Origin of the sequence: Amycolatopsis kentuckyensis, from assembly GCF_002155975.1 — a bacterium.
Lineage (GTDB): Bacteria > Actinomycetota > Actinomycetes > Mycobacteriales > Pseudonocardiaceae > Amycolatopsis > Amycolatopsis kentuckyensis.
On record NZ_MUMI01000023.1, the window covers coordinates 1 to 57,381 of the forward strand.

47 protein-coding genes (1 of these 47 only partly in view) are annotated in these 57,381 nt (G+C 71.2%); 27 read left to right on the top strand and 20 right to left on the bottom strand.

Going from position 1 to position 57,381, the window contains the following annotated elements:
* Window positions 1-201: 201 nt before the first annotated feature.
* From CCN39_RS01855 to CCN39_RS01865, 3 genes are all read left to right on the top strand, one after another.
* Entirely contained in the window at window positions 202-1,440 is a 1,239-nt protein-coding gene (locus CCN39_RS01855) for a COG1470 family protein (protein ID WP_086838063.1), read from the top strand.
* A 171-nt stretch (window positions 1,441-1,611) separates the two neighbouring features.
* The gene (locus CCN39_RS01860) at window positions 1,612-3,444 is read left to right on the top strand and encodes an autotransporter-associated beta strand repeat-containing protein (protein ID WP_244210577.1); all 1,833 of its coding nucleotides are present in this window, start codon (window positions 1,612-1,614) and stop codon (window positions 3,442-3,444) included.
* Window positions 3,441-4,769: a jacalin-like lectin gene (locus CCN39_RS01865; RefSeq protein ID WP_086838065.1), complete on the top strand. Its 1,329-nt coding sequence runs from the start codon at window positions 3,441-3,443 to the stop codon at window positions 4,767-4,769. Before CCN39_RS01860 ends, CCN39_RS01865 begins: the two co-directional genes overlap by 4 nt.
* Here the strand turns inward: CCN39_RS01865 and CCN39_RS01870 are convergent.
* Entirely contained in the window at window positions 4,754-5,449 is a 696-nt protein-coding gene (locus CCN39_RS01870) for a protein kinase domain-containing protein (RefSeq protein ID WP_086838066.1), read from the bottom strand. The genes CCN39_RS01865 and CCN39_RS01870 overlap by 16 nt on opposite strands.
* Window positions 5,450-5,588: 139 nt before the next feature.
* Complete coding sequence (locus tag CCN39_RS01875; RefSeq protein WP_086838067.1) at window positions 5,589-9,638, bottom strand: family 43 glycosylhydrolase; 4,050 nt, start codon at window positions 9,636-9,638, stop codon at window positions 5,589-5,591.
* Between the two features lie 288 nt (window positions 9,639-9,926).
* Between CCN39_RS01875 and CCN39_RS01880 the strand changes: the two genes are divergently transcribed.
* The 3 genes from CCN39_RS01880 to CCN39_RS01890 all read left to right on the top strand — a co-directional run bounded on the left by CCN39_RS01880 (window position 9,927) and on the right by CCN39_RS01890 (window position 14,574).
* Window positions 9,927-11,285, top strand: coding sequence for a glycoside hydrolase family 43 protein (locus CCN39_RS01880; protein ID WP_086838068.1), 1,359 nt, complete (start codon window positions 9,927-9,929; stop codon window positions 11,283-11,285).
* 20 nt (window positions 11,286-11,305) lie between these two features.
* Window positions 11,306-12,742 carry an RICIN domain-containing protein gene (locus tag CCN39_RS01885; RefSeq protein ID WP_244210578.1) on the top strand — a complete coding sequence of 479 codons (1,437 nt, stop codon included), beginning with the start codon at window positions 11,306-11,308 and terminating at the stop codon, window positions 12,740-12,742.
* 80 nt (window positions 12,743-12,822) lie between these two features.
* Window positions 12,823-14,574 (top strand): cellulase family glycosylhydrolase, encoded by a 1,752-nt coding sequence (locus tag CCN39_RS01890; RefSeq protein WP_086838070.1) that lies wholly within the window; start codon window positions 12,823-12,825, stop codon window positions 14,572-14,574.
* A gap of 42 nt (window positions 14,575-14,616) precedes the next feature.
* Here CCN39_RS01890 and CCN39_RS01895 read toward each other — a convergent pair whose 3' ends face one another.
* Window positions 14,617-15,726 carry an FAD-dependent oxidoreductase gene (locus tag CCN39_RS01895; RefSeq protein ID WP_086838071.1) on the bottom strand — a complete coding sequence of 370 codons (1,110 nt, stop codon included), beginning with the start codon at window positions 15,724-15,726 and terminating at the stop codon, window positions 14,617-14,619.
* 83 nt (window positions 15,727-15,809) lie between these two features.
* On the opposite strand from CCN39_RS01895, the gene CCN39_RS01900 reads away from it, so the two are divergent.
* The gene (locus CCN39_RS01900; RefSeq protein ID WP_086838072.1) at window positions 15,810-16,466 is read left to right on the top strand and encodes a TetR/AcrR family transcriptional regulator; all 657 of its coding nucleotides are present in this window, start codon (window positions 15,810-15,812) and stop codon (window positions 16,464-16,466) included.
* 3 nt (window positions 16,467-16,469) lie between these two features.
* On the opposite strand, the gene CCN39_RS01905 is transcribed toward CCN39_RS01900, so the two are convergent.
* Window positions 16,470-17,162, bottom strand: a complete 693-nt coding sequence (locus CCN39_RS01905) for a TetR/AcrR family transcriptional regulator (protein ID WP_086838073.1) — start codon at window positions 17,160-17,162, stop codon at window positions 16,470-16,472.
* Window positions 17,163-17,230: 68 nt separating this feature from the next.
* Here CCN39_RS01905 and CCN39_RS01910 point away from each other — a divergent pair, with 68 nt between their 5' ends.
* On the top strand, window positions 17,231-18,349 hold the full coding sequence (locus tag CCN39_RS01910) for an FAD-dependent oxidoreductase (protein WP_086838074.1): 1,119 nt from the start codon (window positions 17,231-17,233) through the stop codon (window positions 18,347-18,349).
* An 82-nt stretch (window positions 18,350-18,431) separates the two neighbouring features.
* Here the strand turns inward: CCN39_RS01910 and CCN39_RS49150 are convergent, their stop codons facing one another.
* On the bottom strand, window positions 18,432-18,680 hold the full coding sequence (locus tag CCN39_RS49150; RefSeq protein ID WP_143263902.1) for a hypothetical protein: 249 nt from the start codon (window positions 18,678-18,680) through the stop codon (window positions 18,432-18,434).
* Window positions 18,681-18,949: 269 nt separating this feature from the next.
* Between CCN39_RS49150 and CCN39_RS01915 the strand changes: the two genes are divergently transcribed.
* Window positions 18,950-20,698, top strand: a complete 1,749-nt coding sequence (locus CCN39_RS01915) for a serine/threonine-protein kinase (RefSeq protein WP_158104477.1) — start codon at window positions 18,950-18,952, stop codon at window positions 20,696-20,698.
* Between the two features lie 49 nt (window positions 20,699-20,747).
* Here CCN39_RS01915 and CCN39_RS01920 read toward each other — a convergent pair whose 3' ends face one another.
* Window positions 20,748-21,752, bottom strand: a complete 1,005-nt coding sequence (locus CCN39_RS01920; protein WP_086838076.1) for an SEFIR domain-containing protein — start codon at window positions 21,750-21,752, stop codon at window positions 20,748-20,750.
* A 221-nt stretch (window positions 21,753-21,973) separates the two neighbouring features.
* Between CCN39_RS01920 and miaB the strand changes: the two genes are divergently transcribed.
* Both miaB and CCN39_RS01930 read left to right on the top strand, forming a co-directional pair.
* Window positions 21,974-23,467, top strand: a complete 1,494-nt coding sequence (gene miaB, locus CCN39_RS01925; protein WP_086838077.1) for a tRNA (N6-isopentenyl adenosine(37)-C2)-methylthiotransferase MiaB — start codon at window positions 21,974-21,976, stop codon at window positions 23,465-23,467.
* Window positions 23,464-23,937 carry an Rv2732c family membrane protein gene (locus tag CCN39_RS01930; protein ID WP_086838078.1) on the top strand — a complete coding sequence of 158 codons (474 nt, stop codon included), beginning with the start codon at window positions 23,464-23,466 and terminating at the stop codon, window positions 23,935-23,937. The genes miaB and CCN39_RS01930 overlap by 4 nt, the downstream gene beginning before the upstream one ends.
* Window positions 23,938-23,955: 18 nt before the next feature.
* Here the strand turns inward: CCN39_RS01930 and CCN39_RS01935 are convergent, their stop codons facing one another.
* Complete coding sequence (locus CCN39_RS01935; protein ID WP_086838079.1) at window positions 23,956-24,393, bottom strand: hypothetical protein; 438 nt, start codon at window positions 24,391-24,393, stop codon at window positions 23,956-23,958.
* A 184-nt stretch (window positions 24,394-24,577) separates the two neighbouring features.
* Window positions 24,578-25,891 carry a DUF349 domain-containing protein gene (locus CCN39_RS01940; protein ID WP_086838080.1) on the bottom strand — a complete coding sequence of 438 codons (1,314 nt, stop codon included), beginning with the start codon at window positions 25,889-25,891 and terminating at the stop codon, window positions 24,578-24,580.
* 217 nt (window positions 25,892-26,108) lie between these two features.
* Here CCN39_RS01940 and miaA point away from each other — a divergent pair, with 217 nt between their 5' ends.
* Window positions 26,109-27,020: a tRNA (adenosine(37)-N6)-dimethylallyltransferase MiaA gene (gene miaA, locus CCN39_RS01945; protein WP_086838081.1), complete on the top strand. Its 912-nt coding sequence runs from the start codon at window positions 26,109-26,111 to the stop codon at window positions 27,018-27,020.
* A gap of 9 nt (window positions 27,021-27,029) precedes the next feature.
* Window positions 27,030-27,857 (top strand): diaminopimelate epimerase, encoded by an 828-nt coding sequence (gene dapF / locus CCN39_RS01950; RefSeq protein WP_086838082.1) that lies wholly within the window; start codon window positions 27,030-27,032, stop codon window positions 27,855-27,857.
* A 108-nt stretch (window positions 27,858-27,965) separates the two neighbouring features.
* Here the strand turns inward: dapF and CCN39_RS50985 are convergent, their stop codons facing one another.
* The 4 genes from CCN39_RS50985 to CCN39_RS01970 all read right to left on the bottom strand — a co-directional run bounded on the left by CCN39_RS50985 (window position 27,966) and on the right by CCN39_RS01970 (window position 33,099).
* On the bottom strand, window positions 27,966-28,154 hold the full coding sequence (locus CCN39_RS50985) for a hypothetical protein (RefSeq protein WP_208630106.1): 189 nt from the start codon (window positions 28,152-28,154) through the stop codon (window positions 27,966-27,968).
* A gap of 276 nt (window positions 28,155-28,430) precedes the next feature.
* Window positions 28,431-29,330, bottom strand: coding sequence for an aminoglycoside phosphotransferase family protein (locus CCN39_RS01960; RefSeq protein WP_086838083.1), 900 nt, complete (start codon window positions 29,328-29,330; stop codon window positions 28,431-28,433).
* Window positions 29,323-31,836: a valine--tRNA ligase gene (valS, locus tag CCN39_RS01965; RefSeq protein WP_086838084.1), complete on the bottom strand. Its 2,514-nt coding sequence runs from the start codon at window positions 31,834-31,836 to the stop codon at window positions 29,323-29,325. Before valS ends, CCN39_RS01960 begins: the two co-directional genes overlap by 8 nt.
* A 9-nt stretch (window positions 31,837-31,845) precedes the next feature.
* Complete coding sequence (locus CCN39_RS01970; RefSeq protein ID WP_086838137.1) at window positions 31,846-33,099, bottom strand: MFS transporter; 1,254 nt, start codon at window positions 33,097-33,099, stop codon at window positions 31,846-31,848.
* Between the two features lie 63 nt (window positions 33,100-33,162).
* Here CCN39_RS01970 and CCN39_RS01975 point away from each other — a divergent pair, with 63 nt between their 5' ends.
* The 3 genes from CCN39_RS01975 to CCN39_RS01985 are packed head-to-tail and all read left to right on the top strand — an operon-like array spanning window position 33,163 to window position 36,211.
* On the top strand, window positions 33,163-33,666 hold the full coding sequence (locus tag CCN39_RS01975; protein WP_086838085.1) for an ArsR/SmtB family transcription factor: 504 nt from the start codon (window positions 33,163-33,165) through the stop codon (window positions 33,664-33,666).
* A 42-nt stretch (window positions 33,667-33,708) separates the two neighbouring features.
* A complete protein-coding gene (gene hflX, locus CCN39_RS01980; protein WP_086838086.1) occupies window positions 33,709-35,157 on the top strand; it encodes a GTPase HflX in 1,449 nt (482 codons plus the stop codon).
* Between the two features lie 52 nt (window positions 35,158-35,209).
* A complete protein-coding gene (locus CCN39_RS01985; RefSeq protein WP_086838087.1) occupies window positions 35,210-36,211 on the top strand; it encodes an esterase-like activity of phytase family protein in 1,002 nt (333 codons plus the stop codon).
* Between the two features lie 486 nt (window positions 36,212-36,697).
* On the opposite strand, the gene lexA is transcribed toward CCN39_RS01985, so the two are convergent.
* Window positions 36,698-37,357: a transcriptional repressor LexA gene (gene lexA / locus CCN39_RS01990; RefSeq protein WP_049878229.1), complete on the bottom strand. Its 660-nt coding sequence runs from the start codon at window positions 37,355-37,357 to the stop codon at window positions 36,698-36,700.
* Window positions 37,358-37,717: 360 nt separating this feature from the next.
* On the opposite strand from lexA, the gene CCN39_RS01995 reads away from it, so the two are divergent.
* From CCN39_RS01995 to CCN39_RS02005, 3 genes are all read left to right on the top strand, one after another.
* Window positions 37,718-38,191, top strand: coding sequence for a LysM peptidoglycan-binding domain-containing protein (locus tag CCN39_RS01995; RefSeq protein WP_086838088.1), 474 nt, complete (start codon window positions 37,718-37,720; stop codon window positions 38,189-38,191).
* Between the two features lie 277 nt (window positions 38,192-38,468).
* A complete protein-coding gene (nrdR, locus tag CCN39_RS02000) occupies window positions 38,469-38,963 on the top strand; it encodes a transcriptional regulator NrdR (RefSeq protein ID WP_086838089.1) in 495 nt (164 codons plus the stop codon).
* 30 nt (window positions 38,964-38,993) lie between these two features.
* Window positions 38,994-42,881: a vitamin B12-dependent ribonucleotide reductase gene (locus CCN39_RS02005; RefSeq protein ID WP_086838090.1), complete on the top strand. Its 3,888-nt coding sequence runs from the start codon at window positions 38,994-38,996 to the stop codon at window positions 42,879-42,881.
* A 47-nt stretch (window positions 42,882-42,928) separates the two neighbouring features.
* On the opposite strand, the gene CCN39_RS02010 is transcribed toward CCN39_RS02005, so the two are convergent.
* Window positions 42,929-44,449 (bottom strand): FAD-dependent monooxygenase, encoded by a 1,521-nt coding sequence (locus tag CCN39_RS02010; protein WP_086838091.1) that lies wholly within the window; start codon window positions 44,447-44,449, stop codon window positions 42,929-42,931.
* An 88-nt stretch (window positions 44,450-44,537) separates the two neighbouring features.
* Between CCN39_RS02010 and CCN39_RS02015 the strand changes: the two genes are divergently transcribed.
* Window positions 44,538-45,230, top strand: a complete 693-nt coding sequence (locus CCN39_RS02015; RefSeq protein WP_086838092.1) for a TetR/AcrR family transcriptional regulator — start codon at window positions 44,538-44,540, stop codon at window positions 45,228-45,230.
* Window positions 45,231-45,297: 67 nt separating this feature from the next.
* A complete protein-coding gene (locus CCN39_RS02020; protein ID WP_143263904.1) occupies window positions 45,298-46,482 on the top strand; it encodes a hypothetical protein in 1,185 nt (394 codons plus the stop codon).
* A gap of 11 nt (window positions 46,483-46,493) precedes the next feature.
* Here the strand turns inward: CCN39_RS02020 and CCN39_RS02025 are convergent, their stop codons facing one another.
* The gene (locus tag CCN39_RS02025) at window positions 46,494-47,681 is read right to left on the bottom strand and encodes a Shedu anti-phage system protein SduA domain-containing protein (RefSeq protein ID WP_086838094.1); all 1,188 of its coding nucleotides are present in this window, start codon (window positions 47,679-47,681) and stop codon (window positions 46,494-46,496) included.
* 17 nt (window positions 47,682-47,698) lie between these two features.
* Complete coding sequence (locus CCN39_RS02030; RefSeq protein ID WP_086838095.1) at window positions 47,699-48,250, bottom strand: TetR/AcrR family transcriptional regulator; 552 nt, start codon at window positions 48,248-48,250, stop codon at window positions 47,699-47,701.
* Window positions 48,251-48,327: 77 nt separating this feature from the next.
* Between CCN39_RS02030 and CCN39_RS02035 the strand changes: the two genes are divergently transcribed.
* Window positions 48,328-48,939, top strand: coding sequence for an FMN-dependent NADH-azoreductase (locus CCN39_RS02035; protein WP_167454948.1), 612 nt, complete (start codon window positions 48,328-48,330; stop codon window positions 48,937-48,939).
* Window positions 48,939-49,253, top strand: a complete 315-nt coding sequence (locus tag CCN39_RS02040; RefSeq protein ID WP_086838096.1) for a DMT family transporter — start codon at window positions 48,939-48,941, stop codon at window positions 49,251-49,253. The genes CCN39_RS02035 and CCN39_RS02040 overlap by 1 nt, the downstream gene beginning before the upstream one ends.
* Here CCN39_RS02040 and CCN39_RS02045 read toward each other — a convergent pair.
* Complete coding sequence (locus CCN39_RS02045; protein WP_086838097.1) at window positions 49,243-51,255, bottom strand: prolyl oligopeptidase family serine peptidase; 2,013 nt, start codon at window positions 51,253-51,255, stop codon at window positions 49,243-49,245. The two genes, CCN39_RS02040 and CCN39_RS02045, sit on opposite strands and share 11 nt — an antisense overlap.
* A gap of 112 nt (window positions 51,256-51,367) precedes the next feature.
* Here CCN39_RS02045 and CCN39_RS02050 point away from each other — a divergent pair, with 112 nt between their 5' ends.
* Window positions 51,368-52,345, top strand: a complete 978-nt coding sequence (locus tag CCN39_RS02050; protein WP_086838098.1) for a neutral zinc metallopeptidase — start codon at window positions 51,368-51,370, stop codon at window positions 52,343-52,345.
* Here the strand turns inward: CCN39_RS02050 and CCN39_RS02055 are convergent.
* Window positions 52,338-52,910 (bottom strand): TIGR03086 family metal-binding protein, encoded by a 573-nt coding sequence (locus CCN39_RS02055; RefSeq protein ID WP_208630108.1) that lies wholly within the window; start codon window positions 52,908-52,910, stop codon window positions 52,338-52,340. The two genes, CCN39_RS02050 and CCN39_RS02055, sit on opposite strands and share 8 nt — an antisense overlap.
* A gap of 83 nt (window positions 52,911-52,993) precedes the next feature.
* On the opposite strand from CCN39_RS02055, the gene pdxR reads away from it, so the two are divergent.
* From pdxR to CCN39_RS02070, 3 genes are all read left to right on the top strand, one after another.
* Entirely contained in the window at window positions 52,994-54,406 is a 1,413-nt protein-coding gene (gene pdxR, locus CCN39_RS02060; RefSeq protein WP_086838100.1) for a MocR-like pyridoxine biosynthesis transcription factor PdxR, read from the top strand.
* A complete protein-coding gene (locus CCN39_RS02065; protein WP_086838101.1) occupies window positions 54,403-54,849 on the top strand; it encodes a hypothetical protein in 447 nt (148 codons plus the stop codon). The genes pdxR and CCN39_RS02065 overlap by 4 nt, the downstream gene beginning before the upstream one ends.
* Before the next feature lie 102 nt (window positions 54,850-54,951).
* Window positions 54,952-55,383 (top strand): CBS domain-containing protein, encoded by a 432-nt coding sequence (locus tag CCN39_RS02070; RefSeq protein ID WP_086838102.1) that lies wholly within the window; start codon window positions 54,952-54,954, stop codon window positions 55,381-55,383.
* Here the strand turns inward: CCN39_RS02070 and CCN39_RS02075 are convergent.
* Together CCN39_RS02075 and CCN39_RS02080 are read right to left on the bottom strand one after the other, a co-directional pair.
* Window positions 55,380-55,937, bottom strand: coding sequence for a hypothetical protein (locus CCN39_RS02075; RefSeq protein ID WP_086838103.1), 558 nt, complete (start codon window positions 55,935-55,937; stop codon window positions 55,380-55,382). The genes CCN39_RS02070 and CCN39_RS02075 overlap by 4 nt on opposite strands.
* A gap of 9 nt (window positions 55,938-55,946) precedes the next feature.
* Window positions 55,947-57,381: the 3' portion of a DUF4139 domain-containing protein gene (locus tag CCN39_RS02080; RefSeq protein ID WP_086838104.1), read on the bottom strand. 125 nt of this gene lie beyond the right edge of the window; only the last 1,435 of its 1,560 coding nucleotides appear in the window; its start codon lies beyond the right edge, outside the window; its stop codon occupies window positions 55,947-55,949.

Sequence of the window (57,381 nt, forward strand, 5' to 3'; positions counted from 1 at the left end):
CCGGACCCGGCGCGAAGCCTGGGTGCCCGACGCCGACCTGCGCGGCCTCCGGGACCTGCCGGTGGTGATCCTCGACGACGTCAAGGCCGCCGTCGCCGAACTCCGCGCGGAACCCACCCTCCACGTGCGGGTTCCCGACGGGCTGGGGAGCACCGCCGAGCCGGCCGACAGCTACTCCGCCGCCGTCGTCAACCACGGCAGGTGTGGATCGACGGCGACCGCCGGACCGCACCGGACGGCTCGAGTTTCGCCTGGCAGCACTGGACCCACACGTTCGACCTCGCGATCGTCGCCGGGGAAGGGGACTGGCGGGACGCCGGATTCCCGCGTGGCGCGCAGGAAGCCGCGCACCCGCTGCGAGCCCGTCCGGTGCCGCCCACCCCGGGCCCGCTGCCACCCGCGCTGAGCCTGATCGCGGTCGAACCGGCCGAGGTCGTGCTGACGGCGGCGAAACCCGCGGGCAACCCCCTGGCTTCGGGTGCGGTGATCCCGCCGGCGGACGCGATCACCCTGCGGGTGTACGAATCGACCGGGTCGCCGGTCACGGCGTCCGTGGCGCTGCACGGCGGGATCCGGTCGGCCTGGCGGACCGATCTGCTCGAAGAACGCGGCGAGCCGGTGACGGTCGACGACGGCCGCGCACACGTCGAGCTGGGTGCCGCCGACGTGGCCACTTTGCGGCTGGAACCCGTCATCCGGTGGGGAACCGGCCGGGAAATCGCCACCGAACCCGTGCAGCCGGTCCCCACGCGGTACTGGCTGCACAACGAAGGTCCGGCGCCGGTCGGCAACCTGCCGGTGAGCGTGCACGTGACGCCGACCCGGCTGAAGCTCGCCGACGGGCGGGCCCGGTTCGACGTCACGGTGAGCTGCAGCGGCCGCCCGGGCCGCGGCCGGGTCGAACTGGAGCTGCCACCGGGGTGGCGGACCGGCCCGGCGCCGGAGCTGGACTACGACCTGCAGCCCGGAGAGCACGCGAAAACAGCGGTCGAAGTACAGGGCCCGGAGACGCCCGGCCGGTACCTGGTCGCCGCCCGGATTTCCGATGACGGCGGGCAAATCCTCGAAGACACGGCGGAAATCCTGGTCGGGGCGCCGCCACCGCGGGACGACCTGGTCGACGTCGGACTCCCGCACGGGCCGATCACCCTCGGGCCGGGCGGGAGCGCCGAGTTGCCGGTGTCGTTGACGAACCTGGCCCAGAGCGAGATCCGGGGCGGGATCACCGCGATCAGCCCGTTCGGCACTTGGGCGGAGGCGGTGACGATCGGCCCGCGGGCCCAGCCGTTCCGGCTCGCCGCCGGCGCGAGCGGCACCGTGCCGCTCACCGTCCACGCGGGACACACCGCGCGGCCGGGCGCGCACTGGTGGGTCCTCGTCCGCGTGACCGCCCACGGCCGGCTCGCGTACAGCCCCGCCGTCGAAGTCCGGATCGAGTGAATTCGTCGAATTCACGGTATTTTCGCAAAATAACAGGTTACTGCCCGGCGAATTACTCCGGACGCTCCTTGACCGTGGTCTCCCGGGCGCTGATCATTCCCGCAGTGAATTCCCCGCGCGCATTTCCGCCGCGCGGGCCTTTCCCAGGAGAACCAGTTGAGCCTCGCTCCCTTGGACCGGCGAACCTTCCTGCGCTGGTCCGCGCTCGTCCCCACCGCCGCTGCCCTGCCCGCCGTGCTGGGCGTGCCCGCCTGGGCGGAGGAAGCGGCGTTCGTCGACTCCTACCGCACCAACATCCCGGCCAACCACACCCCGGAGACCAACGCGGCGGTGCGGATCCTGAGCGGGATGCAGCGGGTCTGGCGCACCGGATCCACTTGGGACAGTGGGGTCGTGCTCGACGCGGCGGTGCTGCGCGCGAACGTCCGGCACTGCGTCGCCGTCACCCGCGCCCGGACCGACGCCGAGGCGAAGCGCGCGTTCGTCTACGACCGCCAGCACCAGTCCTACGCCGCCATCGGCGGCCTCGGCCCCCTGACCGACCTCTACCGCAGTGGGGCCAAGGCCGTCACGAGCATCACCGCCGCCCCCGACGGCACGCCGCCGGCGAAGATCGACGACGCCGTCCCGGCGAACGCCCCGGCGGGCTCGGCGCTCGGCGCCGGTGCGCACGACTCGGAGCTCGGCCTGGTGGCCACGCTCGTGGACACCGTCCGCGGCAACTTCGCCTCCGGCAACCCGAGCAAGGCCGCCTACCAGTACCCGCGGCCGTGGCGGCTGACCGCCGACAGCCGGGTCGAGGACACCGGCCGGGTCGACGCCCTCGGGTTCCCGGTCTACCGGTCCGACGTGGTCGTCGCACCGCAGCTGCTGCGGCAGCGCAGCACGACCCCGGCCGAAGACGGCGGCTACCCCAGCGGCCACACCAACGCGTTCCACCTGGCCTGCCTGGCACTGGCCTACGCGGTCCCGGAGCGGTTCCAGGAACTGGTGGCGCGGGCCTACGACCTGTCCGACACGCGGATCGTCGCCGGGATGCACTCGCCGGTGGACGTGATCAGCGGCCGGACCCTGGCCACCGCGCTCACCGCCGCGACGCTCGCCGACCCGGAGAACGCGGCGCTCAAGGCGGCGGCGCGCGAGCAGGCGCTGAAGTACTTCACCGCCAAGACCGGCACGACTCCCGACACGCTCTTCGCCCGGGCGCACACCGGCACCGACGAATACGGCGACCGCCGGGCCAACGCCGCGATGGTCGCGCGGCGGGCGACCTACGGCCTGCCGGACCGGGCCGCGCGCGCCGCGATGCGCGTCCCCAAGGGGGCCGAGGTGCTCCTGGAAACCCGCCTGCCGTACCTGGACCCGGCGCAGCGGCGGGAAGTCCTGCGCACGACGGCGTTCCCGGGCGGGAACCCGCTGCTCGACGGCCCGGAGCTGTGGGGCAGGCTGAACCTCTTCGCCGCGGCCGACGGCTTCGGCGCGTTCGACGCCGGTGTCCGCGTCACGATGGACGCCGCGCGCGGCGGGTTCAGCGCGAACGACAGCTGGCGCAACGACATCGGCGGCGACGGCGGGCTCGTCAAGGCGGGCACCGGAACGCTGACGCTCGCCGGGGCCAACAGCTACCGTGGCGGCACCCGCGTCGAGGCGGGCACGCTGGTCGCGGCGGCGCCGGGCGCGCTCGGCACCGGCACCGTCGAGCTCGCCGGCGGTGTGCTGCGCGCGTCCGGTCTCCGCGCGGGCGGCTACCACCAGACCGGCGGCACGCTGTCCGTCGCCGCCGGGCCGGCCCTTCTCGTGCGCGGCGAGGCCACCCTCGAGCGCGGCAGCGTCCTGGAGCTCCGGGTCGACGGCTCCTGCCCGTGGCACGAGGTCGACGTCCTGCGCGCGCGGCGGCTGCGCGGCCGGTTCGCCGCCATCCGAGTCGACCGCCCGGGGTACCGGGTGGTTCCGCGTTACACGTCCACCGGTTTGTCCGTCCGAATCCTGCGGGAGTTCTCGTGAGAAAACGCATCGCCGCGTTGGCACTCGTCGCCGCGGCGTCCACTGTGGCCAGCCCGGCGGCCGCGCAGGCCGCCGACGGCGGCGGCAGCTTCTCGGTGCTGGCCTACAACGTCGCCGGCCTGCCCGAGAGCATCTCGAGCGCGCCGACGCCGCGTGACCCCGCGACGACGGCGATCGGCCAGCGGCTCGGCCCCTACGACGTCGTCCACGTCGAGGAGGACTTCAACTACCACGCGAAGCTCTACGCGGCCGACCAGCACCCGTACCGCACGCCCACCAGCGGCGGCGCGGGGATCGGCAGCGGGCTGAACACGCTGTCCTCGCTGCCGTACGACGCCGACGACTTCGAGCGCGTCCGCTGGACGTCGTGCCAGCTCGACTCGGGCGACTGCCTGACCCCGAAGGGCTTCACCTTCATGCGGGTGCGGCTGGCCGAAGGCGTGTACGTCGACTTCTACAACGCGCACACCAACGCCGGGACGAACGACGGCGACCAGGCCTCGCGGGCGTCGAACCTGGCGCAGCTGACCGCGTTCATCAAGGCGCACTCGGCGGGCAACGCGGTGGTCGTCATGGGCGACACCAACACGCGCTACACCCGCGCGGCCGACACGATCGCCCAGTTCGGGGCGGACAACGGCCTCACCGACGCATGGGTCAAGCTCGTGCGCGGCGGGGTCGCGCCGGCCCCGGGCAGCCCGGCGCTGGTGTGCGACCCGGCCGCGGTCACCAACGACTGCGAGGTCGTCGACAAGGTGCTCTACCGCAGCAGCAAGCTCGTGAACCTCGACGCGACCTTCTACAACAACGAGCACGCGAAGTTCCTCGACGACCAGGGCCGGATGCTGTCCGACCACGACCCGATCACCGTGCGCTTCACCTGGACGCGCAACCCGGCGCTGCAGCTGTCGGAGCAGTACGGCGGCCCGCACGGCGACTACTTCACCGACGTCCCCGCGGTGCCCGCGGGGGCCCGGGTGCGGACGCTGTCGCTGCGCAGCGGCAGCCGCGTCGACCAGGTCGGGGTGACCCTGGAGAACGGCACCACCCTGACCCACGGCGGCACGGGCGGGACGGCGGCGTCGCTCACCCTGGGCACCGGCGAGTACGTCACGACGGCGACCCTGTGCCAGGGCAAGTACAGCAACACGACCCGGATCTTCTCGGCCCGGTTCACCACCAACCTCGGCCGCGTCCTCGCCGGCGGCTCGACCACCGGTGACTGCGTGACCCGCACGGCCCCGGACGGCTGGCAGATCGCCGGCTTCCACGGGCGCACCGGCGCCGAGGTCGACAAGGTGGGCTTCGTCTACACGCAGCGGTAATCGGCGGCGAGCCGTCGAGGCGCCCCGCGGTCCGGTGTTCCCGGACGGCGGGGCGTCACGCCGTTCAGCAGCTCTTCGGCGGCGGCCATGGTGGGCCGCGCGTTGGGGTCGGGGTGCAGCAGCCGCAGCACGGCCTCGGTGAGCGGGTGGCGCTGCTCGCCGTCCACCGCGGCGTAGAGGGTGGCGCCGAGGGAGTACACCTCGGCCGGGAAGTCGGGGAAGCCGCCGTCGAGCACCTCGGGGGCGAGGAAGGCGCGCAGGGCGTTCCCGCCGCTCACGATCCCGGCGTGGCCCTCGGCGGAGACGACGACGTGGTCCGGATCGACGGCGGCGTGCAGGACGCCTTCGTCGTGCGCGGCGGCCAGAGCGGCGGCCAGCTGGGCACCGAACCGGGCGACGAGCCCGGGGGCGAGCGTGCCGTGTTCGTCGAGCAGCTCGGTCAGCGTCCGCGCCCCGGGGTACTCGAGCACGAGGTAGGTGGTGCTGTCGTCGTCGACGACGTCACAGATGGCCGCCCGCGGCGCGGGGATGGCGGGCACCGCGGGCGGCTCGTCGAACAACGGCTTGACGGCGACGATCCGGTCGAGCCGTTCGTCCTGGGCGTGCCAGACCACGGTGCTCGGCCCGGCCGGGCCGAGCAGGCGGTACCGGTCGCCGATCAGTGTCCCTTCGCGCGCCACGTCGCCGTCCCTCCGTGTCGTCCACCGTCCTGCTGGGAGATACGGCCGGAAAGCGGATCCGGTTCGCTTGATCGACTCGATTTCCCCCAGCCGGGTGGACCGGCGCCCCGGGACGGCCCCGGGGCGCCGGTCCGGGCGCCTACTTCAGCGGCCGCACGCTCCCCAGCGTCGGCACCACCTTCGCGATGGTCCCGTCCGCACCGAACCGCAGCCGGTCGATCGTCACCTCCCGGTGCGTGCCGTCCCCACCGGGGATCGCGAACCGGTGGTAGGCGATGTACCACTCGTCCTTGCCCGGCACCTGCACGATGCTGTGGTGCCCCGGGCCCAGGATCCCGAGCGACGGGTCCTTCTCCAGGATCACGCCCCGGTTCACCAGCCCGGCGCCCAGCGGGCTGGTGGCGGTCGCGTAGCCGACGCGGTAGTTCTCGCTGCCCGTGTCGTCGATGGACCACGTCAGGTGGTACACGCCGGCCCGCTTGGTCATGAACAGCCCCTCGCGGAAGCCGTCGAGGCCGGTCAGGCGGGTGATCTTCGCCGGGTCGTACGACGTCAGGTCCGGGTTCAGCGGCACCACGTAGGCGCTGCCGTTGCCCCAGTACAGGTACGTCTGCCCGTCGTCGTCGGTGAACACCGCCGGGTCGATCGCCTGGCCGCCCGCCGGGTTGGCCGCGACCAGCGGCTTGCCCAGCACGTCGGTGAAGTGGCCGGTGGGGGAGTCGGACACCGCGACGCCGATCTTGGCGTCCGCGCAGAAGTAGAAGTAGTACTTCCCGTTCTTCTCGGTGATGGTCGGCGCCCACGCCCGGCTGTCCGCCCAGGACACGTCCGGGCCGAGGTCGAGGATCTTCGGGTGCCGCGTCCAGGTGACGAGGTCCTTGCTGGACCAGGCGTCGAACGACGTGCCCGACCAGCCGGGGTAGCCGTCCGTCGTGGCGTAGATGTAGTACGTGTCGCCGAAGCGGACGATGTTCGGGTCCGCGTTGAAGCCGGGCAGGACCGGGCTGTTCATCACCACCGCGCTGACCGTCCACGTCCGCCGCTGCCAGCCGGCGCCGACGACCGAATAGCCGACCGGGCCGGTGAAGTCCTGCCGCGAACCGTTGTGGGGAAACACCTGCGTCCCGTCGGCCACCTGCAGCACCGGCGCGAGCCGCCGCACGTCCGTGCCCGGCTTCACCGGCAGGACGATCGTGCCCTTCGCGCTGTCGACGATCGCCGGCACCTTGAGGGAATCGAGGGTCACCGAGCCGACGGCCGTCTCGTTGCCCGGCGCGCCGAGCACCTCCTTGGCCGTCAGGCCGCGGTTCCACACGGTGAACCGCCGCATCTTGCCCTGGAAGTACTTGTCGGCGCCGTAGGCCGACCGCCCGAGGTAGTTCGACGTCGTGATGCCCGCCCCGAGGTCGCCGGGCTTCGCCGTGACACCGTCCACACGGGCCACTTCGACGCCGTTGTCGTAGAGGCGTGCCGTGCCGTTCGCCAAGGTGTACGTCAGCGTGTGCCAGGCCCCGCGGGTGAGCGCCCGCTTGCTGTCGGCGTTCTCCTCGGTCGACCAGTTGCCCGCGGCGATCGCGGCCCGGTAGGTGTCCCCGGTGGCGAACAGGTAGCCGTCACCGACGTTGTTCGTGCTGTTGCCCAGGTTCCACAGGAAGTACGGCGTCTGCTGGCCGGGGTCGACCCACACCTGCGCCGACACCGTGATCCCGCTCAGGCCGCTCATCAGGTTGTTCGGCAGGGCGACGTAGCCGTCCTTGCCCGCGAAGGCGAGCCCGTCCGCCGAGCGCGTGACACCGCCGTGCATCGAGGCGTCCCGCCCGTTCCCGGAGACGTCGGTGACGGTGTCGCCCCGGCCCGCCGCCGTGAGGTCGTAGTCGGCGACGACGCCCTTCGCGTCGGCGCTGACCGGCGGCGGCCCCTGCCGCAGCCGGGCGAGCTCCGCCTTGGTCACCGGCAGCACCGTGCCGTGGCGCGGGCTCTTCGGGAGCTGGTACTCGGCCGGGATCGTCCAGTTCGGCTTGGCGAGCGAGTCGGTGACGAACGGGACGTAACCGCGCCGGGGCGTCTCGTCCATGAAGGCGTAGAACTTGCTGCCGTCATTGGACTTGAACGCCGTCGGGCCTTCCACCCAGTCCGTGCCGAGCTTCGTGCGGATGCAGTCGCTGACCAGCTCCCAGTTGCGCGGCTTCGTCGTCGGGAGGTCGACCGCGCGCAGGTTCTTCGACCGCTCGAGCACGATGTCGCGCTCGCAGGAGCCGATCACCTTGCCGTCGGTGGTCAGCCGGTAGTAGTAGTCGCCGTCCTTGATGACGGTGGAGTCGATGACGCCTTCGCCGGGGTCGTTCCACACCTGGGGCTTGCTGAACGTCCGGAAGTCGCGGGTGGTCGCGTACATCATCCGCGGGTACGTCGCGCCGGTGTGGTTGACGTCCGTGGGGGCGTACGGGCTGGTGGCCCAGTAGACGACGTACGCGCCGATCGTCGGGTCGTAGGTCGCCTCGGGCGCCCAGGTCATGCCGGCCGTGTCGTCGGAGACCCGGACGTGCCGCTGGTTCGACCAGGTCACCAGGTCGGTCGACTCCCAGATCTCCAGGTACTGGCTGCCGTGGCGCTGCGCCTGGTCCCAGCCGCGGCCGTCGTTGATCTGCAGGTCGGTGGCGACGATGTAGAACCGGTCGCCTTCCGGGCTGCGGACGATGAACGGGTCGCGCACGCCGGTCTCGCCGTAGTTCGAGCGCAGGACCGGACGGCCGCCGTTGAGCTCGTCCCAGTGCAGCGGGTCGTTCCCGCGGCTGGCCGCGAAGTGGATCTGCTCGGTGTCCTGCGTCGCCTCCCCGGTGAAGTAGGCGAACATGTAGCCCTCGAGCGCTTCCTTCTTCGGCAGCGGCAGGACGGTGAGGGTGAAGGAACGCTCCGCCGTCGCGTGGCCCTTCGTCGCGCGGACCGTGAGATGCGCCTTCGCCGGTCGCGCACCGGCCGCGGGCCGGGTGACCTCGCCGGTGGCGGTGACGACGCGGGGATCCTGGCTGCGCCAGGTCAGCGTGACGTCGCGGGCGCCCTTGACCGGCAGCGTGATGTTGCCGCGGATCGCGTCCTGATCCGGGAGGACGATGTCCTTGAGCGCGTTGTCGACCTTCTGCCGGTCGGTGATGTCCTGCAGCACGGTGACGGTGAAGGAGCGGCTCGCGCTCTGGCCGGCGTAGGAGACGGCCGCGGTCAGGGTCACCTTCGCGTCGCCGGCGCCGGGCGCGGGCCGCGTCACCACGCCGGTCGCGGACACCACGGCCGGGTTGCTCGACGTCCAGGCGATCGCCGAGCCGCCGGGGCCCGTCCTGGGCAGGGTGAGGTTGTCGGTGACGGCGGAGGTGTCGCCGAGGTCGAGGGCGGCCGCGTCGGCCGTCGCGCGCCCGGCGGCGGTGCGCTCGCCGAGGGCGCGGGCTTCGTCGGCGGTCACCGCGCGGTCGTAGACGCGGAAGTCGCGGACGCTGCCCTTGAGGTACTTGTCGCCGTCGTAGACCGACCGGCCCAGGTAGTCGGCGGTCGTGGTGCCGCCGCCGATCGAGCCGGGCGTGATCGTGACGCCGGTCTTGCGGGCGGCCTCGATCCCGTCCTCGTACAGGACCGCGGTCCCGCCGCCGAGGGTGTAGGTGATCGTGCGCCAGCTGCCGCGCGCGAGGTTGCGGCCCGCGTCCGCGGTCTGTTCGGTGGCCCAGTTGCCGGAGGCGATCGAGCCGCGGAAGGAGTCGCCGGTGGTGAACAGGTAGCCGTTCCCGGCGCCGCCGGTCGTGTTGCCGAAGCCCCACAGGAAGTACGGCGTGCCCTGGTCGGCCGCGACGTTCACCTGAACCGAAACCGTGATGTCCGTGAGATCCCGCATGAGGTTGTCCGGCAGGCGGACGTGCCCGTTCGTGCCGCCCAGCCGCAGCCCTTCGTCGCCCTGCCACGTGGTGTCACCGCTGACGGTGGCGGCACGTCCGTGCCCCGACGCATCGGGCACGGACGTGCCGGAGTCGCCGGTGAGGTCGTAGCGGACGACCAGGCCGTCGTCCAGGGTCGCCGCGTGGCCGGAAGCGGCCCAGACGGTGGTCGACGCCGCGGCGACGGCGAGGGTGGCGAGGACCGCGGTCAGCGGGCGGGACCGCCGGAAGAACTTCGGCGACGACGTCGTCGCCGAGAGTCGAACGGGCATACCGGTTCTCCAGGAGGTGGGCGCCGACGGCGCGGGAAAAGGTGATGCGGCTGATTCCGGGACCTGGGAACGGTCGCCGGGCGCGGAGTGAGCGCTAACATAGCTGCCCATCCCCGCGGGGTCAATTGGCTGTTTTGCCTGGTGGTGTCCCGCGTCCCGACAATCGGCCCCTTGACACCCTGTGGCGCGGGTCACTTACACTACGACGGCTTGTTAGCGCTAACAATCCTTCTGGTGCCCCGCGCTCGACGATGAGATGGGTGGACGATGATCAGTCGACGAGGACTGATGGCGGGCACGGCGGCCGCCGCGGTCGCCGGCGTGCTCGGCAGCAGAGCCGCCGCCTCCGCCCAGGCCGCCTCCGGCGCCTACGTCATGGCGTACTTCACCGAGTCGCCGTCGATGACCGGCGCCGACTACGGGCTGCACCTGGCGGTCAGCGTGGACGGCCTCGACTGGGTGCCGCTCAACCAGAACAACCCGGTGGTGACGCCGACGGCGGGCACCGGCGGGTTGCGCGACCCCTTCGTGCTGCGCAAGCAGGACGGCCGGTTCGTGGTGCTGGCGACCGACCTCAAGGGCACCGACTGGTCGCTGCAGAACCAGTACGTCCACGTCTGGGATTCCGCCGACCTGCGCGGGTTCACCGGCTACCGGCGGGTCAAGCTGCACTCGATGGCCACGCACAGCTGGGCGCCCGAGGCGTTCTGGGACCCTTCGCGCAACCAGTACGCGATCATCTATTCGGCGGCCTACGGCGGCCACGACGTCATCATGGTCAACTACACCACCGACTTCGCGACGGTCAGTGCGCCGCAGGTGTTCTTCGACCCCGGCCACGCGACGATCGACGGCACGATGGCCACCATCGGCGGCGTCAACTACCTCTACGTCAAGAACAACACGAACAGCACCCTGGTCGGCCAGCGCTCCGGCTCCCTCGCCGCCGGCGGTTTCACCACGTACAAGACCGGAATCTCACCCGGGCGGGGGGTGGAGGCGCCGCAGATCGTGCCCGCGCTGTCGGGGAACCGCTGGTACCTGTGGGGCGACACGTGGAGTCCCAACGGCCGGTTCTTCTGCTGGGAGAGCACCGACGTGGCCGCCGGGAACTGGACGCTGCTGAACGACCGCGCCTACACGCAGCCGCTGAACTCCAAGCACCCCGGGATCACGCCGATCACGGCCGCCGAGCGGTCCGCGCTCGTCACGCAGTGGGGTGCCCCGGCGTGGCGGCGGCTCAAGTCCTACAACTTCCCGGACCGCTACGTCCGGCACGCGAACTCCGTGGGCCGCATCGACGCCTACCCGTTCGACCCCTACCAGGACCAGCTCTGGAAACTGGTGCCCGGCCTGGCCGACACGGCCGGGGTGTCGTTCGAGTCCGTCAACTACCCCGGCCGGTACCTGCGGCACAGCAACTACGAACTGCGCCTCGCCGCGAACGACGGCTCGGCGGCGTTCAAGGCGGACGCGACCTTCCACCAGACGGCGGGGCTCGCCGACGGGAGCTGGTCGTCCTTCCGCTCGCACAACTTCCCCGACCGCTACCTCCGGCACTACGACTACGTGCTGCGGATCGACCCCCTCGGCAGCACGTCCTCCACTGTGGACAAGCAGGACGCGACTTTCCGCGTCGGCTACTGACAGCTTGCGAAGGAGCCGTCATGCTACGACGACGTGGCGCGGTTTTGTCGTTGCTCGTGCTCGCCACCCTGCTGCTCGGCGCGCCCGGTGCGCACGCCGCGCCGGTGACGGTGACCGGCGGGAGCCAGTTCACCGACACCTCCGGCGCCCTCGTGCACGCGCACGGCGGCGGGATGCTCAAGGTGGGGGCGTACTACTACTGGTTCGGCGAGAACCGCAACGCCGACGACACCTTCCGCGCCGTCTCGGCCTACCGCTCGACCGACCTGAAGACCTGGGAGTTCCGGGGCGACGTGCTGACGCAGTCGTCGGCGGCCGAGCTGGGCCGGGCGAAGATCGAACGGCCGAAGGTGATCTACAACAGCTCGACCGGTCAGTACGTGATGTGGATGCACAAGGAGAACGGCGACGACTACGCCGAAGCGCGCGCGGCCGTGGCCACCTCCTCGACGGTCGACGGCAGCTACACCTACCGCGGCAGCTTCCGCCCGCTCGGTACCCACATGTCGCGGGACATCACGCTGTTCAAGGACGACGACGGAACCGCGTACATGGCGTCGGCGGCCCGCGAGAACGCCGACCTGAACGTGTACCGGCTCACCGCCGACTACACCGGTGTCTCGGCGCTGGTGCAGACGCTGTGGCCCGGCTCGTACCGCGAGGCGCCGGCGATGTTCAAGCGCAACGGCGTCTACTTCCTGCTCACCTCGGGCGCCACGGGCTGGCAGCCGAACCAGCAGAAGTACGCCACGGCCACGAGCGTCACGGGCACGTGGAGCGGGTTGTCGAACGTCGGGGACGCCACCGGTTTCGGCAGCCAGACCGCGTACGTCCTGCCCGTGCAGGGTTCGCAGGCGACCTCGTACCTCTACCTGGGCGACCGCTGGGCCGGTGCCTGGCAGCGCCCGGTCAACGAGTCGCGGTACGTGTGGCTGCCGCTCTCGTTCCCGAGCGCCACCACGATGGCGATGAGCTGGTACCCGAAGGTGAGCGTCGACGCGGCGACCGGCGTGGTCGCGGGTGTCGGCACCGGCAGCGCGTACGAAACGCTGGTGGCCCGGCACAGCGGGAAGTGCGCCGACATCCCGAGTTCCTCGCGGAACGACGGGGTGGCGCTGACGCAGTACACGTGCAACACCGGCGGGAACCAGCAGTGGAGTGCGATCGACACCGGCGACGGCTACGTCACCCTGATCGCCCGGCACAGCGGGAAGTGCCTCGACGTCTCGGACGGCTCGACGGCGGACGGTGCCGCGGTGGTGCAGTGGACGTGCGACGGCGGCACGAACCAGCAGTGGCAGGCCCAGTCGGTCAGCGGCGGGTACGTCCGGTGGGTGGCGCGCCACAGCGGGAAGTGCCTGGACGTCGTGTCCGCGTCGACGGCCGACGGTGCCGCCGTGAAGCAGTACCCGTGTACCGGCGTGACGAACCAGCAGTGGCAGCGGAAGGCGGCCTGAACGGCTCCTTTCGGCTCTTGACGACGGGGTGACTGCTCGGTAACTTTTTGCGAAACTCCTTCACGTTTGGGGCCGCCATCATGCGCATGCTCGTGGCTTTGCTCACCGCCGTGGCGATGACCTCCGGTGTCGTCGCCTCCGCCGGCGCCGAAGACGTTCCGCAGCACCGGTTGACGGTGAGCGGCTCGACGTTCGTCGACGAGTACGGCCGCGAAGTGGTGTTGCGCGGCTTCAACGTCTCGGGCGAGGTGAAGCTGGCAGAAAACGGTTTCCTGCCCTTCGCCAACGCGGCCGACGCGCGCCGCTCGGCCCAGGCGATGAAGGCGCTCACCGGCGCGAACGCCGTGCGGATCCCGATCGCGTGGGCCGGGACGCAACCGGTGCGCGGGCCGGTGAACACGCAGTACCTGGCGAAGCTGACCGAGCAGATGAAGGCGTTCCTGGACGAGGGTTTCACCGTCCTGCCCGACTTCCACCAGGACCTGTTCTCCCGCTACCTGTTCAACAAGGGCAGCTGGTACACCGGCGACGGCGCGCCGAAGTGGGTCGTCGACCTCGGCGGCTACCCGGCGGAGAGCTGCGGCATCTGCGCGCACTGGGGCCAGAACATCACCCAGAACGGCGCGGTCCAGGACGCCACGAAGGACTTCTGGCACAACGCCCGCGGCGTCCAGGACGAGTTCGTCGGCATGGCCGTCCAGACGATGTCCTACCTGCGGAGCAACCTGAGTGCCGCCCAGTTCGCGGGCATCGTGGGCATGGACCCGTACAACGAGCCCTTCGCCGGGCGGTACGACTCGGGCCAGGACAGCAAGGCGTGGGAGCAGAACGTGCTGTGGCCGTTCTTCAAGCGCTTCCGCGACGCGATGGATTCCGCCGGCTGGCAGGACAAGCCCGCGTTCGTCGAGCCGAACATGTTCTGGAACGCCAACATCTCCTTCCAGCTCCACCCCGGCGGCTTCCAGGACACCGGCGTCATGGGCCCGCGGTACGTCTTCAACACGCACTTCTACGACCAGCTCGCCCAGTCCGGCGTGTTCATGCCGGGCAAGGCGGGCGACGGCCAGTACAGCGGGAGCTTCGGCACGGTCCGGGACCGCGCGACCGCGCTGGGCACGACGGCGATCGTCACCGAATTCGGCCACCCGATGACCGGCTACACCTCGGACAAGACCCCGACCGTGGACAAGGCGATGTACCAGGCCCTGGATTCACGGGTGTCCGGCGCGAACTGGTGGCGGCAGCCGGCGCAGTCGGGCCCGGTGCTCTCGGCGACGCAGTGGCAGTGGGACATCTACAGCGGCCGCCACCACGAGCTGATGAACGACAACCCGGACAAGGTCAAGACGGACGGCGACGCCTGGAACGGGGAGGATTTCTCCTCGGCCCGCACGGCGGACGACGGAACGGTCCAGCTCCGCCAGGACGCGCGGCTGCTCGACCGCCTCTACCCGGCGGCGGTGGCCGGCCACACGCTGGCGTTCACCTACGAGGACCGCTCGCGCGACGGCAGCCAGACGCTGACGTGGAACCAGATCCCGTCGACGATGCCGGCGACGGCGGCACTGACCGGGGCGGGCCGGTACGGCGTCCTCGTGTGGCAGGGGACCGACGCGGGCGCGCCGACCGAGCTGCACGTCCCGGCGGGGATGACCCCGACGGTGGTGACGGACCTGGCCGCGCCGACCCGGGTGGGCGACCGCCTGCGCCTGCCGGCCACCCCCGGGCTGCACTACGCCCTGATCGCGGAACCGGCTTCGGCACCGACCGCGGCCCAGCTGGCGGCGGTCCGCGCGGAACTCGCGGCCTGGGCGCCGACGGCGGTCCGCTAGCCGGCACCAGGTCGATCGGGAGGCCGCCCGATCGACCCGGCGCTACTCCCCGGCGCCGGTCAGCATGGCGACCATGCCGTGCGGGGCGTCGTCGCCGAACATGATCGCGTAGACGTCCTCGTCCGCCGCTTCCGCCGCCGCGCGCGCGAACATGGCCTGCTCGTACTCGGCGAGCGCCGTCTCGACGTCGCCGGGGTGGGCGGCCAGCGCCTGGCCGAGCTCGGCGCCGTCCAGCATGGCCAGGTTGGCGCCTTCGCCGTTCGGGGGCATCAGGTGGGCCGCGTCGCCGAGCAGCGTCACGCCCGGCACGCGGTCCCAGCGGTGCCCGGCCGGCAGGGTGCAGAGGCGGCGCAGCACCGGCGGCGTGTCGCTTTCGGTGATCAGGGCGGTCAGCTCGGGTGCCCAGCCGGCGAACTCCTCGGCCGCCTGTGCCGTCACGGTCGCGGCGTCCGCCCCGGCGAGCCAGTCCTGGGGCTTGAACAGCTGCGCGTACGTGTGCAGCGTCCCGCCGGCTTCGCGGTGCGCGACGAGCCCCTTGCCCGGCGCCAGCGCGTAGAGCGCCCCGGCGCCGACGACCTTCGTGGCCGCGGGATGACGGGTGTCGCCGTCGAACAGGAACGTCTCGACGACCGACACGCCGACGTACTCCGGGACGGCGTCGGAGAGCAGCGGCCGGACCTTCGACCAGGCGCCGTCCGCGCCGACCAGCAGGCTCGTGCCGAACCGGCGTCCGTCGGCCAGGTGGACCTCGTGGCCGCCGTCGCCGAGGGCCCGCACCCCGGCGACCTTGTGTCCCCAGTGGACGGTGCCGGGCGGCAGCGAGTCCAGCAGCAGCCGGCGCAGTTCGCCGCGCTGCACTTCGGGCCGCTCACCGGTGCCGTCGTCGGGCTGGTCGAGCAGCACGGTGCCGCGGGAGTCGACGACGCGGGAGGCTTCGCGGCCCGGCAGGACGAGCTCTCGGAACCCCTCGGCCAGGCCGGCTGCCTCGAGCGCCGGCTGGCCGTTCCAGGGGTGGATGTCGAGCATGCCGCCCTGGCGGCGCGCGGCCGGTGAGGCTTCGGCCTCGTACACCTCGACCGGGATGCCGTGCAGGTGCAGGACACGGGCCAGGACGAGCCCGCCGAGGCCGGCTCCGATGATCGTGACGGTCATGGTCACCTCCGATTGGATTGTCGTTCCAATCGCCACGCTAGCACGAGTTTGGATCGGCGTTCCAATCGTGCGATGATCGGCGCATGGCGAAACGGCGCACGGACGGGCTGTCGAAGGACGTGATCGTGCAGGCGGCGGCCGCGATCCTGGACGACGGCGGCGAGGCCGCACTCACGTTCCGCGCGCTCACCGCCCGCCTGTCGACCGGCTACGGCGCGATCTACCACCACGTCGCGAACAAGAGCGACCTCCTGGCCGCGGCGACCGACGCCGTCATCGCGCGCGTCATGGGCGACGCCGTGGCCGAGGGCGACCCGCGGGAAGCGCTGCGGACGGTCTCACTGGGCCTGTTCGACGCGATCGACGCCCACCCCTGGGTCGGCGCCCAGCTGTCCCGGGAGCCGTGGCGGCCCGCGCTCCTGGAGGTCTACGAGCGCATCGGCGGGCTGCTCGTCGCGCTCGAAGTGCCCGAGCGGGCGTTGTTCGACGCCGCGGGCGCGCTGGTCAACTACGTGCTCGGCGTCGCCGGGCAGAACGCCGCCAACGCCCGGCTGCTCGCCGCCGAGGCGGACCGCTCGGCGTTTCTCGCCACCGTGTCGGCGCAATGGGCCTCGCTCGACCCGGACGAATACCCGTTCGTGCACCAGGCCGCGACCCAGCTGCGGGAGCACGACGACCGCGAGCAGTTCCTTGCGGGCGTCGACATCTTCCTGGCCGGGATCGCGACCCTGCGCGGTTAGCGCCTACTCGCCGATGCCCGCCCCGATGCCCGCTCCGATGCCGTCGAGCAGGAAGTTCAGGCCGATCCGGAAGGTCTGGTCGGCATCGAGGTGGGCGGCGTCGCGGACGACCGTCTCCAGGGCGGGGAACCGGCCGGTGGCGAACATCCGCACCAGGTAGGGCCCGTGGGCGCGCTGCCACTGCCGCTGGTCCAGCCCGCTGGCGCGTTCGGCCCGCCGCTCGGCGATCTCGCGGCGGACCGCGCCGATCACGTACGCGTCGACAGCGGTGGCCATCGGCATGACCACGTCGACGTCGACGCCGTCCAGCGCGGCCAGGACCGCTTCGCCCCGGGCCAGCGCGTTCGGGCCGAGCTGGGGGCGGCCGCCGATCAGGTCGGCGAACCACTCGTGCCGGTGCGCGGCCTGCCGGGTGGCCTCGGCCACCGAAGTCAGCACCTCCCGCCAACCGTCCCCGGTCGGCCGGATCTCGGCGTGGACGGCGTCGACCATCAGGTCGAGCAGCTCGTCCTTGGTGTCGATGTAGCCGTAGAGCCGCATCGGCCCGACGTCCAGCGCGGCGGCGATCTTGCGCAGCGACACGGCTTCGAGCCCCGCTTCATCGGCCAGTTCGACCGCCGTCCGGACGATCAGGTCCCGGCTCAGCGGGGCCGGGGCCGGCCGGTTCGCCGGTTCCGGCCGCTCCCACACCAACATGGGGGTGACAATACATCGGCTGCCGCGATACAGTGTATCGAGCAGTACGGCGTATCGGAGGGGGATTCATGACCATCGCCATCGTGGGAGCCGGCATGGGCGGGTTGGCGCTCGCCCGGGTTCTGCACGTGCACGGCATCGAGGCCGTGGTGTACGAACGCGACGCGGCGCGCGACGCCCGCCGCCAGGGCGGCATGCTCGACATCCATTCCGGTCAGCGAGCGCTGCGCGAGGCCGGCCTGCTCGAGCAGTTCCTGTCCATCGCCCGGGGTGAGGGGCAGGACATGCGTCTCCTGGAGCCGGACGGCACTCTCCTGCACCAGGAGGACACGCCCGACGACGCTCCGATGGCGCGTCCCGAGATCGACCGCACCGACCTGCGCAACCTGCTCCTCGACGCGCTCCCCGAAGGAACGGTCCACTGGGGGCACGCGTTCGACCACGCGGAAGGCGGCGTCGTCCATTTCACCGACGGCACCAGCGCGCGCTACGACCTGCTGGTGGGGGCGGACGGAGCGAACTCCAAGGTCCGGGCCCTGCTGACCGACGCCCGCCCGGCCCACCTCGGCCAGAACGCGGTCGAGCTGGCGATCCCCGACATCGACCGCACCCACCCGGACCTGGCGGCGATGGTCGGCCGCGGCAACTACTGGGTGTTCGGCGACGGCAAGTCCCTGTCGGCCCAGCGCAACGGCGACGGCTGCGTCCGCATCGGCGTCAGCTTCTACAACACGGGAGAGAACTGGTTCGCGGAGAGCGGCATCCGCTTCGACGACCCACCCGCGGTCCGAGCCCGCTTGATCGAGCTCCTGGACGGCTGGGACTCGAGATTCACCGCCCTGATCGCGGCGGCCGACGACACGGTCGCCCCCCGGCCCCTCGCCACCCTCCCGATCGGCCTGACGTGGCCCACGAACCCCACCGTCACCCTGGTCGGCGACGCAGCCCACCTGATGCCCCCGGTGGGAGAGGGAGCGAACATGGCCCTCCTGGACGGCGCGCACCTGGGCCTGGCGCTGGCGGCGCACGGGGCAGATTTCGCAGCGGCGGTGGCGGAGTACGAGCAGGAGATGTTCGAGCGCACCGGCGCGGCGGCCCGAATGTCGGCGGACATGCAGGAACTGCTGATGTCCCCGGACGCGAGCCGTAGGCTGCTCGAGTTCTTCCAGCCCAACTCCACCGCATAGTCCGGGAGAGGACGCCCGCCGCCCCGAAATCCTGAACCGACGGTGCTCGGTGGGGCAAGGGATGACAGTGGGGAGTAGACGCTCAGAAAACGATGAAGAAGACGAGGCGTCGGGCCTGCCAGGTCCAGATCCGATACGCGTAGTACCCGGTTGCGCCGGCCAGGGCCAGTCCCACCAGGCCTTGGCCGACCATGTTCGTGTTGAACATGGTGAAGGCGCCGATGATCAAGGCTAGTGTCCAAAAGGTCCACGTGAGTCCGTAAAATGCTCGCTTGCCCTGACTGTAAGGAGTTCTGGGACGGTTCGCAGTCGATTGCGGATTGTTGGTCATTTTTTCTCCTAGGCTCGACGGGTGTTTCCCGATAGTCGAATTGCCCCTTCGGCTCGTTGCGCATCAGTCGATTCTGTCCGGCAGATGTCATGTCGATCGTCAACCTCGTCGAGGCGCTTCGCGTTGCCTCTTCCGGGGAGTGGTCAGAATCATGACAATGCCGGGACGCTCCCCTTCTTCTGTAGCGAAAATGGGGGCGGGGCCGATTATCGTGCCGCGACGCAAGTGAGGTCGCGCGGATGATCGGGCTGTCGAAGGGGAGAGCGCGCATGGAACCTGAGTTCGCCGGGCGGTACCGGCTCGGCGCTGACCTGGGTCAGGGGCCGTGGGGCGTCATCAGGGCCGCGGTGGATCCGGACGGGCGGGAGGTGGCGTGCAGGCAGCTGCGGGCCGACCTCGCCGGGGGAGGAGAAGCGACCGCGAACTTCATGCGTGAACAGTCCGTCCTGGTCGGACTCGTCAACCCTCACCTGGTGACCCTGCACGATCTTCTCGTCGAAGACGAGCTTGTGACGCTGGTTCTGGACCTGGTGCACGGTGGTTCACTGCGCGATCGGCTCACCGCTTCGGGAACGTTGCTGCCGAAAGAAATCGCCCGGATCGCCGCCGGGGTCGCTGCCGCGCTGCACGCGATCCACGAGCTGGGAGTGGTACACGGCGACGTACGCCCGGAAAGCGTGGTGATGGACGATTCCGGAGCCGTTCGCGTGCCGAGGCTCACCGGTGCCGGCTTGTTCCGCGTCGCTCCGAAAGAGCCGCAGGTCTCGATGAGGGCGGCATCGAAGTACCTCGCGCCGGAAATCGTTGCCGGCGGCGAGCCGACCACGGCGACCGACCTCTACGCGCTCGGCGTCATGATTTACGAACTTTATTGCGGAGTTGCCCCGTTTCCCGGCGGATACGTGCGGCGTGCGGACGAGGAACCCGGGAGGCCGGGCGAGATGCCGGGCGCGCTCTGGGATGTCGTGAGGGTGTTGCTCGCGGTGAAACCGGCGACGCGCCCGGCCGCCGACCGGATCGCTGCGGTTCTCGACGCGATGGCGCCGGATCTCGCGAACAGTCCGGTCGGGCCGCGGCTGGAACGCCCGCCGCTGCCGACTTATGCGAAGCAGCAGAACCGGACCGGGGCGATTCAGTCGCCGGGGATCGGAGAACAGGTGTTCGGCTCCCCTTACGTCGGCCCGCCGTCGCCCCCGCGATCCAGGAGAAAACTGATTCCCCTCGCGGTCGCCGGGGTAGTGGCCGTGGCCGGGGTGATCACTGCCTTGAGCGTCGGCTCCACGTCGGCGCCGCCTGCGGCCCCTCCGGTCGCCGCGGGATCCGCGTCCCCGGTGGTGACCTCCTCCGAAGCAGCCACGACCACCACTTCGGCACCCCCGAGCGTCGCACCCGACCTCGTCGGCAAGAAGCTGGCGGACGCGCAGGACATGCTGGGGACCGGCGTCCAGATCGAGACGGTCAATTCCATCGAGCAGACCGCCGCCGCGGGTACGGTGATCGATCAGGACCCGAAGGCGGGCGCCTCGCTGAACGGGCACATCAAACTGACTGTTGCGCAGGCCGCTGTCGAGGTCTACCTGGCCGATCTGCGACCGGTGAACGGGAGTTCCTGGTCGAACGACAGCCAGCCGGGGAACATCGCGGGGAAGAGCTACCTGCACACGGTTTCGAGAGGCGTTTCTTCTTGCCCCGAGACGGGGGCGATCGAGTACAACGTCTCCAAGGGGTACCGCAAGTTCGTCTCGACGGCGGGCATGGACGACAACTCCGGCGATGCGGGACTGAAGGTGCAGTTCGAAGTGTTCGGGGACGGCCGCAAGCTGACGTCCGCGACGTTGGAGCTGGGGAAGGCGACACCGATCGACGTCGACGTGAGCGGCGTCCTGCGGTTGCGGTTGTCGTGGCAGGTCGTCAACCCGAACTGCCGAGACGGTGTCGGAGGCGATGCCTTCGACCTGGGGGAGGCGAAACTGCTCGGCTTGCCGGGGGAAGCGCCCACCCCGACGACGACGAGCTGATCGTCCGGGTCGCGGGGCTCGGCACCTGGCTGGTGCCGAGCCCCGCCGGCTATTCGACGAGTGCCGGGTCGCCCCATCCCAGTGACGGAAGCTGGTTCGACTTCCCGACCGCCATCGCCGCCCCGGCGGCCAGCGGGTGCACCGTCATTCCGGGTCGCCACGCGACGAGCTTCATCCGCAACACGTTGGTGAGGTCGCACTGGATCCAGGCCGGCTCGCCCATCCGGGCTTCGAACTGGCCCTGCGGCACGTTGTCGAGGAACACCTGGAAGTAGCCGACCTGGTCTGCTTCGTCAGCGTCGTCGAGCACTCCGGCGACCGACTCGAAACGGCGGTACCGCCGGCTCAGGTTGTACTCGACGACGCCCTGCGGATCGTTGGCGAAGAGCTGTGGCCGGTACACGATGCTGGTGCCCCGGTGCATCCCGTCGATTTCGGCACCGGTGAACCGGATGTCCGATGTGCGGGCGACCGGCTGCAGGACGGTCGTGAGCAACTGTGCACCCGACGCCGGTCTGTCCAGCGGCCGGTTCGCGTGCCACGCGCCGACCCACTCCCCGATTTTCGGCGGCGCGAAACGGGGAACACCGGTGAACGCCGCCAGCAGGCTCGCGGCGCCCTCGAGAGTGAATTCCGTGATCTCATACCGCGTGGTGGAGTGCGCGTTGAGGAACGAGGGGATTTCGTCGACCCTGCGCCCGGGAAGCACCACCGGGAGAATGCGTCGAGTCCCTCGCGGGAGATCCCTCGTCAGGTTGTCCCTGATCATCGCGGCTTCGAACTGGGAACCGCGGCCGACGTCGGCGACCTCGTCGCCTTCGGCGCGGCGCTTGTAGGCGGGAGAGGCGATGGCCAGCACGAAATCGGCCTTGGTGAGGTGCTGGGACGCCCAGAGCGACCAGTCGAGCCGGGGGCCGTCGACCCATTGGTCGAAAAAGACTTCAACCCCGAGTTGGGCTTGCAAGAAAGTGGCGAACTGGCGAACCAGATCTTGATGCTCAACCGAGTCCTGTGCATAACTGAGGAAGACTCGGGGGTGTTCTCCGATGCTCATCTGGGCGTTTCCTTCAATCGCCGGACGGAATTGTCCACGATTGAACAGCAAGAAACGCGATGGGGTGGGGCGCGCGGCCGATTGTCCAGCTTCTGTCCCATTCCCCGATCGGTGACGGACGGTGACGGCCCGGTTCGCCTTTCCCGGCGTCCGTGATCGGCGCACCGGCGCCCGGGAGGCGGCGGCTTTACCTGGTCAGCCGGGGGTTACCCTGGAAGCCGATGACCGAGAACCAGGCACCCAGGGCGTACCAGATCCGCACCTTCGGCTGCCAGATGAACGTGCACGACTCCGAGCGCCTCGCCGGGCAGCTCGAGGACGCGGGCTACGTGCCGGCCACCGCCGGGGCCAAGCCCGACCTGATCGTGTTCAACACCTGCGCCGTCCGGGAGAACGCGGACAACAAGCTGTACGGCACGCTCGGGCACCTGCGCCCGGACAAGGTCGCGAACCCCGACCTGCAGATCGCCGTCGGCGGGTGTCTGGCGCAGAAGGACCGGGGCGAGATCGTCAAGCGGGCGCCGTGGGTCGACGTCGTGTTCGGGACGCACAACATCGGGTCGCTGCCCACGCTGCTCGAACGCGCCCGGCACAACGCCGAGGCCGAGGTCGAGATCCTCGAATCGCTCGAGACCTTCCCCTCGACGCTGCCCGCGCGGCGCGAATCGTCCTACGCGAGCTGGGTGTCCGTTTCGGTCGGGTGCAACAACACCTGCACCTTCTGCATCGTCCCCGCCCTGCGCGGCAAGGAACGCGACCGGCGGCCCGGCGAGATCCTCGCCGAGGTCGAGGCGCTCGTCGCCGAGGGCGTGCTCGAGGTCACCCTGCTCGGCCAGAACGTCAACTCCTACGGCGTCGAATTCGGCGACAGGCTGGCGTTCGGGAAGCTGCTGCGCGCGTGCGGGACCGTCGACGGCCTCGAGCGCGTCCGGTTCACCTCGCCGCACCCGGCGGCGTTCACCTCCGACGTCATCGACGCCATGGCCGCGACCCCGAACGTCTGCCACCAGCTGCACATGCCGCTGCAGTCCGGGTCCGACCGGGTGCTGCGCGAAATGAAGCGCTCCTACCGTTCGGCGCGCTTCCTGAACATCCTCGACGAGGTCCGCACGGCCATGCCGGACGCGGCGATCACCACCGACATCATCGTCGGCTTCCCCGGCGAGACGGAGGAGGACTTCCAGGCGACCCTGGACGTCGTGGCGCAGGCCCGCTTCTCCAGCGCGTTCACGTTCCAGTACTCGAAGCGCCCCGGCACGCCGGCCGCGACGATGGACGGCCAGCTGCCGAAGGAGGTCGTGCAGGAGCGCTACGAACGCTTGGTCGAGCTGCAGAACGCGATCTCCTGGGAAGAGAACAAGAAGATCGTCGGCCGCACCGTCGAGCTGCTGGTCGCCGCGGGCGAGGGCCGCAAGGACGCCGAGACGCACCGCATGAGCGGCCGCGCCCGCGACGGCCGCCTGGTGCACTTCACGCCGACCGGCGCCCACGTCGACCGCGCGGTCCGCCCGGGCGACGTCGTCGAGACGGTCGTCACCTACGGCGCCCCGCACCACCTGGTGGCCGACGGCGATCTGCTGTCGCACCGCCGGACGCGGGCGGGCGACAACGCGGAGGCCGGTCTGCGGCCGAAGACGAGCGGCGTCACGCTGGGCCTGCCGGGCTTCGGTGCCCCCGCGGTCCAGCCCGAACCGGTGAGTGGGTGTGCGCTGTGACCGAGTCGCGAGGCAACGGCGAGCTGGCCGAGCTGGCGGCCGAGATCGACGAAGCGGGCGAGCGAGCGTCCCGCACGGTGGAGCTGGGCCGCCGCGGGTTCACCATCGCGGTGTTCGCGTTCGTGCTGCTGATCTGCCAGATCCTCCCGTGGGTCGGCGACCACGCGGGCTGGCAGGTCCTGGCCGGAGAGGGCGGCGGCATCCCCCAGCTGTTCGCGGCGACGTCGACGGGTGTCGGCATCCTGGCCTCGGCGCTGGCCCTGGTGACGCGCCGCTGGTGGCTGTCCTGGGTCTGCGCGGCGGGCGGCTGGTTCGCCTCGGTGGACGGGCTGCTGGCCATTTGGTCCCAGCAGTCGTCCCACGCCCCGGGCTCCGCGGGCGGCGGCCCGGGGATCGGCATGGTGATCGCCTGGATCGCGATGATCTGCCTGGCGGTCTCGTGGATGCGCACGGCGTTTTCGCGGTCGTGAGGCCGGTGGGGACCGGGTTCAGCCGACGCGCAGGGTGAGCGTGCTGGCCGAATAGGCGGCGGCGTAGAGCGTGGTCTCGGGGTGGAAGAGCCGCAGCGAGACGGTGGCGCTCAGGCTAAAGCTGAGGCTGAGCGAGAACCCGCCGTTGGGCCGGCAGGTGGTGTCGGCGATGTTCACCCAGGCCCCGGCCTGCAGCTGCTGCACGATGACGGCCTCGACGCTCCCTTCGGAGCGGGCGGCGTCGAGCACCTTCAGGTTGCCCTTGAGGTCGACCTTCTCGTTGACCTTGACGTGGTCCTTGGAGAGCTTCCCGTCGATCTTGACCTTCCCCTTGCCCGCTTCGGTGGCCGAGGAGAGCGGGGCGGCCCCGGCGGGGGCGGCGAGCGCGGGAGCGAGCCCGGCGAGAGCGACGGTGACCGCCAGAGCGGCGAGAATCTTGCGGGGTGTCCTGATCATGAGCAGAGTGCAGCACCGGGAGCGGACCCGAGCGCGCGGTGACCCCCGGTCGGGGTGCTGACCGAACCTCTTCGGGTGTTTCCGCTTGCCGACAGCACCGCTTGCCGACAGCGCCGTCGAAGGTCGTGAACGCGGCGAAGGCCGCATCCGGGACGCCGGTCCCCGGATGCGGCCTTCGGCGATTTCAGCGGTCGGCGACCGCCGCTTCCGCGGCCTGCAGCCACTCCCGCCACTGGGCCGCCTGCTCGTCGGCCTTCTTCGCCCGCCGCTCGTCCCCGGCCGCGCGGGCCTTCGCCGCCTGCGACTCGAACTGCTCCACCCGCTCCCGGAACTGCGCCGCCCGGGCCTGGGCCTCCGGGTCCGTCTTCCGCCACCGCGAGTCCTCGGCCGACTTGACCGCGTCCTGGACCGCCTTCAACCGGCCGTCCAGCTCGCGGATGCGCTCGCGGGGGACCTTGCCGATCTCGTCCCACTGCTCCTGGATGCGCCGCAACGCGCTCTTCGCCGCCTCCAGGTTGGCCGCCGCGTCGATCTTCTCGGCCTCGACCAGCAGCTCCTCCTTGCGGGCCGCGTTCGCGCCGAACTCGGCGTCGCGCTCGGAGAACACCGCGGACCGGCGGGCGAAGAACTTGTCCTGTGCCGCGCGGAACCGCTGCCACAGCGCCTCGTCGCTGTCCTTCGGCGCCCGGCCGGCCGCCTTCCACTCGGTCATCAGGTCCTTGTAGCGGCCCGCCGTCTCGCCCCAGTCCTCGGACTCGCTGATGGCCTCGGCCTCGGCGATGAGCTCTTCCTTGCGCTGCTTGGCCGACGCGCGCTGCTTGTCCAGCTCGGCGAAGTGCGAGCCGCGACGGCGGTTGAAGCCCTCGCGGGCCTTCGAGAACCGCTTCCACAGCTCGTCGTCGGTCTTGCGGTCGACGCCCTTGACCGTCTTCCACTCGTCCAGGATCGCGCGCAGCCGGTCGCCCGCCGCCTTCCACTGGGTGGAGTCGGCCGCGATCTTCTCGGCCTCCTCGGCCAGCGCCTGCTTGCGCGCGACCGCCGCCGCCCGTGCTTCCTCGCGCTCCGCCTTCGCGCTGGCCAGCGCCTTCTCGGCGTGCCCGATGACGTACTCCAGCCGCGCGGCGAGCGCGGCCAGGTCGCCGACCACGGCCGCCTCGGCCAGGCCGTCGCGGATCTGGGTGGCGCTCGACAGCGCGTGCTTCGGGTCGCCGGCCCCGGAGATCAGCCGGGTCTCCAGCAGCTCGACCTCGGTGCGCACGTCGTCGAACCGGCGGGCGTAGTGCACCAAGCCCTCGTCGGGGCTGCCGGCCTGCCAGACGCCGACGGCGCGCTCGCCCTCGGCGGTGACGACGTAGACGGTGCCCTCGTCGTCGATCCGGCCCCAGGTCGACGGGGTGGGTTCGGCGGGCGGCACGGGCGGGGCGGCGTGCCCGGCGTGCAGCGCGTGCGGCACCGGGTGCGGGGCCGGGGTACCGGTGGAAGTGTTCTCCTGGGCCATCGCAGGCTCCTTATCGCCTGTACGCCCGCGGGTGCGGGCGCCCCGCCGCGAAGCGGGGCCGGGTAATGCGGTCGTCACGGGCCGTGCTCGGATGCTACGGCCCCACGCGGCATTCAAGCAGCTCAGCGCGCACCGTGGTACTGGATGGGCCACTCGAAGCTCGTGATCCTACTTCCGGTGGACGCTCCGTGTCGGCCCGCAGGTATCGTCAGCCGCCGTGAACAGCCCCGTCGTCCCGCACGCGGTGGTCGGGCCGACGGCCACCGGGAAGACCGCGCTGGCCGTGGACCTGGCCCGCGAACTCGGCGGCGAAGTCGTCAACGCCGACGCGATGCAGCTCTACCGGGGCATGGACATCGGCACCGCCAAGGCCACCGAGGCCGAGCGCCGCGGCGTCCCGCACCACCTGCTCGACGTCCTGGACGTGACCGAGACGGCGTCCGTCGCGGCCTACCAGCGGCACGCGCGGGCCGAGATCGAGCGGCTGCTGGCCGCGGGGAAGGTCCCGGTGCTGGCCGGCGGGTCCGGTCTCTACGTCCAGGCCGTGCTCGACGACCTGCGGTTCCCCGGCACCGACCCGGCCGTCCGGGCCCGGCTCGACGCGGAAGCCGAAGAACTCGGCACCCCCGCGTTGTACACCCGGCTGGGTGAGCGCGACCCGGTCGCCGCCGCCAAGATCCTGCCGACCAACACCCGCCGGATCGTGCGCGCCCTCGAAGTCATCGAGATCACCGGCGAGCCGTTCTCGGCGAACCTGCCCGCGCCGGGGCCCGCCCGCTACGGCACGGTCGTGCTCGGCGTCGACCGCGCGCCCGAAGAGCTCGACGAGCGCGTGAACGAGCGCGTGGTGCGGATGTTCGAGGCCGGGCTGGTCGACGAAGTCCGCGAACTGGAGAAGCGGGGCCTGCGCGAAGGGAAGACGGCGTCGCGGGCACTCGGTTACCAGCAGGTGCTCGCCGCACTGGACGGCGACGGCGACTTCAAGGCGGCCGCCGCGGCAACGGCGCAGGCCACCCGGCGCTTCGTCCGCAAGCAACGCTCCTGGTTCCGGCGCGACCAGCGGATCCACTGGTTCGACGGCGCCGATCCGGGGCTGGCCGCGCGCGTCCTGGATACCCTGGGCCGGTAATCTGGCCCCATGGGCGGAATCGAGTTCCTCAAGGGGCACGGCACGCAAAACGACTTCGTGCTGCTCCCCGATCCGGCGGGCCGCCTCGAGCTGACCGAAGCCAGGGTCGCCGCGCTGTGCGACCGCCAGCGCGGCCTCGGGGCCGACGGCGTGCTGCGCGTGGTGCGCGCCGCGGCGATCGGCGAGCCGTCCGCGGGCGAGTGGTTCATGGACTACCGCAACGCCGACGGGTCGATCGCGGAGATGTGCGGCAACGGCGTGCGCGTGTTCGCCCGCTACCTGGTCGACGCCGGCCTGGCGGCCGAAGGCGAGTTCGTCGTCGGCACCCGCGCGGGCGACCGCCCGGTCGTGGTGCACCCGGACCGCTCGGTGACCGTGCAGATGGGGCCGGCGACGATCACCGGCACGTCGGTCACGGTGGTGGCCGGCCGCCCGTTCTCCGGCGTGGCGGTCAACGTCGGCAACCCGCACCTGGTGTCGCTGCTCGACGACGACGTGGCGGGGCTCGACCTGCGCGACCAGCCCGACTTCGACCACGACCTGTTCCCCGACGGCGTGAACCTCGAGTTCATCAACTGCCTCGGCGAAGGCGCGCTGCGGATGCGCGTGCACGAGCGCGGCGTGGGGGAGACGCGGGCGTGCGGCACCGGCACGGTCGCCGCGGTGGCGGCCGCCTTCCACCTGGCGGGCACCGACACCGGGGCCTCCACTGTGGACATCCCGGGCGGCCGGGTCGAGGTCACGGTGTCGCGCGGCGCGTCGACGCTGTCGGGCCCGGCGGAGATCGTGGCCCGCGGCGAAATCGACGAAGCCTGGTGGGCCGCCGCCGGCTCGTAACGGCTAGGGCGTGTCTGACACGGTGTCGGTGGATTCGACGATCGCGGGCCCATCAGCACGCCACCAACATCACTCGCCCCACAGGGGGCTGGGTCGAACTACACCGATCTACTCGCCGAGCCGCCTGACCACGCGATCGGTCGCTCCCGCGGCGGCTGGAGCACCAAAGTGCACCACCTCGTCGACGAGAACGGCCGACCGCTGGTGGCTCTGGTCGGCCCCGGTCAGGCCGGTGACGCGCCGATGTTCCCGCACCTCATGCGCCATCTGCGCGTCGCTCGGCTTGGACGTGGCCAAGCCCGCACCCGTCCGCGTCCGCGGCGACAAGGCCTACTCCTCGCGGGCGATCCGCAGGCATCTTCGTGCACGCGGAATCACCGCCGTGATCCCCGAACCAGCAGACCAGGCCGGGCACCGCAAACGCCGCGGTTCCCGCGGCGGCCGCCCACCGGCATTCGACCCGGTGGACTACCGCGGCCTGGCTACTCGCTACGACAAGCTTGCCATCGTCTACCGATCAGCAGTCGTCCTGCCCGCGGTGGTCACCTGGACCAAGACATTGTCAGACACGCGCTAGCCCGCCAGGATCCCGGCGAGCACGCGACGTCCGTTCGCGGCCTCCTCGCCGGTCCGGGTGCAGGCGACGAGCGTCTTCCACAACGCCCAGCCGCGGCCGCGCGCCCAGGTGGCGTCGTCGACGGTCAGGTGCTCGCGGAACACCTGCCTGCCCTCGGCCGTCAGCAGTGTCCAGGCGATCGCCAGGTCGCACGCCGGGTCGCCGACGCCGCAGGTTCCGAAGTCGATGACGGCGGCCAGCTCGCCGTCGCGCAGCAGGAGGTTGCCCGGGGCCAGGTCGCCGTGGAACCAGCGGTCCACCCCGTCCCAGGGCGCGGTCAGCGCGGCTTCCCAGAGGGCCGCGGCGCCGTCGGCGGTGCCGCCCAGCTTCGTGAGCGCGCGCCGGGCCTGCCCGTCGTAGGTGCGCAGGGTGGCGCCCCGGAACCAGTTGTGCTTGCCCGGCCGGGGGCCGTCCGCGGGATCGACGTTCCGGAGGGCCGCCACGAACCCGGCCAGGTCCCGCGCGAAGCGGACGGGGTCGGCCACCCCGTCCGCGGTCGCGGGCTCGCCGTCGAGCCACCGGTAGACCGACCAGGGGAACGGGTAGCCCGCCCCGGGCCGCCCCGCCGCCAGCGTGACCGGGATGGGCAGCGGCAGCCGCGGCGCGAGCGCCGGCAGCCACCGCTGCTCCTTCTCGACCGCCAGCGCGTACTCGGCGGCGCTGGGCAGCCGCACCACCATGGAGTCGCCGAGGTGGAAGGTGAAGTTGTCCCACCCGCTCTCCCGCACGGGCCGGACCGGGAGCCCGGCCCACTGCGGGAACTGGCCGTCGATCAGCCGGCGCACCTGGTCGGTGTCGACGCTGACCCGCTGCGGAAGCGGGCCGAGGTCCGGGGTGCCGCTCACGGTGTCAGACATTGGCTTCCACCGCGAAGTCGCCTTCGCGCGTGGTGATGTCCGCGACGACGCCCGCGACCCGGATGTCCGACTGGACGTCCGCGAACCGCGCCAGCAGCTCGGCCGGGCCGGTCACGGTCAGCGCCTCGACGGCGGACCGCATCGACACCTTCGCGTCCGTCTTCGCCCGGCGCACCGCCGCGATCACCTGGCTCGCCAGGGAAAGCAGCTCCGGGTCCCCGTCGGACGCCGGCGCGGCAGGCCAGGCCGCCCGGTGCACCGAACCCTCCTGCCACCACGACCAGACCTCCTCGGTCGCGAACGGCAGGAACGGCGCGAACAGCCGCAGCACCGCCGACACCGCCGTCACCAGCGCGACCTGCGCGGACTCCGCTCCCGCAGGACCGCTGTCGCCGTACGCGCGGCCCTTCACCAGCTCGACGTAGTCGTCGCAGAACGTCCAGAAGAACGTCTCGGTCACCTGCAGGGCCCGGGCGTAGTCCAAGGCCTCCAGCGCCGCGGTCGCCGAAGAGACGACCTCCGAAAGCGACGCCAGCAGTGCCCGGTCCAGCGGCTCGGTGACCACTGCGTCAGGCGAAGGCACGCCCAGACCGAGCACGAACCGGCTCGCGTTGAGCAGCTTCGTTGCCAGCCGCCGCCCGACCTTCATCTGGCCTTCGTCCACCGCCGTGTCGACGCCCGGGCGCGCACTCGCCGCCCAGTACCGGACCGCGTCCGAGCCGAAGCGCTCCAGCAGGTCCACCGGGGTCGTCACGTTGCCCTTGGACTTCGACATCTTCTTGCGGTCCGGGTCGAGCACCCAGCCCGAGATCGACGTCTCCCGCCACGGCAGCACGCCGTGCTCCAGCTCCGCGCGCACCGCCGTCGAGAACAGCCAGGTGCGGATGATCTCGTGCGCCTGCGGCCGCAGGTCCATCGGGAAGACGCGCGCGAACAGGTCGTCGTCGACGCTCCACCGGCCGGCGATCTGCGGGGTGAGCGACGACGTCGCCCACGTGTCCATCACGTCCGGATCGGCCACGAACCCGCCCGGCACCCCACGCTGTTCCGGCGTGAACCCCGGCGGGACGTCGCTGCTCGGATCCACCGGCAGGGTGTCCGGCAGCAGGCGCGCGTCGTAGTCCGGTTCGCCGTTCGCGTCGAGCCGGTACCACAGCGGGATCGGCACGCCGAAGAACCGCTGCCGGCTGATCAGCCAGTCCCCGGCCAGGTTCTCCACCCACGACGAGTACCGGACGCGCATGTGCTTCGGCACCCAGTTCAGCTCTTCGCCGCGGGCCAGCATCTTCTCCCGGAAGGCGGCGTCGTTCCCGCCGTTGCGCAGGTACCACTGCCGGCTGGCGACGATCTCCAGGGGCTTGTCGCCCTTTTCGTAGAACTTCACCGAGTGCGTGATCGGCCGCGGTTCCCCGCGCAGGGCCCCGGCTTCCCGCAGCAGCCGCACCATGATCTCGCGTCCCGTGTGGACGGTCTTGCCCACCAGCGGAGCGTAGGCGTCCGAAGGCACTCCGGACGGCGCGTCCGGCAGGAACCGGCCGTCGCGGCCCAGCACCACCCGGGTCGCCAGCCGCAGCTCCCGCCACCACGTGACGTCGGTGGTGTCGCCGAACGTGCACACCATCGCGATCCCGCGGCCCTTCTCGGGGTCCGCGAGGTGGTGCGCCACCACGGGCACCTCGACGCCGAACACCGGCGTCCGCACGGTTTTCCCGAAGAGCGGCTGGAACCGTTCGTCATCGGGGTGCGCCACCAGGGCGACGCACGCGGGCAGCAGCTCCGGCCGGGTCGTCGCGATCACGACGTCGGCGCCGTCCGGCCCGGTGAACGCGAGGTCGTGGAACGCGCCCGGGCGCTCGCGGTCCTCCAGCTCGGCCTGGGCGACGGCGGTGCGGAACGTAACGTCCCAGAGCGTCGGCGCTTCGGCCTGGTACGCCTCACCGCGCTCGAGGTTGCGCAGGAACGCGCGCTGCGAGATCAGCCGCGTCTCACGCCCGATCGTCTGGTACGTCGTCGTCCAGTCGACCGACAGCCCGAGCTGCCGCCACTGCTGCTCGAAGACCTTTTCGTCGGTCACGGTCAGGGACTCGCACAGCTCGACGAAGTTCCGCCGCGACACCGCGACGACGTCCTTGCCCGGCTTCTCCGGCGGCCGGAACTCCGGGTCGTACGGCAGCGACGGCTCGCAGCGGACGCCGAAGTGGTTCTGCACCCGGCGTTCGGTCGGCAGGCCGTTGTCGTCCCACCCCATCGGGTAGAACACCTCGGCCCCGCGCATCCGCTTGAACCGCGCGAGCACGTCGGTGTGGGTGTAGGAGAAGACGTGCCCGATGTGCAGCGACCCGCTGACGGTCAGCGGCGGGGTGTCGATCGAGTAGACCTGGTCCCGCGTCTTGGTGCGGTCGAAGTGGTAGGCGCCGGTGGACTCCCATACGGGTACCCACTTGGCCTCCAGACCGTCGACACCGACCTTGTCCGGGACTCTCGGGCGCTCGGATGGGCTGCTCATGAAGCAACTCTAAGCGGCGGCGGAACCGGTTTTCGCCTCGGTCGGCAGGTCGCGCATGTGCCGCAGCGGTGAGCAGACCACCCACAGCACGGCCGCCGCCTCACCGATCACCGCCACCCACATCGCGCCGCGCAGCCCGAGTCCTTCGCCGAGCCCGCCGCCCAGCAGGCCGCCGAGCGGGATGACGCCCCAGACGACGAACCGCACGCTGGCGTTCATCCGGCCGAGCAGCCGGTCCGGGCAGATCGCCTGGCGGTAGGAGACCGAGGCGACGTTGTAGATGATGATCCCGAACCAGCCGAGGGCCGCGCCGAACCCGGCGAGCCCGAGGCGCCAGTCCGGTGCCGCGAGCGGGAACATCAGGTGTCCGGGCATGGTGCACAGCGGGACCAGCCAGATCGATCGCGCCTGGCCGATCCGCCGGGTCAGCGCGCCCGCGCAGAGCGCGCCGACGATCCCGCCGGCCCCGCCGACCGCCAGCAGCGCACCGACCGCGGCGGGCGGCAGCCCCACCGTCCGCGTCAGGAACAGCACCTGCACGGCCAGGAACGCGCCACCGAAGAAGTTCGCCGTCGCCGTCGTGCCCACCGTCGCCCGCAGCGGCCTGTCGGAGAAGACGAACCGCAGCCCTTCGGCCATCTGCGGGAGCAGGCGGGTGTGGCGGTCGTGCTCCGGCTCGGGCTCGACCGCGCGGATGCGCAGCAGGAACAGGGCCGACGTCAGGTAGCCGAGGCTGGTGAGCAGGATCGTGTTCGCCGCGGTCACCAGCTGGACCAGCACGCCGGCGGCGCTCGGCCCGGCGATCTGCGCGGTCGACTGGACGGCCTGCAGTTTCGCGTTGCCCTCCAGCAGGTGTTCCCGCCCCACGAGCGAAGGCAGGTACGACTGGTAGGCGACGTCGAAGAACACCGTGGCGATGCCCACGAACAGCACGACCACCAGCAGGTGGACGAGGGTCAGCAGGCCGGCCCACCACGCGAGCGGCACGGTGAGCAGCAGCGCGAAGCGGGTGAAGTCGGCGGTGAGCATGACCCGGCGGCGGCTGAGCCGGTCCACCCACACCCCGGCGGGTAACCCGATCAGCAGGAACGCCAGGGTCTCGGCCGCGGTCAGCAGGCCCATCTGGAACGGCGTCGCGGCCAAGGTCACCGCCGCGAGCAGCGGGATGGCCGTGTACCCGACGGCGGTGCCGAGCTGGCTCGCCGCGTCGCCGGCCCACAGCCGCCTGAAGTCTGCGTGGAAGAACAGTGACCCCCTGAACATGCGCACGAGTCTGACGGGAGTGATTGGAAAGTGTCAATCACTGTTCGCTCTAAGCTGTCCCGCGTGCTCCCCGAGAAACGACGTGCCGCGACCGAAGCCGAGGCCGCCGCGCTGGCCTCCGGAATACGGCTGCGGATCATCCGGTTGACCTTCTCGGAGGCGCTGACGAACAAGGAGCTCGCCGAACGGCTGGGCCGGGATCCGGCGACGACGCTGCACCACGTGCGCAAGCTCGTCGAGACCGGCTTCCTCGCCGCGCAGCCGCCGCGCCGCGGGGCCCGGGGTGCCAAGGAAATTCCGTATCTTTCGACGGGGCTTTCGTGGACACTCGACTCATGCGGTGACAAGGGCGTGGAACAGGCGGTTCTCGAGGCTTATCTGGCCGAGATCGCCGAGACCGGATTCGAGGGCGTGCACCAGTCGCGCCTGGTCGTCCAGGTGGCCCCCGAGGAGCGGGCGGAGCTGGAAACGCGGCTCAACGCCCTGCTCGAGGAGTTCCGCGCGCGCCCCCGCCGTCCCGGCGCGGAGCGCACCGCGATCTACCTCGCCACCTATCCCAGCACGTAAAAGTTCGGTTCCCGCGGCGAATCGTGGGAACATGGAGGCACGATGACAGAACTGACACACACCGAAGACCACGACGACGACCTGTACGACGGCGACCCGTCGACAGGCGAAATGGAGCTCGAGGACCGGGCGTCGCTGCGCCGGGTCAGGGGACTGTCCACGGAGCTGGACGACGTCACCGAGGTCGAGTACCGGCAACTGCGGCTCGAGCGCGTCGTGCTGGTCGGCGTGTGGACCGAGGGCACGGCCCTGCAGTCCGAGGCGTCGCTGGCCGAGCTGGCGCGCCTGGCCGAGACGGCGGGCTCGGAGGTCCTCGAAGGCCTCATCCAGCGGCGGACCAAGCCGGACCCGGCCACCTACATCGGCTCGGGCAAGGTGCGGGAGCTGCGGGACATCGTCTCCTCCACCGGCGCCGACACCGTGATCTGCGACGGCGAGCTCTCACCGGGCCAGCTGCGGCAGCTCGAGGAGAAGGTCAAGGTCAAGGTGATCGACCGGACCGCCCTGATCCTCGACATCTTCGCCCAGCACGCCCGGTCCAAGGAGGGCAAGGCGCAGGTCGAGCTGGCCCAGCTGCAGTACCTGATCCCGCGGCTGCGCGGGTGGGGTGCGTCGCTGTCCCGGCAGGCCGGTGGCCGCGCCGGTGGCGCGAACGGCGGCGTGGGCCTGCGCGGTCCCGGTGAGACCAAGCTCGAGACCGACCGGCGGCGGATCAACAAGCGCGTGGCGAAGCTGCGCCGGGAGATCGCGGCCATGGACACCATCCGCGAGACCAAGCGCGGGCGGCGGCTGGCCAACGAGGTGCCCAGCGTGGCGATCGTCGGCTACACCAACGCCGGCAAGTCGAGCCTGCTCAACGCGCTGACCGGGGCCGGGGTGCTGGTGGAGGACGCGCTGTTCGCCACCCTCGACCCGACCACCCGGCGCGCGCAGACGCCGGACGGCCGCGGCTACACGCTGACCGACACCGTCGGGTTCGTGCGGCACCTGCCGCACCAGCTGGTGGACGCGTTCCGTTCGACGCTGGAGGAGGCCGCCGACGCGGACCTGCTCGTGCACGTGGTGGACGGGTCCGACCCGGCACCCGAAGAGCAGGTCAGCGCGGTGCGCGAGGTGCTCGGCGAGATCACGCGCAAGCGCAAGGAGCCGCTCCCGCCGGAGCTGCTGGTGATCAACAAGACCGACGCGTCCGACGAGGTCAGCCTGGCCCGCCTGCGGCACGCGCTGGCCGGGTCGGTCCAGGTCTCGGCCCGGACCGGGGCGGGCATCCCGGAGCTCGTCGAGGTGATCGCCGACCGCCTGCCGCGGCCGGAGGTCACGGTCGAGGTCCTCGTGCCCTACTCGCGCGGCGAGCTGGTCGCGCGGGCGCACGCGGACGGCGAGGTCCTCGAAGAGGAGCACGCCGAGGAGGGCACGCGCCTGCTGGTGCGGGTCCGCCCGGACTTCGCGGCGGCTTTGCGCGAGTACGAGACCAACTCGACCAGGGCCTGACACGTCTCCGTAGTGTGCGGCTGAAGGAGTCGCACACTACGGAGGTGGCTGGGTGCGCTGGGTTGTCGCGTTGGTCTTCTTGGCCGTGTTCGGCGGGTCGGTGCCCGCTTCGGCGGCCGAGGCGCCCCAGCCGTTGTGCACGATGAAGGACTCCCGGATCGGCGAGCTGTCCGGCCTGGTCTCGGACGGGTCGAAGCTGTACGCGATCAACGACGGCGGCAGCAAGGTCCAGGTGTTCGTGCTGGGCCGCGACTGCAAGGTGCAGAAGGTCCTCACGGACAAGACGGACCCGTTCGACGTCGAGGACCTGGCCCGCACGCCCGACGGGACGCTGTGGCTGTCCGACACCGGCGACAACCAGAAGGGCCGGCTGACGGTCGCCCTGCTGGAGATGAACCCGCAGGGCAAGGTGACGCTGCACCGGCTCCGGTACCCGGACGGCCAGCACGACACCGAAGCGCTGATCATGGACAAGGCGGGCACGCCGTACCTGATCACCAAGGACATCCTCGGCGAGGCTCGCGTGTACCGGCCTTCAGGGCCGCTGGCGAGCCCGGGCCCGACCACCTTGGAGAAGGTGGGCACGGTGAAGATCGCGTCGACGGACACCCAGGGCGGCCCGGTGGGGTCGATCGGCTCGGTCCTGGTGACGGGCGGCGCTTCGACGGCCGACGGAACGGCGGTGGCCTTGCGGACGTACACGGACGCGTATGTGTACGCGGCTCCGGACGGCGACGTGCTGGCGGCGCTGCAGCGCAACCCGGTGCGGATCCCGTTGCCGGGGGAGAAGCAGGGCGAGGCGATCGCGTTCGACCCCGACGGGACGCTGATTTCGGGAAGCGAAGGCGTGGGCCAGCCCCTCCGCACGGTCCCGGGCGCGGCGGCACTGGCCGCTTCGGCCGCGCCATCGTCGGACGGAACACCGGCTTCGAGCGCCGCCGGCGAAGCACCGGACGGCGGCGGAGTGCCGGTCCTGCCGGCGGCGGGTATCGCGGTGGCTGTGGTGGGCCTGGGCTGGTTCGGGTTCAGCAGGGTGCGCCGCCGCCGAGGCTGAGCGCCCGCCCGCCTGCTCGACTCTCACTGGCTGCTCGACTCGCCCGCGCTCGCTTGTGGGCCAGCCGCCTGCTCGATTCCGCCGCGCGCCTACCGCTGCTGGACTCCGCCCGCGCTCGCTCGTGGGCTGGCCGCCTACTCGATTGCGCCCGCGCCAGCCCGTGGACCGGCCGCCAGCTCGATCCGGCCGTCTCTACCCACTGCCCGAGGCCGCGGCTTCACAGCGACGGGCCGTGAGCCAGCCCCTCCGCACGGTGCGGGGCGCGGCGGCAGTGGCCGCGCAGTCCGGCGCACCGGCGGAGGGAACGACCTCGACCGGCACGAGCGCGTCGTCCGGCTCGGCGGAGGACGGGTCCGGGCTTCCCGTCCTGCCTACCGCCGGGATCACGTTCGCGGTGGTCGGTCTCGGCTGGTTCGGCTCCCCACGGCCGAAGATCATCCGATCAGGTGAACCTCCCGGGCCGTGCGATAGCCCGGAAGCGACCTCCTAGAGACGTCGCAGAACCGCGACGACCTTGCCGAGCACCGTGGCGTCGTCGCCGGGGATCGGCTCGTACGCCTCGTTGTGCGGCATCAGCCAGATGTGGCCGCCCTTGCGCTTGAACGTCTTGACCGTGGCCTCGCCGTCGATCATCGCCGCGACGATCTCGCCGTTGTCCGCGTCCGGCTGCTGCCGGACCACGACCCAGTCGCCGTCGGTGATGGCCGCGTCGATCATCGAGTCACCGGTGACCTTCAGCAGGAACAGCTCGCCCTCGCCGACGATCTCCCGCGGCAGCGGGAACACGTCCTCGATGGCCTGCTCGGCCAGCACCGGGCCACCGGCGGCGATCCGGCCGACCAGCGGCACGTACGCCGCCTTCGGCATGACCGGCTGCTGGTCCATCTCGATGCCCATGGGGTTGTCGTCGGTCGCCGAGAGCACGCCGACCGCGCGCGGGCGGTTCGCGTCCCGGCGCAGGTAGCCCTTGCGCTGCAGCGCGCGCAGCTGGTGCGAGACCGACGACGTCGAGGTCAGCCCGACCGCCTCGCCGATTTCGCGGACGCTCGGCGGGTAGCCGAACCGGCTCACCCACGAGCGGATCACGTCGAGCACCTGCTGCTGGCGGACGGTGAGGGTCTCGTCCACGTCGTACACCTCGGGCATGGCGTGCACCTTGCCCGAGCCGCCGGGGGACCCACTGGTCCTGCCCGCCTTGTTCTCCTTCGCCACTGCGTCGCCTCCCAGACGTTCGCTGCACGTATCTGCGCGCCGGCCGCCGCCCGCGGGGTGCGGGCAGCCTCGCCGGGCGGCATCTGCCCGGCAGATGCCCTGGTCACCGACGTTAGCCCCCGGGCACGACGATTTCAAACATCTGTTCGATCGACACGCCGTGTCCGCTCGATTTTGTCGGTGGCAGGTGGTAGACCTTCGCACGGGCGTTCGATAGAACGCCTGTTCGACCTTGATCCACGGGCCGCCCCCGGTCCGGGAAACGGGCGGACACAGGGTTTCGAGGAGGTTCGGATGTCCATTCTGGCCGAACGCGGACACGTTCGCCCGGCGACCCCGGTCCCGGCGCCCCTTCGTCCCGTGCGCGTCCTGCGCGGTCGCCGCGGCGAGGTGCACCGCCCGCCGACGCGCGCGCGGGTCGTGGCGGGCCGGCGCCCGGCCGGGGCACCGTGCGCGGCGCCGCGCCGGGTTTCGGTGCGGTGGCCCTGGCTCGCCGCACTCGCCGTCGCGAGCTGCCTCATGGTCACCGGATTGGGTCTTCTGGGGAGCGGGGCGTCCGGCGCCCCGGTGCCCGAGCGGACCGCGACGGTGTCCGTCGGCCAGGGCGACACGCTGGCTTCGCTGGCCGCGCGATTCGCGCCAGACAGTGAGCCTGGCGCGGTTGTCGCCCGGATCAAGGAACTGAATCGCCTGGACCAGGCCGTTCTCGTGCCCGGGCTGCCGCTCACGGTCCCGGTGGCGGACCCGGCCGCCGTCCCCGCACCCTGATCCGCGCGGGTCGTCAACCGCACTCACCCGGGCGAGGATCGCGCCCGGCGCGCCGCTTGCGCCCGCACCTCTCGAGTTCTACCCTTCGCCGCTATATGTAGTAGTTACACCGCTGTAGTTGGTCCACAGGTTGGGGTAGACTGGACAGCAGTTGTCCACAGCTGGTCGGCTTTTACCCACCGGATGTCCACAAAACGATCACCAGGTGCAGGGGTGCATGGTGGCCGCGGGGACGTCGACCGCGGGCAGCCGGCGAGGAGGGGAAGGTGATCGGCGGATGAGGTGCCCGTTCTGCCGGCATGCGGACTCTCGGGTCGTCGACTCCCGAGAGGTGGATGAAGGCCAGGCGATCCGCAGGCGGCGCTCGTGCGCGTCGTGCGGACGGCGGTTCACGACGTCGGAGACGATGGTGCTCGCCGTCGTCAAGCGGTCCGGGGTCACCGAACAGTTCAGCCGGGACAAGGTGGTGAGCGGCGTCCGCCGCGCCTGCCAGGGCAGGCCGGTCGACGACGACGCGCTGCAGCAGCTCGCGCAGCGCGTGGAGGAGTCGATCCGCTCCGCCGGGCTGGCGGAGATCCCGAGTCACGAGGTCGGCCTGGCCATCCTGGGCCCGCTGCGTGAGCTCGACGGGGTCGCCTACCTCCGGTTCGCCAGTGTCTACCGCTCCTTCTCCTCGGTCGAGGACTTCGAGAAGGAGATCGCCGACCTGCGTGAGGCCATGGCGGGTGCTGCTGCCGAGAAGGTCAGCGATCAGCGCGAAGACGGCGACTGAGCCGTCCCGCTGCGGGAGAGGGTTCAACCGATGACGGAAACCGTGGGAACGGGGGCCCGCGCGGCCACCGGCAAGAAGGGCAAGGCCGCCGGCGGGCTGAGCGTGCAGCGCGTCTTCACGACCGAGGGGCAGCACCCGTACGACCAGGTGACCTGGGAACAGCGGGACGTCGTCATGACGAACTGGCGCGACGGCTCGGTCAACTTCGAGCAGCGCGGCGTCGAGTTCCCCGAGTTCTGGTCGGTCAACGCCACCAACATCGTCACGAGCAAGTACTTCCGCGGCGCCGTCGGCAGCCCGCAGCGCGAGCGCAGCCTCAAGCAGCTCATCGACCGCGTCGTGCAGACGTACGTCAAGGCCGCGCGCGACCACGGCTACTTCGCCACGCCGCAGGACCTCGAGATCTTCGAGCACGAACTCACCTGGATGCTGCTGCACCAGGTCTTCAGCTTCAACTCCCCGGTCTGGTTCAACGTCGGTACGCCGTCGAAGCAGCAGGTCAGCGCCTGCCAGCCGTACGACGCCCTGGTGAGCACTCCCGGTGGCGCCGTGCCGATCGGCCGCTTCGTCGAGCTGAACGCCGTGGGGGCCAAGGTCTACGACGCGCACGGGCTGACCAAGGTCGTCGCCACCAAGGCGAACGGGATCAAGGAAGTCCTGCGCGTCACGACGAAGTCGGGCCACGTCCTCGACGTCACGGCCGACCACCTGGTCTGGCGTGCGAGTGCGGGCGGCGGGAAGTTCGTGCCCGCCGGCGAGCTCCAGGTCGGAGACCAGCTCGAATGGCACCGCCGCAGTGCTTTCGGCGAGGAAGAGATCCGGGACGCCGACATCGCCGAAGCCGCGCTGGCGGGCTGGTTGCAGTCGGACGGCTTCGTCGGCCAGTACGACGGGACGAACCGCTCGCTGACCATCGAAGCGATGACGGTGAACGACGCCGAGCTGGCCTGGGTCCGTACGGCGCTCGACCGGGTCTTCCCGGGTGTCCACCGCCACGAACGCGCCGTCGAAACCCAGGACGAGACCCTCGACTGCCGCCGAACCCGGCTCTACGGCAACGTCCTCGAGAACTTCGTCGAAGCCTGGGGCTTGCGTGCTCGCGGGGTCGAGATGGAGGTGCCGGAGCACCTGTACACGGCGCCGCTTCCGGTCGTGGCCGCGTACCTGCGGAGCATCTTCCAGGCCGAGGGCTATGTCTCCGCGCGGGAACGGTCCACTTTGGTCGCGCTGGACATGATCGGCGAAGACCTGGTCCGTGGTCTCCAGCAGCTGCTGGCCCGGTTCGGCATCTTCGCTCGCGTGGGCCGGAAGAAGGAGAGCCGCCCGAACCGGCACGACCTCTGGGGCATCCGGATCCAGAACGCCGGCGACCGGCGGATCTTCGCGGACGAGATCGGCTTCATCGATCCCGTGAAGACCGCGAAGCTGGAGGCTTCGTTCGAAAAGCCCGGCCTGGCCGCCCACGAGACGAAGCGGCTGGAGATCGCCGCGATCGAAAGCCGCGGCGAGCTGCCGGTCTACGACATCCAGACGGAATCCGGCGAGTACCTTTCCGGAAACCTCCGCGTCCACAACTGCTTCATCCTCGCCGTCGACGACACGATGGAGTCGATCCTCAACTGGTACCGCGAGGAGGGCCTGATCTTCAAGGGCGGCTCCGGCGCCGGGCTGAACCTCTCCCGCATCCGCTCCTCGAAGGAGCTGCTGACCTCCGGCGGCACCGCGTCCGGGCCGGTCTCGTTCATGCGCGGCGCCGACGCGTCCGCGGGCACCATCAAGTCCGGCGGTGCCACCCGGCGCGCGGCGAAGATGGTCGTCCTCGACGTCGACCACCCCGACATCGAAGAGTTCATCCAGACCAAGGCGCGCGAAGAGGAGAAGATCAAGGTCCTCCGCGACGCCGGGTTCGACATGGACCTCTCCGGCGCGGACATCTCCTCGGTGCAGTACCAGAACGCGAACAACTCGGTCCGCGTGTCCGACGAGTTCATGCAGGCGGTCGAGAACGGCACCGACTTCGGCCTGCGCGCCCGGCTCACCGGCGAGGTCATCGACCGCACCGACGCGAAGAAGCTGTTCCGCACCATGGCGCAGGCCGCGTGGGAGTGCGCCGACCCCGGCATCCAGTACGACGGCACGATCAACGACTGGCACACCTGCCCGGAGTCGGGCCGGATCACCGCGTCGAACCCGTGCAGCGAGTACATGCACCTCGACAACTCCAGCTGCAACCTGGCGTCGCTGAACCTGCTGAAGTTCGTCACGCCGGAGGGCACGTTCGACGCGCCGCTGTTCGCGCGCGCCGTCGAATTCATCATCACCGCGATGGACGTCTCGATCTGCTTCGCGGACTTCCCGACCGAGCCGATCGCGGACACCACGCGGAAGTTCCGGCAGCTCGGCATCGGCTACGCCAACCTCGGCGCGCTGCTGATGGCGCTCGGCCACGCGTACGACTCCGACGGCGGCCGCGCGCTCGCGGCGGCGATCACGTCGCTGATGACGGGCGTGTCGTACCGGCGTTCGGCGGAGATGGCCCAGGTCGTCGGTGCGTACGAGGGCTACGCGCGCAACGCCGAAGCGCACCAGCGCGTGATGCGCAAGCACGCGGCGGCGAACGAGCTCGTCCGCACCTACCACTCGAACGACGCCGCGGTCCGCGCGCTGGCGACGGAGGAGTGGAAGAAGGGCATCGACATCGGCGCGAAGCACGGCTGGCGCAACGCGCAGGCGTCGGTGCTCGCTCCCACCGGCACCATCGGCTTCATGATGGACTGCGACACGACCGGGATCGAGCCGGACTTCTCGCTGGTGAAGTTCAAGAAGCTCGTCGGCGGCGGCTCGATGCAGATCGTCAACCAGACGGTGCCGCGCGCGCTGGAGGCGCTGGGCTACCCGGGCGAGCAGGTCGAGGCGATCGTCGAGTACGTGGCGCAGAACGGCCACGTCGTCGACGCGCCGGGGCTGCGTCCCGAGCACTACGAGGTGTTCGACTGCGCGGTCGGCGAGCGCTCGATCGCGCCGATGGGGCACGTCCGGATGATGGCCGCGGTGCAGCCGTTCCTGTCCGGCGCGATCTCGAAGACGGTCAACATGCCGGAGTCGGCGACGGTCGAAGAGGTCGAGGAGATCTACTTCCAGGGCTGGAAGCTCGGCCTGAAGGCCCTCGCGATCTACCGCGACAACTGCAAGGTCGGCCAGCCGCTGTCGACGGCGAAGAAGGAGACAGCGGCCGCGTCCGCCGAGCCCGAGAAGGTCGTCGAGTACCGCCCGGTGCGCAAGCGCCTGCCGAAGAAGCGCCCGAGCCAGACGGTGTCGTTCACGGTCGGCGGCGCGGAGGGCTACCTGACGGCGGGCTCGTACCCGGACGACGGCCTCGGCGAGATCTTCGTCAAGCTGGGCAAGCAGGGCTCGACGCTGGCCGGCGTGATGGACGCGTTCTCGATGTCGATCTCGGTCGGCCTCCAGCACGGCATCCCGCTCGAGTTCTACGTCTCGAAGTTCTCCAACCTGCGCTTCGAGCCGGCCGGCATGACGGACGACCCGGACATCCGCATCGCGACGAGCGTGATGGACTACCTGTTCCGCAGGCTGGCCCTGGACTACCTGCCGCACGACAAGCGCTCCCAGCTGGGCATCCTCTCGGCGGACGAGCGTTCGGCCGAAGTCGAGGCGACGTACGGCAACCCGGGCGTCGACCTGGAGGCGCTGCAGTCCACAGTGGACGCCTCCCCGGAGCCGCACGCGGACGAGCCGGAGCCCGCCCACCGCGAAGCCCAGACGACGACCGAGCTGATGGAGCTCCGTCTCGGCAAGGCGGCGGACGCCCCCCTCTGCATGACGTGCGGAACGAAGATGCGCCCGGCAGGCTCGTGCTACGCCTGTGAAGGCTGCGGCGCCACTTCGGGCTGCAGCTGACGGTTTCCGGCTGAGCCGGGCGGACGACCGCCCGGCTCAACCCCCGTTCAGCGCGCCAGAACCCGGTCCACCACCCCGGCCAACTCGTCCGGCTGCCCTCGCCAGGCGATGAAGTGGTCCGGGCGCACCAGCACTCCGCCGCCGCCCGCGATCCCGGTGGTGTGCAGCCAGTCTTCGTCCTCGACGATGTGGATGTCGAAATCGTCCGTGGGCGGCCATTCGCCGCCGGGGCCGGTGAGCAGCGTCAGCCGAGCGCCGACCAGGTCCAATGTCGACAAATCGTCGGCCAGCCAGGCGTGGGGGAGCCGCGAACCCGGCGTCCCGTCGAGCACGAGGTCCTCGGTGGACGGGAGTTCGGGCCGCGCGCCGAGCACCGCCGCCGAGTCGTAGCGGTAGCCGAGGTGGACGACCGGGGCGTTGACCACCCCGGCCGCGGCGCGGGCGGCCGCCGCCGCGGGGCCCTGCTCCCAGTGCAGGCGTGGATCCTTCAGGCGCAGCAACGCCTGCTCGAGCGCCAGCGCCGCCACCGGACGGCGTTCGGCTTCGTAGGTGTCCAGCAGCGCCTCGCCCGCCGAGCCGTCGAGGACCGCGGCCAGTTTCCACGCCAGGTTGTGCGCGTCGGCGATGCCGGTGTTCGCGCCGAACGCGCCGAGCGGCGGGATCGCGTGCGCCGCGTCGCCGGCCAGGAAGACCCGGCCGGCGCGGAAGCGGTCGGCCAGCAGCCCGCGCACCCGCCACGGCAGCACGCTCAGCACCTCGACCGCCAGGTCCGGATCGCCCACCGCGGCCCGGACCAGCGCGGCGCAGCGCGCCGGCGGGAAGTCGCCGGGCGACTCGTCGCCGAGGTCGGTGTGGAAGATCCAGTCCTTCTCGGCGTCGACGGTCACCAGCATCCCGGGCGACTCCGGCGTGGTGATCGTGCAGTTCGCGAAGTGGTGGCCCTTCGTGTACGGCGTCAGGTCGGCGCGGAAGAGGATGTTGAGCAGCGGCTTCCCCAGCGCGCCGGGGCCGGTCGTGCCGATGCCGAGGGCCGCGCGCAGGGCGCTGCGGCCGCCGTCGGCCGCGATCAGGTAGTCCGCGCGGACCACCTGACGCCCGCCGGGCCCGTCGAGGACCGCGGTGACGCCGGCGCCGTCCTGCTCGGCCGACACGAGCGTGGTCGAGTAGGCGACGGTGGCTCCGCGCTCCCGCGCGGCGCTCAGGAGCACCGAGTCGAGCCGGTCCTGCGGGCAGGTGCCGCGCAGCGCGCCCGGGCTGAGCTCGGAGGCGACGACGTTCGGGCTGTTCGGGACCGCGGGCGGCGTGTCGGGCAGGTCCGCCGTGGTCAGGGTGACGGCGGAGATCTTGCCCAGCGTGGCCGCCCGCCGGACGGCGACCGCCTCGACGTCGCCGGCGATGCCGGCCTGGCGGAAGAACTCCATGGTGCGGAAGCCGAGCCCGGTGGCACGCGGGTGCGCGGACGGGCCGGGCTCGCGTTCGACGACGAGCGCCGGAACGCCGTGGTGGGCGAGGAAGAGCGCGGCGGACAGGCCGACGGTGCCGCCGCCGGCGATCAGGACTCTGGTCATGGCCACCCCAGTTGTGGATACGGTGTGCTCGGTACGGATACACCGTAGCCACTGGGGTACGCTGTTCGCAACGGACCGGAGGAAGTGCATGGCCGAAGAGCTGGTGTGGGCGAAGGAGCGGCGCAGCCCGCGGCGTCAGGCCCCGAGCGTCGAGCAGATCGTGCGGACGGCGATCGCGATCGCCGACGCCGAAGGGCTGCCCGCGGTCTCGATGCGCCGGGTCGCGACGGACCTCGGTTCGGGTACGGCGTCCCTCTACCGCTACGTCGCGAGCCGCGACGAGCTGCTGGACCTGATGATCGACGAGGTCAAGGGCGCCGAGCACACCGAACTCACCGGCGACTGGCGCGCCGACCTGACCAGCGTCGCCCACCAGGTCCGGGCGACGCTGCTGCGGCATCCGTGGCTGGGCGAAGCGGTCCCCGGCCGCCCGGCGCTGGGCACGAACTCCCTGCGCCGTCACGAGGCCGCCCTCGCGGCGGCGGCGCCGTTGAGCGACGACATCACCTTCGTGGCGGCGGCGGTGGACGTGGTGCTGGCGTACGTGTTCGGCACGGTGACGCAGGAACTGGCGGAGCTGCAGGCCCAGCACCGTTCGGGCATGACGAAGGAGCAGTGGCAGGCGAGCGTGGGGCCGTACATCCGCGACGTGCTCGCGAGCGGCAAGTACCCGCAGTTCACCCGGCGGGTCGTCGAGGGGGAGGAGTGGAGCGCGGCGGAGGTCTTCGAGTTCGGGCTCGGCTGCGTCCTCGACGGCGTAGCGGCGCGGGCCCGGCGGTGAACACAAGCGTGTAACGCCGGCTCCCGGGTCAGCGATCTCACCCGATCGGTGCGGCGATGGGGTGGGCATGACTGATGTGACGCGGGAATCGACGGCCCGCCGGAGGCTGCCGGCGGGATGCCGGCTGCGGCTCGTGCAGCACATCCCGTTCCTGACCGGCCTCGACGCGCTCCCGGCCCGCGTCGAGAGCGCCGAGCCGGGCCTGGACCTCCAGATGTACACGCCGGTCCTGGACGGCGAGCTGCGCCGGTACCTGCCGCACCGGGTGGCGACCATCGACGTCGAAGCCGAGGGCGAAGAGCCGCGCTTCCGGCTGCGGTCGGCGAAGTGCCGGCTGTGGGACTCCGGCGCCGGGGTGCTGGAGATCGGCTACGAAGTCGACATCACCGGCATGACCTGCCGGGAACTGCGCCACGCCATCGACCGGCTGCACGAACTCGCGCCCGAGCGGTGGAACGAGACGGCCGCGCGGTGTGCGGAGCACTTCGCCACGAACCTCGGGGGCGGCCGGAGCGAGGCCAGGACGGTGTGGGTGCACGACACGCTGATCTTCAGCGGGCTCACCGCGGGTGTCGCGGAAGAGGTCGCCGACTACTACACGGACGGCGGCGCGCTCCACGAACTCACGATGGAGCGGCACCGCTGGCCGCTCCGGCTCGGCTTGACGGCGTGCTTGGTGACCGACGACGTCGATTGCCGGAAGGCAGCGGTCCGCGTCATCGAGGCCCACCAGGCGTTGTGGGCCACGGCGATCGAATACGACCGGCAGCTGTTCCGGGTGCTCGCCCAGGAGACCGCGGGAAAGGGGGTGCGCCGTCTCGAAGAAGAGCTCGACGAACTGCTCCGGGTGCAGCGGAGGATCAGCGACTTCGCGTCGAAGGTCTCGGCCACTCCGGTGCACCTGTCCCGGTTGGACCAGCAGCTGTGGGTGGCGGTGCACAAGTCGTGGCGCCTGCAGGACCAGATCGACGGGCTGACCGAGCGGCTCGGCGCCCTCCGGAGCTCGTATTCGGAACTCGCGAACCGCATCGGAACGCAGCGCAGCCGCCGGCTGTCGTATTTCCTGGTGGTGTTCACGCTCCTGAGCGCGGTGTCGACGGCGGCGAGCCTGCGCGTGTTCGTCCAGCAGGACCTCCAGCCGTCGAACGCGGAAAGTGTGCGCTGGCTCCTGGTCGCGGCCGCAGTAGCGGCCGCGCTGGCGGCGATCCTCACGGTGTTCGTGGCCCGCGGCTACCACCGGCGGCGGCGATGACGCGGGCTCTTCTAGTCGCTGCTGTCGGCGAATGTGAGTGAGCGCTCGGCGTTGTCCAGCAGTTCTTTGTAGGTGATCACGGAAATCCGGGCGTGCTCGGCGTTGTAGGTGCGGAGTGTTTCCGCGATTTCCTGTTCGCTGAACTGCGGTTGGAAGCCGGGGTGCCCGATCACGACGGTGCCGCTCGCCCGGCGGGACTCGATGCCGTACCGGCCGCGGATCGCGTTGCGGTCTTCGTCGAAGGCGGTGAGGTAGTTCGCGACCTGGCTGACCGCCTCGTGCACACCACGGTCGACGATCAGGCCGAAGGCGCGGTACTTCCGGACGAGGGTGGTGTTCGCTCGTTTGAGCTCGACGACGTGCAGGGATCCGTCGGGGCGCAGCAGCGGAACGTCCACCTCGGTGCCGGTCGTGAACCGGCGTCGCGCCGTCTCGCCGACGTAGCTGCCCCCGAACAGCCAGTAGGAGCCGCGAATCGCGGCCTGCAGGTGAGCCTCCGTGCTGTTCGGGTTTTCGACGACGTCGCGGATCAGGGCGAGCCGTTCCCGGCGAAGCTGCAGATGCGCCGCTTCGACCCTGCTCGCCAGCTCCGCATCGGTCAGGTCGAGTCCGCCAGGGCCGGAACCGGGGTCGAAGTCGGTACGCAGCCTCCTGGTCAGCACCTCGGCCAGCCAGACCTGGGCTTCCGTGTCGAGCCGGAGGACCCGGTAGTGGCCGTGTTCGCGGTCTTCGACCACCCTGAGCGACAGCTCGCCGAGTTCCTGGAGGTGGCGCACGAGTTCGGCCGCGGTCGCGTCCGGGTGGCGTTCGAGGTACTCCTTCGCGCGGTAGGCCCCCAGGGCGTTGGTGTTCGAGACCATCAGCTGGACCGCGTCGAGGTTGGTCTCCCTGGCCTCGTAGAGCTGGTACCGCCTCGTCACGTCGTCGGTGAGAATCCGTCCGGTGGCGTGCCCGACCAGGTCGTCCAGGCGATCGGCCGTCGCGGTGTCGCCCGCCGCCAGTGCCTCTCGGCGCGCGAACGCGGCCAGCTCCAGCATTTTCTTGCCGCCTCGGTTGCGGCTGCTCGCCAGGTGCTCGCGAACGTCGGCGATGGCGGCCTTGACGTTCGCGTCGGTCACGTGCTCGTCGATGCACTCGAGCAAGAGCGTCGTGACCTGGTCCGAGCGGATTCTCTTCCGCGACCCGTCGGTGTAGGGCATCGATATCCTCCAGGCGATCAAGCGAGCAGTCGCGCAGCCAGCGTCCGCAGGGTCGCGGTGATCCGCTCCACCGGTACCCCTCGCGACGTCTGGTGCAGGAAAAGCTCCGGAGCCAGCGGGGCCAGCAACACGTCCGCCAGCACTTCGGGATCCGCCGCCCCCGCCGCCTCCGCCAGGACCCGCACGTGCGTCCGCCAGAACCCGTACGCGCCCGTCGTGAACCGCGAATGGCCGACCTCCGCGCCCAGTACCAGCGGTGCGTGCCGCTCCAGCAACGCCACCATCGCCTCGTAGAACGCCGCCAGCCGGGCGGACGGCGGGGCCCCCGGTCCCAGCGGGGGGTCTCCGCGCAGCAACGACTCCTGGAGGCGGCGCTCGTGCTCGTCCAGCAACGCCACGGCGATCGAGGCGCGGTCCGGGTAGCGGCGGTACAGCGTTCCGCGGCCGACGCCCGCCGCCCGGGCGATGTCCTCCATCGTCACCTCGGCCGCGCCGTGGGCGGTGAACAGCTCCTCGGCCGCCGCGAGGATCTTCGCGCGGTTGCGGGCCGCGTCGGCGCGTTCGGGCATGGCGGCAGCCTAGGGAATAACCGGACACGGCGTCCAGTTGAGGTCAAGTGGACACCGTGTCCACTTGAGGAGGAATCGTGCCCCACCTGCTGCACCTCGACTCCAGCGCCCGCCGCTCGTCGTTCTCGCGTGAGCTGTCCGCCCGGTACGCCGCCGGCTGGACCGGCACCCGGACCTACCGCGACCTCGCCGCCGACCCGGTTCCGGTGATCGGCGAGGCCTGGACCCGGATCTGCGACGCCCTGCTCGCCGCGAAGATCACCGACCCCGCGCACTACGCCGACGTCGTCGAGACGCCGGACCAGCGGAAGGCCTGGGCGATCGTCGAGCCGCTGCTGGCCGAGCTGCTCGAAGCCGACGTCGTCCTGATCGGCGCGCCGATGTACAACTTCTCGATCCCGGCGGCCCTGAAGGCGTGGATCGACCAGGTGACGTTCCCGAAGATGGTCCTGCGGAACAAGAAGTTCGTCATCGCCGGCGCCCGCGGCGGGACGTACGCGCCCGGCACCCCCAAAGCCGCCTTCGACCACCACGAGCGCTACCTGCGGGACTTCATCGCCGGGCACTACGGCGTCGACGACGTCCGGTTCGTGCACGCCGAGCTGACCAACGCCCTGGTCGACCCGCAGCTGGCAAAGCGCGACGGGGAGCGGAAGGCCTCGCTCGACGCGGCACTGGAGGCGATCTGATGGGCTGGGTGACGCTGATCTTCGCCGGCCTCGTCGAAATCGCCTGGTCGCAGAGCATCAAACCGACGGAGAACTTCACCCGGCCGTGGCCGACGCTCCTGTGCTTCGTGCTCGGCGCCGCCGCGGTCTACCTGCTGTCGCGCGCGATGGACACCGTCCCGGTGGGCACCGCCTACGCGGTGTTCACCGGGATCGGTGCCGTCGGCGCGATCGTGCTCGGCGTCGTCGTGACGAAGGACCCGCTCAGCGTCGGCCGGGTGGCCGCGCTGGCCCTGATCGTCGGCGGCGTCGTGCTCGCCCGCGTCACTTCGTGAGCTGCTCCCACAGGAACTCGAACACCAGCGCCCACTTGAACGCCAGCTGCTCGTTGTCCGCCGCGGCACCGTGGCCGCCCTCGATGTTCTCGTGATACCGGACGTCGTGCCCCTGCTCACGCATCCGCGCCACCATCTTGCGGGCGTGGGCGGGGTGCACGCGGTCGTCGCGCGTCGACGTCACGAACAGCGACGGCGGATACGTGCGTCCACTGTGGACGTTCTGGTACGGCGAGTACTTCGCGATGTACTCCCATTCCGCGGCGTCGTCGGGGTCGCCGTACTCGGCCATCCAGGACGCCCCGGCCAGCAGCAGGTGGTAGCGGCGCATGTCCAGCAGCGGCACCTGGCTGACGATCGCGCCGAACCGGTCCGGGTAGCGCGTCAGCATCACGCCCATCAGCAGGCCGCCGTTGCTGCCGCCCTGGATGCCCAGCCGCGACGGCGTCGTGATGCCCCGCGAAACCAGGTCGGCGGCCACCGCGGCGAAGTCCTCGTACACGCGGTGGCGCTGCGCCTTGATGGCCTGGGTGTGCCAGCCGGGCCCGTACTCGCCGCCGCCGCGGATGTTCGCGACGACGTACGTGCCGCCGCGGGCCAGCCAGCCGCGGCCGATCATGCCGCTGTAGGACGGCGTCAGCGAGATCTCGAAGCCGCCGTAGCCGGTCAGCAGCGTCGGGCCGCCCTCGGCGCCGGACGGCCGGACGACGAAGTACGGGATCTTCGTGCCGTCCTCCGACGTCGCGAAGTACTGCGCCACGCTCATGCCCGAAGCGTCGAAGAACGCCGGAGCCTGCTTCAGCACTTCGACCTCTTCGCCGACGTGCCCGTAGCTCAGCGTCGACGGCTGGAGGAAGCCGCTGGAGTCGATCAGGTACTCGTCGCTGACGTCGGGGTCGGTGTCGAAGATGTCCGCGCTGCCGAACTCGGGACCACCGGCGAGGGGCTCTTCGGTCCAGGCGCCGGGCCCCGGCGTCAGGGTGCGCAGCTCGCTGCGGACGTCACGCAGTGTGCCGAGCAGCAGGTGGTGGCGCGTCCAGGCCCAGTACTCGAGCGACGTGTGCTCGTCGGGCGTGAACAACGTCGTGAAATCGCGATCGCCGGCCAGGAAGGCATCGAAGAGGATGGCGATCAGCGAGCCGGCCGGGTGTTCCGTGCCGCCGACGGTCCACGCCGTCCGCGGCCGCACCAGCAGCCATTCGCGGTGCACGGACGCGCTCGCGTCGTCCGGGACGTCGATCTTGACCAGGCCGGTGGGCGTCTTCAGGTGCAGTTCCGAGCGGTAGAAGTCGATCGCGCGGCTGACGAAGTCGCGTTCGAAGCCTTCGGTCGGGTCGTGGGACGCGCCGATCGAAACGTCGTCCGGCTTGCCTTCGAAGATGGTGACGGCTTCGGAGAGCGGCGTGCCGCGGCGCCACTCCTTGGCCAGCCGCGGGTAGCCGGAGCTGGTCAGCGAACCCGGGCCGAAGTCCGTTCCGATGTAGACGCGGTCTTCGTCGATCCAGCCGATCCGCGTCTTCGCCTCCGGGACCGTGAAGCCGTCCGCGACGAACTCGTGCGCGTCGAGGTCGAACTCGCGGACGACGGTGGCGTCCGCGCCGCCGCGGGACAGCTCGACCAGGCCGCGCCGGTAGCCCGGCCGCAGCACGGCCGCGCCCTGCCAGACCCAGTTCTCGCCTTCGGCCTCGGCCAGCGCGTCGACGTCGAGCAGCAGCTCCCATTCGGGCTCGGGCTGCCGGTAGGACTCCAGCGTCGTCCGCCGCCACAGGCCGCGCGGGTGGCTCGCGTCCTGCCAGAAGTTGTAGAGGAACTCGCCGCGGCGGCGCACGTACGGGATCCGGTCGTCGGCGTCGAGCACCTCGCGCAGCTCGTCACGCAGTTCGGCGAACCGCGCGCCGGTGGTCAGCTCGGCCAGCGTCTCGTCGTTGCGGGAGCGCACCCAGCCGAGCGCCTCGTCGCCGGTCACGTCTTCCAGCCACAGGTAAGGATCCTCCACACTCATGCCGACAGTCTCGCCTGGTTGGCGGCCCTGCGGCCACCCGGTGGCGTTTTCGTTTCGTGATCCCTGCCTCCCGGGCGGTCCGTATGCTGGTGCCACACAGCAGGGGGAGACCGTGAACGACGCCGAACCGTCATGGCCGGGGGCGGCCCGGCCACCGGAACCCGCGTGGGTCCCGGAGCCGAACCCGTGGGCGCCCAACTGGGCGGTGGCCCCGCCCGTCCCGATCGCGCCGCCGCGCACCCGGCTCTGGGGCGCCGTCACCGGTGTCCTGATCGTCGTGGTGTCCATCTCGCTGATCGCCGCCACCATCCCGCACCGCGTGGACGGCCACGCGTTCGCCGCGCAGGGTGCCGATCCCGGCCGGGCGTACGGTGACACCGGGAAGCCCCCGAAGGCCGTGCCGGAGCTGGCGCGCAACCCCCTGCTCGGGGCCGGCATCAGCCCCGGGCCCGCCACCTGCAGCCTGCCCGAGCTCGGCCGGGCGGCCGAACAGCTCAAGGCCTACTACAGCGCGCTCGTCACCTGCCTGGAGCAGTCGTGGCGCCCGGCGCTGGAGAAGGCGAACGAGCCGACGCTCACCGCCACCGTGTCGGTGACGCTGCCGGAGCACAGCTCGTGCGGGGAGGCGCCGACGGAGAACGAAGCCGTCGCCTACTACTGCGGCGGCGACACGACGATCTACGCCCCGACCGACTGGATGCTGTCGGACGCCGGGCTCAACAAGGCCCGGCACATCGCGACGCTCGCCCACGAATACGGCCACCACGTGCAGCGCGAGAGCGGCATCCTCGCCGCGGCGGCGGACAAGATGACCTCGCCGGACGAGGACAGCGCGGCCGACAAGGAGGTCGTGCGCCGGATCGAGCTGCAGGCGAACTGCTTCGGCGCGCTGTTCCTGACCGCCGTCGCCGGCTCGGGCTCGATCAGCCGGTCGCTGGCGAACGCCGCGGTCGCCGACTACGGCCGGGCCAACGACAGCGACACCCACGGTTCGCGCGAGCACCAGCTGTCCTGGGCGAAGGCCGGTTACGACGGCAAGGCCACGAAGGCGTGCAACACGTGGAGCGCCCCGGTCGACGAGGTCAGCTGAGGGTCCAGGCGGGGTCGCGGCCGAGGAGGGCGAGGAACCGGTCGAGTTCGGTCGCGTCCGCGGGGGCCTCGACGCTGCGGGCGAACGAGCCGTTCTTTTCGCGGCCTTCGTCCGGGATCCGCTCGGCCAGCTTCGTCGCGATGTACACGGCTTCGGCGTCCGGTTCGTAGGGCAGGCCGAGCGTGCGGGCCAGGTCCCAGCCGTGCGCCACCGTGTCGACCAGGTGCATGTGCGCGGCGATCGCGCCGGGGAACGTGCCGAAGTGGTTGATGGTGAGCTGCCGCTCGAGCACGGCGTCGTCGGCGAAGGCGTCGAGGAAGTCGTCGACGGACGCCCGGTACGCGGCGTAGGCGTCGTCGCCGAGGGAACCGGCGTCCCAGTCGGGAGCCGACCCTTCGCGCGCCGCCGTCGCGAAGGCGTGGTTCTCGCTGACCTGGTGGCGGAGCAGATCGGCGAGCGTCCAGCCGGCGCACGGAGTGGGGCGGGCGAGGTCGGCCGGAGTCACGCCGGCGACCAGCTTGTCGAGGAGGAGCAAGGTGCGGCGGTCGAGTTCGCGGAGATCCATACCGGGCACGTTAGGCGGACCAGCGGACCACGAACAGTGCCAAACCCGCCGCAACCTTCGTGGGCCAATCTAGACTGGCGCCGGTGGAGATCCACATCGACCTGACCGGGACGCGCGGCCACCGCGACGCGATCTACCGGCAGCTCCGCGCGGCGATCCTGGCCGGCCGGATCCGGCCCGGCGAGGCGCTGCCGCCGACCCGCGAGCTCGCGCAGCGGCTGGCGGTCTCCCGGACGACGGTCAGCGCGGCCTACGACCGGCTCACCGCCGAGGGCTTCCTCGCCGGGCGCGTCGGCGCGGGCACGTTCGTCACGGCTTCGCCGGTTTCCGCCGAGCCGGTGCCGGACGTTCCGGGCGTGCGGCCGCTGCCGGAGTGGGACGCCGTCCCGTCGCCGCCCGCGCCGTTCGCCCCGGCGCCGGAGTTCGACTTCCGGCCGGGCGTCCCCGACCTCGCGCTGTTTCCCTTCGACACCTGGCGACGGCTGATCACGCAGCGGCTGCGCGCCGGCCAGGCCGACCTGATGACCTACGGCGACCCGCAGGGGCACGCCGGGTTGCGGGCCGAAATCGCCCGGCACGCCGGCGTTTCGCGGGACGTCCGGGCGAGTGCGGCGCAGGTCGTCGTCACCGCCGGCGCCCAGCAGACGACCGACCTCGTCGCGCGGGTGCTGCTGCGGGCCGGCGACCTCGCCGCCGTCGAGGACCCCGGGTACCCGCCGCCGCGGCTGGTGCTCGGCGCGCGCGGCGTCCGTGTCGCGCCAGTGCCGGTGGACGCCTCCGGGATCGTCGTCGACGCCATCCCGGCAGGGACGCGGCTGGTGTACGTGACGCCGTCGCACCAATACCCGCTCGGCCTGTCGATGTCGCTGGACCGCAGGCTGGAACTGCTCGACTGGGCCGAGCGGAACGACGCGGTGCTCGTCGAGGACGACTACGACACCGAGTTCCGCTACACCGGACGTCCCTTGGAACCCTTGCACAGCCTGGATTCCCGAGGTCGCGTCGTGTACGTCGGCTCGTTTTCGAAGGTGCTTTCGCCCGCCCTGCGGCTGGGGTTCCTCATCGCGCCGCCGTCGCTGGTGCCCGCTCTGGTGAAGGCCCGCTACCTCACCGACTGGCACGCGCCGAACGTCGAGCAGGCCGCGCTGGCGGCGTTCATGGCCGAAGGCGGTTTCGCCCGGCACGTCCGGCGGATGCGGAAGATCTACCGCGCCCGGCACGAACTCCTCACCGCCGTCCTCGCCCGGGATTTCGCGGACTTCCTGACGCCGTTGCCGTCGACGGCGGGCCTGCACCTGAGCGCGGTTTCCGCGACCGACTGCGGTGGGCTGGTCCGGGCGGCGCGGCGTCAGGGCGTCCGGCTGTACTCGCTGGGGGACTTCGGGGTGGGGGAGCGGCGGCACGGCCTCGTCTTCGGTTACGGTGCGGTCGCGGCCGAGCGGATCGAGCCCGGGCTGGCCCGGCTGCGGGCACTGGCGGACGAAGGAGCGGCATGACCGACGACGTGATGGTGGCGATCGACGCCGGTCTGCGGCAGCACATCGGCGGCGACCGCGCCGGTGCGTACGCGACTTTCGCGCAGCTGTGGGCGTCGATCGGCGACGACGGCGACCCGCTGCACCGCGTCGCCTTGGCCCACCACATGGCCGACGTCTGCGACGACCCGGCCGAGGAACTCGAGTGGGACCTGCGGGCCCTGGCCGCGGCCGATTCGCTGACCGACTCGCGGGCCCAGGAGTACCACTCGTCCCTGGCCGTCCGCGGCTTCTACCCGTCGCTGCACCTCAACCTGGGCGAGGACTACCGCAAGCTCGGCGACCTGCCCGCGGCCCGCGAACAGCTGGCACTGGCCCGCGCGCGCCTGGACGCCCTCGGCGACGACGACTACGCGGCGGGGATCCGGCTGGCGCTGGACGGCCTGGCCGACCGGCTCGGCTGAATCGGTACCAATACCACGAAGACGCCCCGTTTGCCGGACTTTCGCGGGGCGCCGAGGGGCCCTAACCTGTGGTGATCCAGCTCACCGACGGGAAGGATCGCCATGCGGATTGCGGATCTGCTGCGCAAGAAGGGGTCGGCGGTCGCGACGGTCACCCCCGACACGACGGTGACCACGCTGCTGGCCGGACTGGCCGAACACAACGTCGGCGCGATGGTGGTCGTCGCCCCGGACGGGTCGATCGCGGGCATCGTCTCGGAACGCGACGTCGTCCGGCGCCTGAACGAACACGGTCCGGCCCTGCTCGATGGCCCCGTCTCGGAGATCATGACCAAACTGGTGGCGAGCTGCACCCCGGACGACTCGGTGGACCAGCTGTCGGTCCTGATGACGGAGAGGCGCATCCGGCACGTCCCGGTCCTCGCCGACGGCCGGCTGGCCGGCATCGTGTCCATCGGCGACGTCGTGAAGAACCGGATGGAACAGCTGGAGCAGAGCCAGGAACAGCTGCAGGCCTACATCTCCCAGGGTTAGTGGCCGGGCCAGCTGTAGGCGTAGCTGAGAGAGAAAGTGCGGTCGATCCAGTCGTCGGCCGGCTCGCCCGCTCCCGGGCGAGCCGGCGCGACCGCGCGGACCGCGTCCAGTTCGGAGGAGAGGTCCTCGGCGGCGAGCAGGGTGCCGTCGCGGAAGGTCAGTTCGCGGACGTCGGTGAACACCCAGGCGGGCCGGAAACCCATGTTGAGGTACGGGCGCTCGGGGAACCGGCCGTGTCCGAGCAGCAGGCGCCCGCTGAACTCCGTGGCGAGGTTCAGTTTCGTGTAGTGCCAGGCGTGGTCCATGGCGCGCCACCGCGGCCGGACTCGGTCGAGCGGCGGCGGGGTGTCCGCTGCGCCGACGTGGAGGTCGCGCAGGACCAGCCGCCCGTCCACCACCACGTACCGGGCGACGTGGCCGCGCCAGCAGCCCGTGTGCATCGCCCGCAGTTCGAGGCCGTGGGCGGCCGGATCGAACAGCCCGGTCCCGTCCACCGCGGTGATCGCGAACCGCTTTCCGCCGAAGCGGACTTCGTCGGACTCCTGTGTGGTCACGGATTCCCCCTATTCTCGCCAGCCCGAAAGTTCCACGCCCTTCGCGACATCCACGCGGTAGGAGAGCGTCACCACGCCCGTTTCCCCCGGGGCCAAGGTCAGCTTCCACGTGAATTCGCCCAATGCCGACGTTTCCACGGGTTCCGGTGAGGTCTTCACGTCCCGCACCGTGATCGTGTCGTCACGGGAGACCGGGGCCTGGTCCAGAACGGTGATGGTGGCGGGACGGGGCCCGTGGTTGCCGACGGAGATATTGTACTGCGCCTCGCGCCGCTTCTGTCCCGACAACGTCGCTTTCGAAGCGGTGCGGCGGACCAGTTCCCGCTCCACCCGGATCCGGTCGTCGACGCCCAGGGCCAGCTCCAGCTCTTCGCCGGGAGCCCACGGCTCCAGCACCGTCGTCCCGACGAACTCCGCGTCGTGGAACACCGAAGCGCGGCCGGGCCGCAGGGCGTGCTCCGAGGTGTTCTCCACCGTGGCGCGCAAGTACGCCTCCTCCGCCAGCACCGGCGCCGTGACGTAACCCAGGTCGGCGGTGAGCGAAAGCTGCGCCAACGTCGTCCGGTGCCCCTGCGCGCCGGACGGCACCGCGACCGGCCGCGACGGCCGGTAGGTCACCGCCGTCGTGCCCTGCTCGACCGAGGCGAGTTTGGGCGCCATCGCCGGAGCCGCCGGCGCGAACTGCCGTCGGGCGTTCTCCGCGATCCCGTCGGCCGCGCCCCCGTACGCCGCCGAGGCCACGAATCCGCCCGGCTCCGGGAGGACGCGGTCCAGGTACCACGGCTGGAGTTCCGGCACCACCACCGACACCGCGGGCCGCGCCGTCGACAGCGCCAGCTCGCACTCCGGCCAGTCCTCGCCGGTGTACTGGCTGACGAGCCCGTACGACACCACGGTGACGTCGGTGCCGCGCACCCGGATGTCGTACCCCGGTTCCCAGCTCGCGCCGGGGACCACATAGGACAGTTCCAGCTCCGCTTCCGCGGCGGGGTCCGGGATCTCCAGCTCCACGATCACCGAGGTGCTGTCCTGTCCGGACCGGCCGCTGTGCGCCTCGATCCGCCGGTCGAGCGCGGCGAGGTCCTCCCGCAGCCGCGCGATCCGGTCGCTCAGCACCCGGCGCGCCTTCAACGCGGAGGCCAGCCGCGCGCTCAGCGCGTCGGTGACTTCGGCGACCCGCGAAGGCTCCGCAGTCCCCGCAGCCAGCGCCTTCGCGAAGCTGCCGCCGCTGCGCTTCGCCAGCGAAGTCAGCAGATCCACCTTCATCGTTTCGGCCGCTTCGTCGTCCAGGACGCCGTCGAGCGTCGCCTGATCGGCCCGCCGTTGCTCGACGAGTGCCTCCAACGCCGCGTCGGCCGGGGCCGCGTGCCACTCGGTGCGCACGTCGACGCCGGTGATCAGCGCGGGCCCGCTGCCGGTGACGCGCACCGAGCCCGGGTCGAGA

Coding starts and splice junctions, on each gene's coding strand:
- lexA (WP_049878229.1), bottom strand. CDS start 37,357: ATGCCCGAGGTGTACGACGTGGACGAGACCCTCACCGTCCGCCAGCAG.
- hflX (WP_086838086.1), top strand. CDS start 33,709: ATGACAGAACTGACACACACCGAAGACCACGACGACGACCTGTACGAC.
- CCN39_RS02030 (WP_086838095.1), bottom strand. CDS start 48,250: ATGCCCGAACGCGCCGACGCGGCCCGCAACCGCGCGAAGATCCTCGCG.
- CCN39_RS01915 (WP_158104477.1), top strand. CDS start 18,950: ATGGAACCTGAGTTCGCCGGGCGGTACCGGCTCGGCGCTGACCTGGGT.
- valS (WP_086838084.1), bottom strand. CDS start 31,836: ATGAGCAGCCCATCCGAGCGCCCGAGAGTCCCGGACAAGGTCGGTGTC.
- CCN39_RS01905 (WP_086838073.1), bottom strand. CDS start 17,162: ATGTTGGTGTGGGAGCGGCCGGAACCGGCGAACCGGCCGGCCCCGGCC.
- nrdR (WP_086838089.1), top strand. CDS start 38,469: ATGAGGTGCCCGTTCTGCCGGCATGCGGACTCTCGGGTCGTCGACTCC.
- CCN39_RS01935 (WP_086838079.1), bottom strand. CDS start 24,393: ATGATCAGGACACCCCGCAAGATTCTCGCCGCTCTGGCGGTCACCGTC.
- CCN39_RS02005 (WP_086838090.1), top strand. CDS start 38,994: ATGACGGAAACCGTGGGAACGGGGGCCCGCGCGGCCACCGGCAAGAAG.
- CCN39_RS01940 (WP_086838080.1), bottom strand. CDS start 25,891: ATGGCCCAGGAGAACACTTCCACCGGTACCCCGGCCCCGCACCCGGTG.
- CCN39_RS02020 (WP_143263904.1), top strand. CDS start 45,298: ATGACTGATGTGACGCGGGAATCGACGGCCCGCCGGAGGCTGCCGGCG.
- CCN39_RS01910 (WP_086838074.1), top strand. CDS start 17,231: ATGACCATCGCCATCGTGGGAGCCGGCATGGGCGGGTTGGCGCTCGCC.
- CCN39_RS01920 (WP_086838076.1), bottom strand. CDS start 21,752: ATGAGCATCGGAGAACACCCCCGAGTCTTCCTCAGTTATGCACAGGAC.
- CCN39_RS02040 (WP_086838096.1), top strand. CDS start 48,939: ATGGGCTGGGTGACGCTGATCTTCGCCGGCCTCGTCGAAATCGCCTGG.
- CCN39_RS01875 (WP_086838067.1), bottom strand. CDS start 9,638: ATGCCCGTTCGACTCTCGGCGACGACGTCGTCGCCGAAGTTCTTCCGG.
- CCN39_RS49150 (WP_143263902.1), bottom strand. CDS start 18,680: ATGACCAACAATCCGCAATCGACTGCGAACCGTCCCAGAACTCCTTAC.
- CCN39_RS01895 (WP_086838071.1), bottom strand. CDS start 15,726: ATGACCGTCACGATCATCGGAGCCGGCCTCGGCGGGCTCGTCCTGGCC.
- CCN39_RS02015 (WP_086838092.1), top strand. CDS start 44,538: ATGGCCGAAGAGCTGGTGTGGGCGAAGGAGCGGCGCAGCCCGCGGCGT.
- CCN39_RS02070 (WP_086838102.1), top strand. CDS start 54,952: ATGCGGATTGCGGATCTGCTGCGCAAGAAGGGGTCGGCGGTCGCGACG.
- CCN39_RS02045 (WP_086838097.1), bottom strand. CDS start 51,255: ATGAGTGTGGAGGATCCTTACCTGTGGCTGGAAGACGTGACCGGCGAC.
- CCN39_RS02065 (WP_086838101.1), top strand. CDS start 54,403: ATGACCGACGACGTGATGGTGGCGATCGACGCCGGTCTGCGGCAGCAC.
- CCN39_RS01880 (WP_086838068.1), top strand. CDS start 9,927: ATGGCGGGCACGGCGGCCGCCGCGGTCGCCGGCGTGCTCGGCAGCAGA.
- CCN39_RS01885 (WP_244210578.1), top strand. CDS start 11,306: ATGCTACGACGACGTGGCGCGGTTTTGTCGTTGCTCGTGCTCGCCACC.
- CCN39_RS01960 (WP_086838083.1), bottom strand. CDS start 29,330: ATGTCTGACACCGTGAGCGGCACCCCGGACCTCGGCCCGCTTCCGCAG.
- CCN39_RS01890 (WP_086838070.1), top strand. CDS start 12,823: ATGCGCATGCTCGTGGCTTTGCTCACCGCCGTGGCGATGACCTCCGGT.
- CCN39_RS01900 (WP_086838072.1), top strand. CDS start 15,810: ATGGCGAAACGGCGCACGGACGGGCTGTCGAAGGACGTGATCGTGCAG.
- CCN39_RS01970 (WP_086838137.1), bottom strand. CDS start 33,099: ATGTTCAGGGGGTCACTGTTCTTCCACGCAGACTTCAGGCGGCTGTGG.
- CCN39_RS02055 (WP_208630108.1), bottom strand. CDS start 52,910: ATGGATCTCCGCGAACTCGACCGCCGCACCTTGCTCCTCCTCGACAAG.
- dapF (WP_086838082.1), top strand. CDS start 27,030: ATGGGCGGAATCGAGTTCCTCAAGGGGCACGGCACGCAAAACGACTTC.
- CCN39_RS02010 (WP_086838091.1), bottom strand. CDS start 44,449: ATGACCAGAGTCCTGATCGCCGGCGGCGGCACCGTCGGCCTGTCCGCC.
- CCN39_RS02025 (WP_086838094.1), bottom strand. CDS start 47,681: ATGCCCTACACCGACGGGTCGCGGAAGAGAATCCGCTCGGACCAGGTC.
- miaB (WP_086838077.1), top strand. CDS start 21,974: ATGACCGAGAACCAGGCACCCAGGGCGTACCAGATCCGCACCTTCGGC.
- CCN39_RS01995 (WP_086838088.1), top strand. CDS start 37,718: ATGTCCATTCTGGCCGAACGCGGACACGTTCGCCCGGCGACCCCGGTC.